The sequence below is a fragment of the Cupriavidus mimosae genome, from assembly GCF_023952485.1.
Taxonomy (GTDB): domain Bacteria; phylum Pseudomonadota; class Gammaproteobacteria; order Burkholderiales; family Burkholderiaceae; genus Cupriavidus; species Cupriavidus taiwanensis_C.
On record NZ_JALHRY010000025.1, the window covers coordinates 1 to 42657 of the forward strand.

28 protein-coding genes are annotated in these 42657 nt (G+C 58.7%); 18 read left to right on the plus strand and 10 right to left on the minus strand.

The window, feature by feature from the left end:
* Positions 1 to 1047: 1047 nt before the first annotated feature.
* The gene (locus tag MKD50_RS28280; RefSeq protein WP_240619777.1) at positions 1048 to 1836 is read left to right on the plus strand and encodes an SDR family NAD(P)-dependent oxidoreductase; all 789 of its coding nucleotides are present in this window, start codon (positions 1048 to 1050) and stop codon (positions 1834 to 1836) included.
* Positions 1837 to 2455: 619 nt separating this feature from the next.
* On the opposite strand, the gene MKD50_RS28285 is transcribed toward MKD50_RS28280, so the two are convergent.
* The 5 genes from MKD50_RS28285 to MKD50_RS28305 all read right to left on the minus strand — a co-directional run bounded on the left by MKD50_RS28285 (position 2456) and on the right by MKD50_RS28305 (position 11800).
* Positions 2456 to 3619, minus strand: coding sequence for a Wadjet anti-phage system protein JetD domain-containing protein (locus tag MKD50_RS28285; protein WP_012354438.1), 1164 nt, complete (start codon positions 3617 to 3619; stop codon positions 2456 to 2458).
* On the minus strand, positions 3616 to 7287 hold the full coding sequence (locus MKD50_RS28290) for an SbcC/MukB-like Walker B domain-containing protein (protein WP_012354437.1): 3672 nt from the start codon (positions 7285 to 7287) through the stop codon (positions 3616 to 3618). Before MKD50_RS28290 ends, MKD50_RS28285 begins: the two co-directional genes overlap by 4 nt.
* Positions 7277 to 7963: a DUF4194 domain-containing protein gene (locus MKD50_RS28295; protein WP_012354436.1), complete on the minus strand. Its 687-nt coding sequence runs from the start codon at positions 7961 to 7963 to the stop codon at positions 7277 to 7279. The genes MKD50_RS28290 and MKD50_RS28295 overlap by 11 nt, the downstream gene beginning before the upstream one ends.
* On the minus strand, positions 7956 to 9386 hold the full coding sequence (locus tag MKD50_RS28300) for a Wadjet anti-phage system protein JetA family protein (RefSeq protein WP_012354435.1): 1431 nt from the start codon (positions 9384 to 9386) through the stop codon (positions 7956 to 7958). The genes MKD50_RS28295 and MKD50_RS28300 overlap by 8 nt, the downstream gene beginning before the upstream one ends.
* A 374-nt stretch (positions 9387 to 9760) precedes the next feature.
* Complete coding sequence (locus MKD50_RS28305; RefSeq protein WP_240074705.1) at positions 9761 to 11800, minus strand: hypothetical protein; 2040 nt, start codon at positions 11798 to 11800, stop codon at positions 9761 to 9763.
* Between the two features lie 316 nt (positions 11801 to 12116).
* Between MKD50_RS28305 and MKD50_RS28310 the strand changes: the two genes are divergently transcribed.
* From MKD50_RS28310 to MKD50_RS28330, 5 genes are all read left to right on the plus strand, one after another.
* The gene (locus MKD50_RS28310; protein WP_012354432.1) at positions 12117 to 12380 is read left to right on the plus strand and encodes a type II toxin-antitoxin system Phd/YefM family antitoxin; all 264 of its coding nucleotides are present in this window, start codon (positions 12117 to 12119) and stop codon (positions 12378 to 12380) included.
* Positions 12377 to 12646, plus strand: coding sequence for a Txe/YoeB family addiction module toxin (locus MKD50_RS28315; protein ID WP_012354431.1), 270 nt, complete (start codon positions 12377 to 12379; stop codon positions 12644 to 12646). Before MKD50_RS28310 ends, MKD50_RS28315 begins: the two co-directional genes overlap by 4 nt.
* Positions 12647 to 13021: 375 nt before the next feature.
* A complete protein-coding gene (locus MKD50_RS28320; RefSeq protein WP_012354430.1) occupies positions 13022 to 13591 on the plus strand; it encodes a TetR/AcrR family transcriptional regulator in 570 nt (189 codons plus the stop codon).
* 51 nt (positions 13592 to 13642) lie between these two features.
* Positions 13643 to 14650, plus strand: a complete 1008-nt coding sequence (locus MKD50_RS28325; RefSeq protein WP_115671161.1) for an alpha/beta fold hydrolase — start codon at positions 13643 to 13645, stop codon at positions 14648 to 14650.
* Positions 14651 to 15124: 474 nt separating this feature from the next.
* Positions 15125 to 15925, plus strand: coding sequence for a YecA/YgfB family protein (locus MKD50_RS28330; RefSeq protein WP_012354428.1), 801 nt, complete (start codon positions 15125 to 15127; stop codon positions 15923 to 15925).
* Positions 15926 to 16795: 870 nt separating this feature from the next.
* Here the strand turns inward: MKD50_RS28330 and MKD50_RS28335 are convergent.
* Positions 16796 to 17041, minus strand: a complete 246-nt coding sequence (locus MKD50_RS28335; RefSeq protein ID WP_018003930.1) for a hypothetical protein — start codon at positions 17039 to 17041, stop codon at positions 16796 to 16798.
* 1302 nt (positions 17042 to 18343) lie between these two features.
* Between MKD50_RS28335 and MKD50_RS28340 the strand changes: the two genes are divergently transcribed.
* The 5 genes from MKD50_RS28340 to MKD50_RS28360 all read left to right on the plus strand — a co-directional run bounded on the left by MKD50_RS28340 (position 18344) and on the right by MKD50_RS28360 (position 23969).
* Positions 18344 to 19036, plus strand: coding sequence for a hypothetical protein (locus MKD50_RS28340; protein ID WP_240074690.1), 693 nt, complete (start codon positions 18344 to 18346; stop codon positions 19034 to 19036).
* 627 nt (positions 19037 to 19663) lie between these two features.
* Positions 19664 to 20629, plus strand: coding sequence for an ABC-three component system protein (locus tag MKD50_RS28345; RefSeq protein WP_012354424.1), 966 nt, complete (start codon positions 19664 to 19666; stop codon positions 20627 to 20629).
* Complete coding sequence (locus tag MKD50_RS28350) at positions 20616 to 20876, plus strand: ABC-three component system middle component 6 (RefSeq protein WP_018003931.1); 261 nt, start codon at positions 20616 to 20618, stop codon at positions 20874 to 20876. The genes MKD50_RS28345 and MKD50_RS28350 overlap by 14 nt, the downstream gene beginning before the upstream one ends.
* Before the next feature lie 56 nt (positions 20877 to 20932).
* A complete protein-coding gene (locus MKD50_RS28355; protein ID WP_145987453.1) occupies positions 20933 to 22861 on the plus strand; it encodes a hypothetical protein in 1929 nt (642 codons plus the stop codon).
* Between the two features lie 535 nt (positions 22862 to 23396).
* Positions 23397 to 23969: a DUF2272 domain-containing protein gene (locus MKD50_RS28360; protein ID WP_012354420.1), complete on the plus strand. Its 573-nt coding sequence runs from the start codon at positions 23397 to 23399 to the stop codon at positions 23967 to 23969.
* Between the two features lie 720 nt (positions 23970 to 24689).
* On the opposite strand, the gene MKD50_RS28365 is transcribed toward MKD50_RS28360, so the two are convergent.
* From MKD50_RS28365 to MKD50_RS28375, 3 genes are all read right to left on the minus strand, one after another.
* The gene (locus tag MKD50_RS28365; protein ID WP_145987452.1) at positions 24690 to 25760 is read right to left on the minus strand and encodes a hypothetical protein; all 1071 of its coding nucleotides are present in this window, start codon (positions 25758 to 25760) and stop codon (positions 24690 to 24692) included.
* 984 nt (positions 25761 to 26744) lie between these two features.
* Positions 26745 to 27590: a hypothetical protein gene (locus MKD50_RS28370; protein ID WP_147299826.1), complete on the minus strand. Its 846-nt coding sequence runs from the start codon at positions 27588 to 27590 to the stop codon at positions 26745 to 26747.
* A gap of 90 nt (positions 27591 to 27680) precedes the next feature.
* Positions 27681 to 29438: a patatin-like phospholipase family protein gene (locus MKD50_RS28375; RefSeq protein ID WP_012354415.1), complete on the minus strand. Its 1758-nt coding sequence runs from the start codon at positions 29436 to 29438 to the stop codon at positions 27681 to 27683.
* Positions 29439 to 29990: 552 nt separating this feature from the next.
* Here MKD50_RS28375 and MKD50_RS28380 point away from each other — a divergent pair.
* Entirely contained in the window at positions 29991 to 30392 is a 402-nt protein-coding gene (locus MKD50_RS28380; protein ID WP_181924291.1) for a cold-shock protein, read from the plus strand.
* A 216-nt stretch (positions 30393 to 30608) separates the two neighbouring features.
* Here MKD50_RS28380 and MKD50_RS28385 read toward each other — a convergent pair whose 3' ends face one another.
* Positions 30609 to 31049: a hypothetical protein gene (locus tag MKD50_RS28385; RefSeq protein WP_012354412.1), complete on the minus strand. Its 441-nt coding sequence runs from the start codon at positions 31047 to 31049 to the stop codon at positions 30609 to 30611.
* An 869-nt stretch (positions 31050 to 31918) separates the two neighbouring features.
* On the opposite strand from MKD50_RS28385, the gene MKD50_RS28390 reads away from it, so the two are divergent.
* The 6 genes from MKD50_RS28390 to MKD50_RS28410 form a co-directional block, all read left to right on the plus strand.
* Positions 31919 to 33598 carry a TIGR02677 family protein gene (locus MKD50_RS28390; protein ID WP_020384426.1) on the plus strand — a complete coding sequence of 560 codons (1680 nt, stop codon included), beginning with the start codon at positions 31919 to 31921 and terminating at the stop codon, positions 33596 to 33598.
* A complete protein-coding gene (locus tag MKD50_RS28395; RefSeq protein ID WP_012354409.1) occupies positions 33595 to 34860 on the plus strand; it encodes a TIGR02678 family protein in 1266 nt (421 codons plus the stop codon). Before MKD50_RS28390 ends, MKD50_RS28395 begins: the two co-directional genes overlap by 4 nt.
* Positions 34857 to 39002, plus strand: a complete 4146-nt coding sequence (locus MKD50_RS28400; RefSeq protein WP_012354408.1) for a TIGR02680 family protein — start codon at positions 34857 to 34859, stop codon at positions 39000 to 39002. The genes MKD50_RS28395 and MKD50_RS28400 overlap by 4 nt, the downstream gene beginning before the upstream one ends.
* Positions 38999 to 40309 carry a TIGR02679 family protein gene (locus MKD50_RS28405; RefSeq protein WP_012354407.1) on the plus strand — a complete coding sequence of 437 codons (1311 nt, stop codon included), beginning with the start codon at positions 38999 to 39001 and terminating at the stop codon, positions 40307 to 40309. Before MKD50_RS28400 ends, MKD50_RS28405 begins: the two co-directional genes overlap by 4 nt.
* 451 nt (positions 40310 to 40760) lie before the next feature.
* Positions 40761 to 41279, plus strand: a complete 519-nt coding sequence (locus tag MKD50_RS30750; protein ID WP_081712770.1) for an SWIM zinc finger family protein — start codon at positions 40761 to 40763, stop codon at positions 41277 to 41279.
* Positions 41276 to 42657 (plus strand): SNF2 helicase-associated domain-containing protein (locus MKD50_RS28410; protein ID WP_277343137.1); only part of this gene is annotated, 1382 nt, incomplete at its 3' end. The genes MKD50_RS30750 and MKD50_RS28410, both read left to right, overlap by 4 nt.

Genomic DNA, 42657 nt, shown 5'->3' on the forward strand with positions numbered 1-42657 from the left:
TTACGTCAGCGGGGACTGCCGGCAAGCGTGCCGGGGTAGTCGAGCACCCCTGCAGTACGACCAGGACCAGGGCAGCAGCGATCAGGGAGGGAACAGCAGATGTCAAGGCTGCTCCGCCGATAACCCTGCGCAGGCACTCCGCTGCTGCGAACAATCTGCTCATGACGTCGCCCTCGGTTGCGCTGAGTGGCCTGATCCGTGCCGCGGACGGCTATAGCTGCCTTTAAGCTTTCATCAAGGCTCTCACCTTTTATAGGCTACACGCTGAACGATCGGGTCCGGCCCTGCTAAAAGATGATGGGGACATTTCCTTTAGTTGCTAAATTCGCCCGCCTGGCGAGGGAAGCACTCACGGAATCCGTCACTGCCCTTTTCCGCTATTCGCGCGAGGTCACGGGCAGCGTCCGAAGAATGTGCGGCGCAGGCCTGTCGATGGCCGCGGACAGCGCTCCGTTTCGTGCAGGTGAAAGAGGCGCGGCCGTCTGTGCTGAAGCCATAGGCAGAAAGGCGCCAGCACCCCAACCATGGCTAACACGTCATCGTGGGTGGGTGCCTCTGGCCCGCGCGCATGCTCGCGGGTAATGCTGCGAAGATCACGGGAGTACATGGATTTCCGAACAAACCTTCGACTGTGGCGCGATCTGCAAGTCATACTGACCGGAGCAACGGACAGGATACTGAGATGGCTAACCCGTCTCGGACTGGTGAAACTGGGACGCAGCGACGTAACCCTTGTATGCGACCATGCGCAGTTATTTGTCCTCGCCTGCCGGTGCCGTCGGCGAGGAGGCGCGACGACAGTCCATCCGGTTTCCGGAGCAAACATCAGCAGAACTACTCCGCCGAAGCTTGGAGAGAAACTGGCCCGTTTCAGTGGTTCTCCCCGGCCCCGCACGGCGCCGCGGGCTTACCTCGTGCAGCCCCTTCCCCAAGATTTCCACACTCATGTCGCTTGCGACTAGTCCGAATTGACGTTGGCTAGCGGCTCGCGCCCCCGTATCCTCGTCTGCGCGCCACTGGCCAGCTATCACAGCCTTCTGGTGCGCCATGCAAATTGAAACCATGCGAGGATGCCACCAGATGCAGTCATTCGAAGGTAAGGTTGCGTTTGTCACCGGCGCGGCTACTGGCATCGGTCGCCAGACTGCGCTGAGCTTCGCCAGGTCCGGCGCTGACGTCGCACTGCTAGATACCGCCACGGTTGCCGCTGAGGAAACCGCGCATGACATCGAAAAAGCCGGGGCCAAGGCCATCTTTGTCCGCGCAGACGTTGCGCAAGGTGCGGACGTCGCCGGGGCGATAGATCAGACCATCCGATCCCTGGGCCGTCTTGACTTTGCTTTCAACAACGCCGGCATCGCTCCGCGCGGCGCGCCGATCTGCGATTTCTCCGAGGACGAGTGGGACAAGACCATTGCCGTCAACCTGAAGGGCGTCTGGCTGTGCATGAAATACCAGTGTGCACAGATGCTGGAGTACGGCGCAGGGGTCATCGTCAATACGTCCTCCATCATGGGGCTCGTCAGCGGACCCGGACTGTCGGCTTACTCCGCCTCAAAGGCCGGGGTGCTCGGACTGACCCGGTCAGTTGCGGTGGACTACGCCAGCCGCGGCATCCGCGTCAACGCCATTTGCCCCGGCGGCATTGCGCACACGGCTATCACCGACCGCCCAGAGAACCAGCAAGACATGGCCCAACTGACGCTCGCAACGCCCATGCAAAGGCTGGGCGAGCCGGCCGACATTGCCAGCGCCGTGATGTGGCTCTGCTCGCCCGGCGCAAGCTTTGTCACTGGCCAGGCCATCGCTGTCGATGGTGGCTTCACGGTCTGGTAAGGCGAAGCGGTCGTCAAGTACTCCCCAAGGAGGCCTAAGATGTTCTGCTACGGAATCTGTTCCGTCTGGATCGCGTCCGCCACGGCAACGATACCATCCCGCTTTAGGGGCCCACGATAAAGCCCCCGGCTCGGCTTGCCGAGCGGGCACCGACGGTCGAGCGGCGGTTGCACTCGGAATCGGTCGATACCGTCTCTCGGATCTGAAAGCCTGTTGAGGGTCTCGAAGAGATGATGAACAGTATGCGGAGATCCGTGACGTGCCGCACCGCCCTGCCCCGCCGATGACGAAGACTTCTCGCCGGCGAGCAGATCGGCGATACCACCGCCAGTGCCGCGAGACATACCCGGCATAATGTCTAAACTCTGGCGCTGCGCGCGTACGTTATCAGGTAACGCAAAAGAGAGAGTCGAGAACTAAATGCGAAAAAAGCATACGGCAGGCAACCTGCCTGCTCGGCCACGGGATTGCAACGTGTCACCACGCGAACCGGCACAAATTCATTGTGCTTCTACTAGCGTGCCGGAGCATGGAAAATGCGGCGGTCAATACCAAGCTTTGTCCCAAAGGCATGCATTCATCGGCAGGTTTTCGCGTAGTTGTCTGGCGCGTCGAGACGCTACAGACTTTCCTGGTCGACAAATCGGCCGTGCCTGCGTAGTGCTGGCAGCAGCACTTCATCCGCATAAGGGCAGCCGGTAAAGCCCGGATCGGTCTGGCCCGACTTCCTTGCTTCATCCGCCGCGTGGGACTCCTCCGCGAGCAGGCGTGCAAGCAGCGCCTCGTAGCCAGCTTTCCACGCTTGCGCGTCTGGAAATACCACGCGCAACTCCTTAAGAATATCCATCCCGGCAAAATCCAGGTCGCCCCAGAAATGAACTGGGCGCGTGTCGTCGGTGCCATGCAGCCATGCAAGAAAGCTACGCCCCAATGCCGCATTCCGCTCAAACACGCTCGGGGCAAAGTAGACTGAGCTGCCACCCGGCTGGCGCAGCCTCCTCGCGCTCGCCTTGTATCCGGATGCGAATATCAGGACAAAACCCTCGGCGGCGCTCAGCCTCCCCGCCGCCATCGACTCGAACGTTGCGGCATTCTCCACAAACAGGACCGGGGCGGCAGGATCGGCTGTACGCGCAGCTACCAGCAGTTGCACCGGCTTGTCTGGAAAGGGGCAAACTTCCGTGTCAAGCAACAGGGCAATGGCCTCCTGCTGGCCGTTGAGAACTTTAGACAGGCCCCAGAACTGCCGGCTTGCTACCTCATGGAGCATGAGGCTCTCGCTCGCAAGCGCCGGGATGCCCGCGAAACGCTCTAGCACCTGCTCCGGTGAACGCGGAAGGATGAGGATCGGGCGGGACAGCAGCCGCTCGCACAGCGCCGCGTTGTTGACGCGCGCTGGCACAGCCTTCCGCCACTGAGCCATCCAGGCGACCACGGCATTGGGCTGGCGCCCCGTCTCGTCGCGAAGAAACGCTTCCGCTTGAGCTGCGATGACGAGCTTCGGTGAGCGCTCCCAGATATCAAGATCCCGCTGGCCACGACGCTGGTCTAGCATCAGTGCAAATCCGGGTTGCGCCTGCAGCGCTTCCAGGGCGCGCCATACGAACATGCGTTCGCCGTGAAGGTCGATCGAGAAAAACTCCGGCCACGTCCCGGCACTCAACGGGAAGCCGATATCGCGGCGTCTCTCGGCAAACGGCTTTGCCTCGATACGGTCCACCAGTGCATTCAGCAACGCGGTGAGCGCGTCCGGCCGGCGCCCCGGAATGTCGTCGGCGCTCATGCCCCCATGTCCGAGATCAACTGCTTGCGCGCCTCTTGCAAGTCGAACTGCCATGCCGCTTCACGGCGCACCGCCTCCCGACGTTCAGTCCATAGGGCATGTAGTCGGTCGGCCTTCAAGAGGGAGCTGTCCACCTCGGTAATCTTATCGAGTTCGCCTGCCAGGCCCTCAACCTTCATCAGAGAAAAACGATGCTCGAAGCTGAACAACTCGAGCAGGGGACCGGACGCGCGGGACGGCATGGCAACCACCAGTTGCAAGCCAAGGTTCTCATTGAGATAGCGCATCACAGCAGCGGTGCGGCCTTCGTCCATCTTGTCGAAGGCCTCGTCGATCATCATGAGCTTCAGGCTCGGCGTCTTCTCGAACTGCCGAAATGCCTGGGCCAGCACCGCGGCCCGCACCAGATAGGCTGGCGTCATCAGCTCGCCTCCCGAGAACGTCGCCATTCTTGCCAAGGACGCCTCGCGCCCGTCCTCCGAATATTTGCGGATGTCATATTGGCGATAGTTGCGGTAGTCCGCTATGTCCTTCAGTCGCCGCAATGCGTGGTCGCGGTTGGTGTCGAGCAATAGCAGCTTGATGTCGTCCAGCGCCACGACGCTTTCGGCAGAAAGGACGCCTTCGGCGGCCGAGAACAAATCCACCGGCGTTTGTGTCTCGGCCAGCCGGTTCAGTTCTTGGAACAGGTCGAAGTACTTTTTGTACTCCTTGACCATCTGCCCGTATTCGATCTCAAAACGGTCTTCGCCGAATGCCAGTCGCTTGAGCTTCTCATTGAGCCGCTTGAGCGGATCGATGCCCTGCTCCACCGCGGTGCGTACGGCCAGCGCGAAATGCGTGCTGAAGGTGTTGTTGAAGCTCTTCTCGGCGTCCCGCAGCTCGCTGGTGTTGTTGAGAATGCGCACTTGGTCGAGCCGTTCTAACATGGCCGAGATCTGTCGCCGGGCGGCAGGTACGCCGCCATAGGCTTGCCACTCGTACTCCCCCTGGGTTGACTGGCAAGGCTGAAAGTCGACCCGCTCATCGAACGAGGATGACAAGAGATTATGGGCCTCCAGTTTCCGCTCGAATGCCTCGCGCTCCTGGCGGTAGATCCCGGCTTGCTGGCGCCGCCGCCCATCAAAGGACGCGGCGGTCTGCTCCTTGGCCGCTTCCCGAGCGCGCTGCTCCAGCCGGACTGGATCGAAATGCGGATTGAGCCGGATCAGTTCAGCCACGCGGGCGTTTATCTGGCGCACGGCATCTTTGCACTCAACAAGCTTAGCTTCAGCGTCACCGATGTTCGCTTCGAAGCCACGCGCCCTCCCCTCCGCTTCGCCTGCTAAGCGTGATGCGGTATTGGATAGGCGGTGGTGGCCCTCCAATAGCTGCTCCGCACGCGCCACGCGCCGCTCCAGCACGATGAGATCGGCGTCATCTAGGCTGGCGAGCTGCGCCGCGAGACTATTCAGTTCGCGCTGCGTCTCACCCAGCTTGTCCAGCATTGGCGCGACAGGCACAAGCTGCAGGGCGAGCAGACGCGCACCCCACGCGGCCAACTCCGCAGCGCCTGCGCGATGTGCGTCCCTTTCCTGCGACTTTTCGTCGATCTGCCGGACGAGCCTCACCACGCGCTTGCGCCGGGCCTCGGCACCGAAGGCCAGTTCGCCGTCGTCCACCCATGACGAAAACATCTTGAACCCCCCACTGGCCATGCCGTCCACGGTCAGTGCCTGTGGCGCGCCGCGCAGCGCCTGCGCATCCGCTACCTTGACATAACGGCCGTAACTTGCAACCAGATAGGCGCGCGCGGTCTCATCGGCGATCACCAATTCCTGCAGCACGGCGTCGGGCGACAGCGCCTGGTTTTCCGCCCGCCGCTTGGCCAGTTCGCCCTGCACCACGGAAGCCTCTCGTCCTTGTCTAGTCGCCACCAGCTCGTGTCGCAGCGCCCGGATGGCGCTCGCCTCGTATTGCGCGTCCACCAGGATCACGAAGCGGTTGCCGCCCAAAAGCCCTTCGATAGCGTTCTGCCAGCGTGAGCCCTCCCGCGGCTGGACAAGGTTGCAAAGTACCCTGGGACGGGCGCCCGGCATCTGGGCCTCGAGATATCGGACTGCGACCTCCACATGCGCCGGCAAGTCAAAGTGGCCATCTTCCAGCCCTTGCCGGCGCCGCTTCAGGTCGTCGATTTCTCCTTGCAGGGCGGCAGCGCGATCCGACTCCCGCGCCTGCTCCTGTACCACTGCCCCATACAGGCCGTCGGCGCCGTGCAGTCGCTGCGCAATGGGAGCCAGGGCGGCATCCAGCTTGGCGAACCGGTCGCGCCGCAGGCTCGCGGGTTCGATCTGCGCGCCTGTCAGCATCGCCGCCAACTCACGCGCGGCGGCTTGGCCGTCCGCGCCATCGATCGCCGTGGCATCGACAACCAGCCGCTCCACATGGGATGCGTAGGCGGAGGCCGGTCCTGCAGGCAGTTTGGCCAGGGCAGCCAGTTCGTCGAGCACGCCGCGCAAGCCCGCTAGGGCGGCCAGAACGTCCAGCGCGATACGGGATCGCCCATCGGTGGCCACGGCTATCTCGCGGCTGAGCCGCTCACGATCCTGCGCCACCGGATTGCCGTTGAGCCGACCCTTGGCAGTGCCATGCAATTCCGTGGCGCGCTTCAGCGCCTGTGCATGCCGGTCGGCAAGCGCCTGCTGCTTCTCGACATCGGCTAAGGCAAGACGCCGGCAGGCCTCCAGCCTTTGGATCTCCTCCTCGACATCCCGCTGTCGGCGCAGTACTTCGCCCAGTTCGGCCTCCATGGCCTCTTCGAACGCGGCAAGGAACGCATCCGCGTGTGCCTTCAGCACGCCCAGCCGCTCCCGGCACGCCAGTAATTCGGTGGCGATCTTGCGCAGACGTTGCACGTTTTGCATGAGCGAAGCGATATGCCCGATCTGATCGGAAAAATCAGGCTCGGCCAGCACCTGCTCCCGGATCAACTCGTCCACCGAGCCGACGGTCTTGCGAGCAATGGACTGGACGAAAGCCCGCGCCGCCGCTTCGGCCTCGCGCGGCCCGACCAGCGTCTTGCCACCACCGCGAAACTCAGCATAGAGCTTGCACAGATAATCTTCGATGCTGTTCTCGAACGGCAGGACGCGCGGATAGCGCTGGCGCAGCCGATGGTAGATATCCTCGACCTTCACCGCGGTAATGGAATTGCCCTTGCGCGACTCGATGAAATCCGCCTCCATTACGCGGCTGCCTGGTAGCACAAAGTAGAGCTTGCGCGCCACGTCGACGCTGCGACCTTGCTCGCGCGTACCAGACACGGCAGCTTCGACGGCCACCACGGCGGTGAATGGTTCGGCGGACTCCCACTCATCGGGCGCGAAGACGGCGACGACATAGGTGTGCGATCCATACGGCCGGACGCAGAGGTTGTCGCGCATGCCTACCGCGTAAGACGCCAGCGTCCGCCTCACCTTGCCGCCCGCGCGCGAGGCGCCGCTCTCGTCCTGCGCCGAGTTGAACACGTTGATGTGCTGCTTGCCGCCGGTCATGACCAGCTGGATCGCGTCCTGGAAAGAGGACTTCCCAACGCCGGTCGAACCCGACAGCAAGGTGGTGTGGCCAAAGGGGTATTCCCGGGACACCACGAAGCCCCAGTTGACCAGGATGAGCTTCTCAAGCCTCATCGTCGGGCTCCGGCGACGTGACGGCCGACACGGGCGTCCGTGTTTCGGTCAGCAGGGCATCAATGGCGGAATCCGCCACGAACTGCAGGATCGTCCCACGAATGGCGACCAGAGCGTCAGCATCTTCCACCTCGGAATCCGCCCGGTAATCGATCAGACGGGCACGCTTCAGGTCGGCGAAGAGCTTCTCCCGCGCAGTCTTGGCCGGCAGTGAGCGGCGCGCCTGCGCAGTCAGCGTGGCATTCAGGTATTCCACGGTGACAAGCGCTTCGTTGCGCTCGTTGATCGAGCCTTGGCGCAGGCTTTCGTTGTACAGCAAGCGCAGCACCAGGCAGCATGCCACGAAATCGGCGGAGAGCTTCGCCCGCACGGCGTCCACCGCGATAGCATCGTCCTCGGCGGGCAGTCCCGGCACGCGCGCCCCCGGCGGGTAAAGCCGAAAATAACTCTGATGTCGCTCGTGCAGCAGCCGGAACCCGCCCACATCGAAGTACGCATTGAGCAGGCCTTCGATACGCACGGCGTCGTCGTAGAGCTGACGCTCGATGGCGCTGTCCTCCCGGTGCAAGATGGACAGCCCGAACAGGCGGCCAAGGATCTGCCCGAACGCCTCCGGCCGGACGCCCCCCGCCTTCAGTTCCGCTTCCACCAGTTGCCCAATCGTAATTTCATCCATGGCCGATGTGGCGCCTCCTGATTGCATAGTCAGTGCCCGACATGATGGCATTGTCCAGCGGCTCGGCATCTAGCCGCTCCACGTCCAGTCCCTCATGGTCCCGTGCTGCCTCGACTGCCCGCAACAACGATAACGCCTGGATAGCATCGTCGACCGGCAACTCGGATAGGCGCAGCGCGCCCGTACCACGCATGGAACCGAGCAAGTAATCCACGACATCGTGATGCGACAAGGAGAAGGCCCGCTCCTGCGCTTGCCGCACGAACTGACGCAAACGCTCTTCTCGTGTGATTTCCGGAACGATGCTCACGGCCTGTGCCCGGTTACGCTCGGCGGTCTTTCTCGGCTGCACCGCGGCCGGATCATACAGCGCCACGCTTACCGGTGCGAGCGCCGCTCCCTGCCGCTCCAGCCACGCGCCCTGATCCCGCTCCGGCATCTCCCCCAGGCGGCGGATCAGGGTGGACAATGCCGCCCCGCTGCCTGATGCCCCCATGAACAGACTCTGCGACAACAAGACCACATGGCGGCGGACATAGCTTTCCATGGCCCGGAACAATTCCGGCTGTTTCGTCCGGCAGGCCGCGGTCACCATCTCGTCGATCCGATCAAGCATCCATCTCAAGATCGCCCCGTCCGGCGCGGCCTGCGCGGCCCATGCCGCGTGGTTGGCCAAGTCATCGTCAATGGCCTGCATCTCGGCCGCGCTCAAATCGTTAAGACGTTCGATTAGCGCCCCGATGTCCAGCCGGTGGCGCTCGGCATTGTCATAGACTAGGCGGGGCGAGAACTCATCACGAAAACGTCGCTCTACGAACTCGATAAACCCATCCCAATTGCCCTGCACATGCGCATCGAGCAATATCTTGCGAGCCAGGTCGTAAAAGAGCTCGATATCTTCGGAGAGGTCGGCAATGACCCGATCGGCATACTCGTAGGCGTCGAGCAGGTCCTCCACATCGCGGCGCTCGATGAAGGCACTCAGTGCATTCTTGCAGGAGCGCATGTTGCGCTGACGGGTCCGTTCGCGTGGGCGGTCGGCCAGCGTCAGCGCCTGAGCGAAGATCTTGCCGGCGCGGGTGAAGCGATAGGCGGTAACCAGTCGGACGCGATCCTCGGCGGTTTCCAGCCAGCCGTCCGCAACAAGGAGGCGCACGATGGCGCTTGCCAGCTTCTGGTCGTCGGCCAGGTCACCGGCGGCGAATCCGTCGTCGCCATCTTCACCGGCAGGATCGGCCGGCAGCGTGGCGGACTGCATCGTCTGGACAAAGAGGTCACGCAAGTCCTCGCGCCCAAGGATGGAGCGGTAGTCGGCATGGGAGCCATAAAGCCGCGCATAGAATGCGCGGATGCAGGCAGCGATCAGCTTTCGCCTCTTCAGCGTCAACGGACGAAAGAACTGCGGATACCCCGAATCCACCATCGCGGCTGATGTCCCCCTTAACACTCTCGCATTGCACCTGCGTACCATCGACACAGCGAACAAAATCGTACGATACCACCCCGCCCTGCACTGCGCCGCCGCGCGACCTGTTTCAGGGATTCCATTACGCCTGGCGCCGGCGCACCCAGTGCTGGGCTGCGCCCTGGCGACCCGGTAGGTGCCTTACGAGCCGGAATGGGTACCGCAGTTGGACTTGGCCCAAATACGATGGGGGACGGAACCTCACCGGGACCCGCTCGGCATCGAGCCACCCGCCAGCACCACGGCCTGCGTCTGCGGCCGGGCCGTCACCCATCTATCTTCGCGTCGCATAGCGCTCGCCCCTGGCATGGCACCACCGACCGGCGCAAACCTCAGGCCGTCATCCCATAGCCCAACGCGCGAATATGTGTCCGGAACTTATCTTCGTCCTCGAGCCGCACTACCACATGCTTATCACCGGCGCGCAGACACAGATGGGCGGTCTCCTTGCGAGTGGCCAGCATGGCTGCCATTTGCGCGTCATTGCAATCAATCAGCAGCGTGGTCCCCGCAACTTTCAGCGCCTTGCCCTGCTTGCCAGCCCGCTTGATGAAGGATTCCACCGTGTCTGGTACCGGCTGGTCGTCCCGGGCCTGCAGGAATTCGCGAAGTTCGGCGATGTCATGCCCCCTCTCGACCGCTACGATGGCCTTCTGAAGGTCGAGCCGCCAGAGTCTGTCCGCCTCTTCGGTTGCCCACATGTCCAGAACCAGAGACTCTTCTGCCGACAGACGGCCCGCGATGACCTTGACCTGCATGCCGGGCATGACGGATAGCCTTACGCTAGACTGGACCGGCGCCGGCGTGTAGTGGCCGCTGGCGCCAAGGCAATAGGCGCCCAACGAGGTCACGCGAAAATAGGCCAGGCCATCGTAGCGACTGAGGAATTGGAGTTCGTCCGTTCCCCACATATCGTGAAAATTAGGCCGAGCCCCCGCCGGTTCGGTGTATGCGATATCAATGATGCCAAGTGGCGCCACATACTCGAACAGGAAGCAGAGCATATACCGCAACTGAAGAATGTCCCAGTCATGGTAGCCGCTGTGCCCCAGGCTGCCGTAATCCGGCTCACAAATGTAAAGACTCCAAGGGTCGCGGGCCACGTCGAAAGTATGCCCAGTTGCCACCATGAAACGGGAAAACGCGTCGATGCTGATCCACTTCCCGGCCGGACAACGCTGCAGCATCTCTGCGATCGCCGCGCGGCGCGGCGCCACTGCAGCCATCGCACCGCCCTTGGCTTTTTGCCCCTTGATGACATCTATTCGGCTAAATTCATCCAGCGACGTCGCTTTCAGCCATTTCCGCCAGATTTTGACAAGCACGTCAGCCGTTGGCGTCGTCAGGGCTGTCAGTCCAGCCTTGCTTAGCACCAGCTTGCTCCCGTTACGCTGCACAAGCCCCGCTGCCTGAAGCAGCATCGGCCAAGAAAATGCCTTGATCGGCCCTATCTCCTGATCGGTGGGTCCCGGCACGGGCTCGGCGTAGTAGTCGCTACCGGACAGTTGCCCGCACAACAATTGCAACGTCGCCGTGCCCGGCAGCGCTGTCTTCTCGCTGACCTTAAGCTTTCCCTGATCCACCAGACGCAGTAGCAGCGGTAGATCCGCCAGGGCATCGCGCTCACACAGCCGCACCGACAATGGGCTTTCACCGTATATGCCGGGAAGCGAATCGACCGTGTCCAGCCGGACAGGCTCTGGCGCCGGCACGAATGCCATGAGCCGCTCGTTCAGATCGGCTGGCACGTAGCGCCATCCATTCTGATAGTACAAAAACAGGCACAACGCCGTGGGCGGCCCATGGTGCTCGTGTCGGCGCCGCTCGTCCCGGACCGAAAAATTCGGCAAACGCCCATACTTGGCTCGAAACCGCGTGGCATTAAAGCAGCCATCCTCCGCATAGGTGGCCTCTGCTACCGCCAGACGTTGAGTCTTGTCCAGCCCCTCCCACAGCGCTTGCAGCCTGTCGCCGGCAAGGTTGCGCAGGATCTCTTCAACCAGCCCACTCTTCTTTCCGATGCGTGAGGCTTCCGGAAGCCAGCGCATCAGCGATTTCAGATTGTCTACCGTGAGATTGTTCAGCGCTTCAGTGAGAGAAATTATGGGCATAGGCAACCTGGGCAATTCTTCAGAACACTTCCGGCCTAGTAGCAGGGGCCAGAAATCAGCAAACGTGATGATAGTCCGTACATTGACATCCTCCCAATCAGCGACGGCAAGTGGGTCACTTTCTACAAGAACGGCGAGGAAGTCTGGGCGTGCAATGCCCTGTATGCCGCTGCGCATTTCGATTTTTCTGCCGTATCCAACGCCTGCACGCCGACCACCGGCTGAGATGCGGGTGCCGCCGGCAGACACCCTGCTCTTCACCTCCAAACATAACGCCCCGGTAATCAGCAAAATTTCGCTCTTCGTGCCTTATGTTTAAAGATTGCACGCAGCAAGCGGTGAAGGCCTGCGCAGACCGTTCCATTCGCAGGACGCGCTTTTGGCGAAATGTGCACCATAATTATCAAAGCTCACCTACCATATTGCACCTTATGTGGCGAGTTCGATGCATTGCGCTCCTTCCGACGCTATGACGTTTCTGGCCAAGTGCCTCTTGCACGCCAGGCGTCAGCCCCTTCAGCACGTAGATTTGCTATACTTGTACAAGTTATAGTACTAGTAATCTAAGGAGGTCGGTATGCGTACCATCCATTTCTCCGACGCCCGCAGCAACCTAAAGGCAGTCATGGACCAGGCCATCGACGACCACGACGCTGTGCTCATCACACGCCGCGACGCGCCGAACGTGGTCATCATGTCGCAAGACCAGTACGACAGTTGGATGGAAACGATGCATTTGCTTAGCTCGCCGGCTAACGCCGCGCGCCTGCTGCGTTCTATTCAGCAGCATCGCGCTGGCATGGCCGAGAAGCACGACCTGATCGACCCGGACGCTGAATGACGCGCCGGTTGACCTTTATGCCAGATGCCTGGGAAGACTATGTCTATTGGCAGGGCCAAGACAGGAAAACGCTCAAGCGCATCAACGCCCTAATCCAGGACGCCCAACGCGAACCGTTCGACGGGCTCGGCAAGCCCGAGCCGCTGAAAGGCAACCTGTCGGGCTACTGGTCGCGGCGAATCGACGACAGCAACCGCTTGGTGTATTTCGCCAACGACGATGAACTGACCATTATCGCTTGTCGGCTTCATTATGGCGACAAGTAAGCCCTAAAATCCGGCTCCTAACACAGCTGTTCGATCACGCTCGGGTACCGTCAGCAAGGACCCGAGCGACAAAGGTGCCCGCGGGCCCCAAACAGTAAGTCCAGCAGTTTTCGGGATATTCGCCTGTATCACCCTTCGGCCCGATAAGCAGTTCGTTATCGGACCTTATTGCCCTGCCGCCGCAACGCCGGCCGAGCCTCCCTCCGCCCGCATCAAGCATGTGACGACGTCAAGTGCAATGGCAGTAGCCGGCCATTAGCTGCCCTTGGCGACTGTCGACTCCCCGGCACTGACCTACAACCCTGTCGGTCGGTCCGTCGGTTGACGAATGTCCTCCGTTCGATAGAATGAGCGTTCACTCACTCATTGCTCTTTATGGCCCGCCCTCTCAGTGCAGACAAGCGCCAAACGATCCTCGAGGCGGCCACTCGGCTGATCGCAGAGGAAGGACTATCCGCCTCCACAGCTCGCATCGCGAGGGCAGCCGGCGTGGCCGAGGGGACCATCTTCATCTACTTTGGGAGCAAGGACGAGCTGGCCAATCAGCTGTATCTGGACCTCAAAAGCCAGCTGCGACTGGCTTATTCGGAACCGCCGGGCTCTAAGGATTTGCGCGAAAGTCTTGGGCAGTTTTGGTCCGCCTACGTGAGCTGGGGGCTGGCGCATCCAGCGCAGCGCCAAGCGATGGCGAAGCTCAAAGTCTCCGACCGAATCACCCCCACAACGCGGGCGTCGGCCGCGGAAAGCTTCCAAGTCGTCAGCGGCCTATTGATAAAGGCCAGGTCGCTGGGGGCGCTGCGCAAGCAGCCCCCGGCATTCGTCGGCGCGCTGATGGTTGCGATGGCCGAGGCCACTATCGATTCGATCGCCGCGGAGCCCAAGCTCGCCAAAACCGCTTGCGCCGACGGCTTCTCAGCATTCTGGCGCGCCATCGCGACGGGCTGATTTCTAACGAGCGCCCCGCCGTTTTTCGACCCAATTGAAGAAGGAACGAAGATGAATGTACCAACCCGACGCGATTTTCTCGCGGTCGCGGCCCTAGGCGTCGCCGGACTCGTCGCGGGCTGCACGTCGCCGGCCCGACGGAATCCACACAACTTGGAAGGAAGCATGATGATGCGTAAAGTGAGTTTCAAGCGAGATGGCTTGACGCTGGCGGGAAACCTGTTCGAGCCCGAGAACTTGAACGAGAGCGGCCGCTACCCGGCGGTCGTCGTGGCGGGCTCTCTAAGTTCGGTTAAAGAGCAGATGGCGGGCGCTTACGGGCGCACGCTCGCGGAGAACGGGTTCGTGGCGCTTGTGATCGACTACAGTCACTATGGCGAAAGCGAAGGGCAGCCTCGGCAATTGGAGTCTCCCGCCGCAAAATTGAGCGATCTGAAAGCCGCCGTCTCGTATCTAACTGCCTTGCCTTATACGAAGGCTATCGGGATGGTCGGAGTGTGCACATCAGGCGGAAACGGCGCTTACCTCGTCGCTGCCGATGAGCGCGTCAAGGCGTTTGCGACGGTCGCTGCATTCCTTCCAGACCCCGAGTTAAACGAACGTCTTGTCGGCGCGGCGGAAATTGCGCGGCGTCGCGCGGCGGGAGCGGAGGCGAAGCTGAGATTCGAGCGGAGCGGCGAGCAGGTGACGGTGCCGACCTACAGCGTGGATGATCCGAGCGCCCTGAATTACAACCCGAAGGGAAATTACGACTACTACTTCAACAAGGCGCGCGGCGGCGTTCCAGAGTGGAAGAACGAGTTCGCCGTGATGTCGCACGGGCCGTGGTTGGATTTCGATCCGGTGAGCAAGGCGTCGGCCATCAAAGTTCCGACGATTATGGTTCACTCCGACGGATGCGCCTTCCCTGAGCAGGCCAAGAAGTTCTACTCGCTCCTGGGGGCAGTGAAGGAATTGGCGTGGGGGGACGGCACCCATTTCGACTATTACGATCAACCGGCGCAGATCGACTATGCGGTAAAGAATGTCGCCGCCTTCCTCCACAAACATCTGTCTTAGGGAATGTTCTATGACACGTGTGAGGCTACCGACGAGATCAAGCCTCCGAGCGACTGATCGCCAGCGTCAAAGTGCGACGGCTGGATGCTAACGCTCAATCAACCAAACGGTCGTCTGCCTATGTGTTCCTCCTGCGGAGCCCCCTTCGGGCGGGTCTGCACGGGTCCGACTGACTGCTTTGAGGCGACGAGTTCAGGATCGCGGATGTCGCTGAAGGGTCGTCCTCTGCCCTACGCGGGCCGGCCCAGGAAGCCGCTCAGTTTTGCTCGGCGTCGGACCGTACCCGGCCAAAAGGAGCCACTCGGGAGCGGCCGCCGCTCCGGCGAACGGTCGCGGGGGTGCACCCGGCTTGGCGCGCGGTACCGAACGTCACGGTCTTGCAAGTTGTACGCCGCACTTCTGCAATGGGGCGGCGCTATACTTCGCAGCGATGCGTCCAGCGCATCCCCGCCCCGCACCGCGAGAACCCACCCTATGACCGAAGCCACCGCCCTGACGCCCGACGAACTCCAGGAGCTTGACGATCTGCTGGACGACCTGCGCCAGCGCGCTGAGGAAATCCCGCAATGGGAGTTCTGCGACGGCTTTCTCACGGCCCTGGTCTGCACGCGCCGCTGCATCCCCGCTTCCGACTACCTGCCCATGCTGCTGGGCGACGGCGCGGCGCTCGACGTGGCCGAGGGCAGCCCGTTGCCGTTGCTACCCGCGTTCCATGATGCGGCCCAGCAGGCCCGCTTCATGGAGCTGTGGCAGCGCCGATGGAACGAGGTGGAGCACCAGCTCGACCAGCCCGTGGAGACGCTGGAGGACGAACGCACCTTCCAGCCCGAGGCCATGGACATGCGCGGCGCCATCTTGAGCCTGCCCCAGGAAGAGCGTGCCGAGATGGACGGGCGGGAAATCCCGTCGTTTGGCCAGGTGTGGGCGCTGGGGTTCATGTTCGTGGTGGAGAACTGGCCCGAGGAATGGGCCACCCCGCGCGACAAGGAGGCTGCTCAGTGGCTGGACGACGCGCTCGACGGCATCGTCGCTCTGACCGAGGACGACACCGGCCAACCCGAGGTCTGCATGTACAGTGAGGATGGCCCGCCCAGCACCAGCCTGGCGCGCGTGGAAACCTTCGGCGAGGCGATCTGGGCTGTCTACGACCTGCGCCAGATCTGGAAGAGCCTGGGCCCGCGCGTGGAGGCCGTGGTGAAGGGCGACCAGCCCGGTCGCAACGACCCGTGCCCTTGCGGCAGCGGCAAGAAGTTCAAGAAGTGCCACGGGAGATAAGGGCAAAGCGCTTTCTCGCAGTTTATAGCTGCATGTACCTTGTCTTTCGAGTGGCGGGCCGCCCGAATTGCTCGGGCGAGTCGGGTGAGGCTGGCTGGTCGTCGCCGCCCAAAGTCGAGCGACCGGTGGCCAGCCGGCGATTTGCTCGCGGGGGCCGTGTCCGTTTAGGCTTGTTCGACGCCTGCCAGCAACGCGCGGTGGCACACTCACATTCCTGCGGATGACGGCAGGCATCGAACAACCCTAAACGGCAAGAGACGATTGATCTGGCGGCCGAGGCGCTGCCCTGCGCTCAGCCCAGAAAACCGAAGCGGCAGAACTACAGAGTCATGGCCTGGCGACGAGCCGTTGGCGAATCTGCCAGGCCAGCACGTCTACCGACCGAGTCGCTGGGGCAAAACGAAAGCGACCTGGTGCGACCCACTCCCCAAGACGCATCCATCCGTCAGGGAATATGCAGACGTGCAGGTCTTGATTATTGACGACCACACCAGCGAGCTCTGGATGGGTAGTGACCCCGCGGCAAGCGATGCCGAGGCGCTCCAGATGACGTCGCACGGCACTTGCTCGCATGGCGGCCTACCCCGGTTATCTGGCCATTTTGGGGTCGACTCTAGGAGCTCGTCAGTTCGCGTGCGCACCGAATGGACGATGTGCCGGGCGCGAGGCGTCATTAGTCCCTATTGGCTCATTATTCTGCAGATGGCCGGTAGCATCAAAAGTCCCCATGGCTTGCGTTTCAAAATACGCCAATCTCTTCGCATCCAATTCAATTGCACCACTCGGTACCCCTTCCCCTCTTTCATAGTTTCACGATCACGAAACTATCCGAGCCCACCAGCGTCCCAGTATTGGAGAGCGTTCGCCAGCTCAGGACTCTCGACAACGAGCACGCGGCCGCGAGTCAGCCTCTACAGCCAAACTGTGCTCATTCTGCAGACGATCGTGCATCGTCTCGCAGCGAATCAACATCATTGTTGCGGGTTCCTCATCCGCATCGGCTACGTCAGCCTCTGCGGCGCTGCGCAGATAGACTTGCCGGGAGACAATGGCGACGATCACAATGATGACACCGACGCAGAAGGCCCGGGCCAAGAATTGAAGATGTCGCGTCATGGAAATTGCCGGATAGCAGGAGTAGTTGGGTGGCGAGACTACACCAGGATGTCGCGGCGTGATGCTACGCCCGTTGCAGGATTGACAAGCGGCCCCATTTCGCCATACGAAGGCGGGACCGCGCCGCCCGTGACACCACATCGGGCCTGCATGCCAAAGACGATCGCGCCCCTACCGCGTGGCAATTACTGGGCCACGCCGCACGCGCCCTTTCCGCTGGACAGTCCGAACGGCCATGCCGAAGTCTTCCCCGGCGCGCATTGCGTCAGCGACGGCAAATGGGTCGTCTTCTATAAGCACGGGGAAGAGGTTTGGGCGTGCAATGCCATGTATGCCGCGGCCATTTCGACTTGGCGCCTGCCTCCAGGGACAGAGCGCCGACGGCGGACTGAGCGACTGGCTGCGACCGCAGCCGGCTGGCCTCTCAACCAAACATAACACTCCAGCCCACAGCAAAAAAACGCCGATCTGGCGTTATGTCAAATTGGCTCTGCTTGTGAAGCAAGCGGAACCGCCAGCGTCGGTTTGCAGAATATTGTTCCCGGATTTTGCAGAATTTTGTGCCTGGCCCCATGGGCCCGGCTAATGGGCGCGACTGCGAGGCGGCCAGAGCATGGCGGTAGCCCCCTCCCACCCCGTCCGCGTGGCCCCGACTTGGCACCGTGATCGCGCGGCACCCCCTGACGGCAACCGTTCCCGGCTCCGCAAGCCGTAGTGCGCCGCCAGCAACGGATCGAGCCGTTGGCAAAGGAACAAAATTACTCAAAACGTCGGCCGGAGGAACAATCTTCAGCAAAATTCCTTGGCATAAAATTGTTCCCGGCGCCTCGGAAACGGCCACCTGGCGGGCGACCAGCAGGAACAATATTGTGCAAACCGACGCCGGTCGGATCCAGGCCATCCCGAGCCCTGCGCCCCAACTGGGATCACCCGATGTCGCTGTATAGGGGATAAGCCAAAACGACTTGGCGACATGAGGAAGCGTCTTGTTCAGCATGACACGTGACATAGGTTTCGCGAGACGCCGGACATCCAAGGTTTTTCCGCCATTCCATCTGGCAGCCGCGTTTTTATGATGGCGCTACACCGGTTTATTCAGTTTCCCTGCAGTCTGCCGTTAGTTTGTCTGTGAATAACTTCCCAATGCATTACCGTGAAACACAATCCTGCTAATAGGAAGCCCCAAGTACTTCGTGGGCGAAGCAACCGAGGCCGACCGGTGCGTCCCCGACGACCGCGTCGAAAACCGCTATTTGGCGTACCCCCGCTGGGCTGTCCATCCTTATCTTGATTCTGTCTACCGTGACGTATTACATCGGGGTCGTGTATCACGATACTCGGTTGGGCGTATACGGAATCGACTGGAAGATGTTTCGCGTTGATAGACTCGACTACATCTATTTCGGCATTGCCGCTACGCTTAGTGTGCTAACCAACGGTCTGGTAGCCTTCGGCAAGGAATGGACGTACATGGTTATCCTAATGTCATTTGGGACTGGCATAGCGCTGCTTGTTCTCGCACTTGACTATTTGAGCAGCAAGAGCAAAGCGCTTCGGAATGGCGCAACCCGGGTATTTGGGAGCAACGCCAAGATTATTGCTTTCATCGTGGTCTGTGCCACGATGTTCCCAATGCTGATGTTTGGCCCCATCTTTCTGTTGGCATTAGGACTGGTTGTTCCAGCCGCCCTTGGAGATTTCGCTGCCATGCGTCAAGTCGCCGAAGAGCGGGCCGCGATGGCTGAAGGATGTCCCGTACAGAGTGGCCGTGTGCGATGCATTGAACTGGTAGCAGATGGAAAAACGCTAACAACGGGATTTGCTCTAGAGGTTAGCAAGGAGAGGGTCGCTATACATGACGGGTTGGCGACGTCTATATGGAGCATGAATGGACGGGAATTAATTGGAGCGAGTCCTCGGGCAATCGAGGCAATGAAGGTGAAAATTGCTGGGCAGAGGGAAGAGTCGTGCCTCTCAAAGCCGGAACGAGACTGAAAGATACATACCCGCTCATTTAGCGAGCGGAGCGCAGCGCCTCGCGTGATGCCGTGATTTAATTCGCGATAGTTGGAGAGATCCAATTTCAAGCAAAAAATGACGGCAATCACCCGGAGAGACAAAGGGCGAACTCATTCCAATGGCCGGCAGAGCCCCCGATTTTCAGCTCCGCGCGACCCTTGGCCAGGACTTGAACGACCTGCCCCTCCATGTGCACTAGGCGCTGCTAGCGGACTTGGCGGCGGGCTTGCCTCGCGCGTTATACGAGCGCGCCGGCGTGACGGTCGGGCCGCCTGGCCGGTACAGGCGCTATAGCTGGATAGGATAGTGGCCAGTGTGCGGGTAGCCTCGAGCCCTCGATAGCGAAAGCTCCATCAAGCTCCGCTGCTGTATATTTATACAGGTATCATATCCGCAGCCCGCGGCGACGAAGAAAGGCAAAGCAAGTGGCGGAAACCGGCTTAAGTGACTCGTGTACCACGTTTAGCTCACGACTTTGAGCGCTCTCGGGCTTGACTGCTTAGCGTCGCCTCGGCCGCCAGGTTGGCGGCCGAGGCGACTGAAGATGTTCGAGCCTGCGATGTTAGAATTCTCCAAACAACAAGGAATTCAAGACGGACGTTGATGATGACAAACGAGCGTAAGCATCTCGCCCGCACGCTTTTCCAGCTCCAAGTGCACCGATCTGATGGCTTCGCATTCGAACATTTGTTCGGACGGGTCATGGAGTATTCGCGACCTGGATTTTTGAAAATCAAGCCGTACGGCAACCAGCGAGACCGCGGAAACGACGGCTACGAAAAGGCTGTTGGCAGGTACTTTCAAGTCTTCGCGCCCGAAAACCCTACCGCCAGCAAGAGCGCTGCGATCGCGAAGGCAGCGGAAGACTTCAAAGACAAGCTGCTGCCGTACTGGGGCACATTCTGCGTCCCACGCGAGTACGTATTTGTGTTCAACGATAAATATCGCGGCACCGTCTTCGACATCGAGAAAACTCTGGCCACGATCAAAACGGACCATAGCCTTAACGCCTGCGAAGCCTTTCTCAGCAAGCATTTGGAGCAAGAGTTTATTTGCTTGCCTGAAGATCAAATCTGCATGATTGTAGGCGGTTTACCGACGTGGGATTCGTTGGAGGGCCTTGACTACACCGTCCTGGGAGAAGTCATCCAGCATATTCAAAACTCTCCGCCCCAGAGCGCTCCGACAGGCAAAAAAATTGCACCGGATTTCGAAGAAAAAATCGAATTCAACGGACTCGCCGAGAACGGCGATTGGCTGCGAGCAAAGCAACGCGAGACATGGCAGATCGATGACTATTTGAGTCGAAACAGCGATTTCACCAAGCAAGCACTGCGTGACTTTCTGGCTGGGTTCTATGCGGAGAGCATTGTTGCAGTCAAGGATGACCAAGGTGAATCAGGCGTTACGCTCGGTGACCTGCGATTCGCGTTTATCTTGAATCGAGTTGCGCCTCAAACCAACAATCCCGCTGCAGATCGACTGCGGCGCGACGCTGCTTTGGTTCTCATGGCGAAGTACTTTGAAGCCTGTGACATTTTCGAGGAACCGAACAATGTTGCTTCCTGACAAGCACATTTCTTTTGCGGAGTCCCTGCTCGGTCTCGGGGCTTTCGTCATGGAAAACGTCTCTCAACCGATCACAGTCGACAATCTGTGGCGCGCTTTTCAGCGACAAGCCTCATGCTATCCAGCCTTCCAGACGTTCGACAACATGGTGCTGGCTCTCGATGCTTTGTTTGCGCTCGGACTTATTCAGATGAATGACGCTGGTGAACTGCATCGCCACCGCCCGGAAGCGGCCTTATGCGCCTAATCGAGCTTACATCGAATAGAACCACCTTTAAGACCGTCAAGTTCAATCGGACGGGCGTGTCGCTCGTCATTGGCTCGCGGAAAGATCAATTGCATGGCGAGGACGACAGTCGATCCTATAACGGCGTTGGAAAGTCCCTACTGATCGAAATCATTCATTTTTGTTTGGGCTCCAGTACAAATACGAGCTTTCGCCAACATCTTCCCAGTTGGGAATTTACGCTGCGCTTTGAGATTGGACAAACCGCTTATTCTTCATCGCGTAGCACCGACAAGCAAGGCACCATTTCCCTGAACGGGCAAATATTGAAAGTCAAGGCCTTCAACGAACTACTAGGGAAGCTTTGCTTTCATTTTCCTGATTGGGGTGGGTCGCAACTTAGTTTCCGTTCACTACTGCCGCGCTTCATTCGGCGATCCAAAGCTGACTATAACGATCCAAAAATTACCTCATCAGATCGAGAGCCATATACGGTCTTGCTACGGAATTTGTTCCTGCTTGGGATAGATATCTCTTTGGTTGAAAACAAGTACTCACTTCGCACTCGACAGTCTGAGCTGGAACTTTTTGAGAGAAACTTCAAGAACGATCCTTTCATTCGAGAATACTACACCGGTAGCAAGGATGCGTCGCTGCAAGCAAAACATCTTGAAGAGCAAATTGCAAGGTTTGAGAGCGATCTAGCGCAGTTCGCCGTCGCGGAGGATTACTATCAAATCGAGAAAGAAGCAAACGATTTGACGGGCCGTCTCCGTGCGCTAAAAAACAAGAGAGCTGTCGTGGAAAACGCTCTTTCTAACGTTCAGAAGAGCCTCGAAGCACGCGCAGATATTCCGCGCGAGAAGGTGCTCGCTATGTATGGCGAACTCCAAAGAGCATTTCGCGACGAAACTTTGAAGCATCTGCAGGAAGTGGAAGCGTTTCACTCGCAATTGCTGACAAATCGCATAGCCCGACTCGGCCAGGAACGAATGAGGTTGGAGACGGAGAAAAGGAATCTTGAGTTGGAGATTCACCAACTTAACCAGTCGGTGGACGCCAAACTTAGGTATCTATCGGATAAAAGGGCGTTGGATCAATACGCTGCAGTAAGCGCGCAGCTGTCTGACTTGCGAGCTAAGTTTCATAAGCTACAAGATTACCAGCACTTACTACATAAGAGTCGGGAAGACGCCGCGTCCATTCGAATAAAATTGGCCGAAGAAAATATCAAGACCAATGCGTATCTGGATGAGACATTTTATGAAACGGAGTCACGGCTCAATGTTTTCTCGTCTCTTGCGAAGCGCTTCTATCCTGACGCGCCGGCGGGTATAACACTTCAAAACAATATAGGCGACAATAAAACTCGCTATGATTTTGATGTCCGGATAGGAGGTCTGCTAGACAAGCCCCTATCCCGGTCTAACGCAAACGGCCGACCTTCTGCACGATATTTCGTTCTTCACGACACAAGCGACAACGTCTGTGCAAACATCAAACGTCTAGCGAGCGCTGATTTGCCGACGGCGCCATGGAATCGTGTAGAACGCTGGAAAGATTACAAACAAGCGCACATGTTCATCACGCGGGACGGAAAGACGGTGCGCCCCCAAGAACGAGATTTCTCGGTTCCTTGGCGTGCGACGAGACTTGAGAACAAGGTTGTGGGCGAAAGATCTAAGGGGATTTTTCTGCACGTTGAGAGTGTTCAGGTCCGTTCGGTAGAGTTAAAGCCAGGTCAATCACCTCTAAATGACAAAGGGAAATGTATAAACGACAGAATTTCCCAATCTCCCGGGTTTACCGACGCACAGTATGACCGATTGGCACTTGCTTATATCAATGCCAGCGTCCGCGCAGGGGAGTGGTTAGTGCCCGCGTTTCACGTCGCAATAGATCGTAACATTGGCGGCGGACACGACGACCCTCGCAATTTCGATCTTTCCCGTTGGGGAACCTTCATCTGCCACCGATTAGTGGCAATAGGCGACAGTTGCTCGTAAGCGCTCATGACGTCAACCCAAAATATGTCTCCGTTTAATCTTCGAAGCTGATCGGAGCTACGTGCAAGCGCATTCATCGACGCTGTTTGGATTGCACGTCCGCCGCCGACGTATCGATTTTCCGCCGATCGCGCGTTGCGTTCGTGCCCGGCATGCGCATAAAACTTGGCTATACCGACGATAAAAAGAGCTTCCTTAGCTTTAAACCGAGCAAGTCAGTGTGTCAGGTTGGTTGGAGGTTGCTGTATGCGGTTCATCGAACCACCCCCATCGGCCGCGCTGGGAACCCGGCAATCCGGGGTTGCCTCCAAGGCGACTGGGCTCGCGAGCCGGCGTCGCAAATAGCACCAACGCATCCTGACTGGCGATGACGAGGTCATTTGTTGAGGCGCGGAACGGTCATGAAGCGGTTTGCCGGCTTTTAGCGCGCGTCTCTGGTTCACGCCCTGTTTTCCCCGTTTTTTTCACCAATGAGGTTGCCCTCCGCGATTAAAATCGTCTATACCAAATACTACCTTTCCGTGCAGGAGCCTTCATGCCGACCCTCTTTCAAGAATGCCTCATTGCGATAGCGAAGGGACAACACCAGAAGTATCACGAGATGAACGAGGATAATCCAATCCTTGCCGAGCAAATCCGTCAGTACTGGGAGGATCTCGGCAAAACGTTTCTAGGAACGGATGTGTATTGGTCGGCGGTATTCGTGAGTTGGTGCGTAAAGCGAGCCTCGGAGGACGCGGCGGTGGCACCCGTGGGGTTTGTGTTCGCGCGTCGACATTCTCAGTTTTGTTTCCGGGCAATCAAGAATGCCCAGGATGGGACGGGATTTTTTTGGGGGCGAAGAATTGAACAGTACGCTCCGAAAGTTGGCGACATTATCCAAAATAATCAACCTGGCGAGCACTTCGACTTCGATTACGCCGCCGCACACGAAAAGTATGCTTCGCACTCGGCCATCGTCGTAGAAGCTTCGGATAGCGAAATAGCAACGATTGGGGGTAATGAACACAACTCAATTGGAAAGGTCACAATTCAATTGGATTCGCATGGACGCATCAAACAAAGGAATAGCCAGTCCTTCATCTCCATTGTGGAATGTGCCTTATGATGTGGCCGCCCATTCTTCCTCGGGCCAACCCCTCCGATACAAGCATCAATGCCCAATCGGAGCGAAGAAAGAAAGCGCTGCGCCCAGAAACTAGCTGCGCACTGCGTGCCGCCAGGCAGAGAGGTAGTTGACGGCAAGCGAGATAAGAAGGGCCCAACAAAAATGTGCTAATGAAAGCCATTCGATGTTTAATAGGACTGGTTTCAGACTGCGTCCGATATGTTTATCCGACTAGTAATGCTCACTGCTGGTCGGAGACTGCGGTACAGAGCCAGAAGCCGGCAACCCAGAGCACGAGCACAAGCACCAAAGTGTCCACGGGCGAGGCGGTTGTAGGCAGCGCCAGTTGCATCCAAGCTCAGCGGGGAATGGCGCAGGGCTGCCAGGCGAATCACGAGCCAGTGGCGACTTGAGTTTAGGCTGCACAACAACGGCGAACGTGGTCAAACCGTTGGGAGCCAGACAGTGTGATCACCACTGGAGATTGCAACAGCGGTGTCTTGTCCGTTGAAGGCGGACGGCTTGGCATAATAGTGGCAGGGGTTGGAAAAATCCTCCCGCGGATGTCAATTACGTACGACTGAACGCAGATATAAGTGTCTGGGTGTCAGCCCCCATCGCTGGAACAACGGGGGTTCGCTCTGGTATTCGACAGCTCATTGACGCCCAATATCTCAGACGTTATGGTCGAAATCAAATGCGCCACGCGAAACATGGTGGTTATTTTTGCCGTGTCTGCTCAGCTAACTGATGATTAGCATAAAATCTGTAGACTACGACCGCGCGCATCATATACGGCCAACGTCGCTTGTGATCCGGCTTCCCATGACAGTCCTTCGATGCATACGCATTTAGTTGGGCTGAGATGGCATCGCCGCTACTCCTTGCCTTTCCCAGCGTGCAGTTTGCCGTGACAGGAGATGAGTTGCGAATCCGTGAATTGATAATAACGTCCTCGATTTTTCCATTAGGTTGCCCGGCGACCTTCCGGTAAGAGGGCCACCAATATTCCTTCAACCATGCATTGATGAGATAAGCCTGCCCCTCCCTGGTTCTAAGGACGAGGCGCATATTGTGCCGAAAAATTCTCCAGTCTTCTTCGTTGGTTTTGTACTTTCTGTATATTCCACAATAGCGATCCCCAGCATATCCATGCTCGACGTATCCAAATGGCTTTCCGTTCAGATCAATAACAATTACGGTCGAAGGCCTGTTGCAATGGCCGCCGTCCGCGTAAAGCCGGTCGAAATTGATGCCTTGAAGCTGATAGAACCGCGTCGCCTGTGGCAGGGAATCTCCTCTATCTTTCTTGATGAAGGAGAAGAAATCAGCGAGAGAATCGCTGTCAGCATGGGAAACACCAATCGCGCCCTTCGAATAGCTCATTAAACGTTTTCCGTCTGCGCCAATGACGCCCCCCCAGTTCTTTCCGGCAGGGTCGTCCGGTAGTCCATCAGCAGGCTCTACTCCCCATTCCGCCACCGCCAGCGCCAGACCGACTAACCCCAAGTCATTGATCGCTTTAGGATCGGATGGCTTCGCCACGTATGCGTCAACAATGCCCTTAATGTAACTTGCCTCAAGTTGCCTGGCACTAGGATCATCATCCGCAGTTTGGCTCCACCCACCTTGACGCAAAAACCCATCCAAGAGGTCGTCATTGATGGGCTGACCGGGCGGCTCGACCATCGGCATTCGAGCATAAGCGACATTGGCAGATGAGAGGATTGCGATGCAAACAATTAAGCGGAGCGGCCGTGCGAAGCCCCAGCTGCCTGAACCTTCATGCATAGGTTCCTCCTCCGTCGCTGTCCTTTGGTTCATGGCCACTGGCGTAGCGCCCTACGTAAGCGTGGGTGTGGGTGTCGATAGTAGTAGTCCATCGCTGGCGCATTTTCAACCTCGCGGTCTTTCGCCACCCTGGCAATCCAAGCCTGAAACGGCGGATTCTGAGTTGGCGATGTTCGTTCGTGTCGATTTGCCGGTGGCGCACGTGCGTAACGGCATCAACGATGGAATATCTCTTGGAAAGAGCTTGCTCGGCCTGTTCTCTACGCTTAACCAAAGTCGTAAGCGTTGCACCAGCACCGTATGTTCATGAGAGTCCGAAGACGCGGTCTAATTCCCATCAGAATCTGGTAGGACAAGATGAAATAGAAATCAAGGCGCGGGGTCGCCGGTATGGCTCCACGAACTGCACAAAAGAGTTCCACACGCAGGTCGTGGCAGAAGCACGAGACCCGACACGCTCGCTGTCAGAAGTTGCCCGCGCGCATGGCCTGAACGCAAATCTCGTGTCGAAGTTGTGGCGGGATCAGGAGCCAGCCGCGACATCCGCGTTGGCTCCGGCCGATTTAATCCTGCCCGTGCACATGACGTCGCCGCCGGCGGCGGAGCCGATCGACCGGGCTTGTCATCGCATGTCGTGGCGCGCGCGTGTGTTTCGATGGCAAGCCTGAGTGTGTTGTTCTACGGCTTCTGCTAGCGAGCTTGGTGGGAGGGGATCTGTGATGCTGGGCCTTCCCGCCGGGACGCGGGTGTGGGTGGCTGCTGGCGTGATGTCAGCGCCAAGGGAGGCTTGAGAAGCGATCCTCGTTGCCCTGCTTGCGCAAAACAGATGGCGCAAGCAGGGCAACGGCCATTCACACCTCGTCACCTGCCAAGCGTTTTTGGCGCAAATTGCAATCGTTCTTGGCCCATCTTGAGTGGGTTGGGCCGAAGGACCGGCGCAGGCATTCACCTGATGCAGGAACAGAATTCACGCCACTCACACAATCAAAGCATGGTATTTTGACATTTAGCGAGATTCGCATTCAACTGTAGTACCCGTGTAATGGATACCGAATATCTATCGAAAATCAGTTGCTGGGCTTCACTAGCGCTCCTACCTTTAGCTTGTTCATCTTGGATCAAACTTTGAACGGCGGCTCCATTCATGTTCGGCTGCGGCTTTCCTTCACTAGCCTTTAATTTGTTCATATATGCAACCAGATCATTCTCTGATGGATTTGATCTAGGCGCTGCCTTGAGTGCAGTCCGAAGGCGGGCCGTTACCGCATTGGCCTGTATGAGTATGGAATTTTTGGCATTTACACCGGCAAGCCTATCGTCATCCTTTCCAGCATAGGCAATTGTGTTTTGTATATCATTATCCGAGACGCCGTTTGCAGCATTTATCACGCACATGAGATTGGTCACGGCATGATCATATGCGACAGACTGGGCCGTAAGATTGTACTGTTTGTCGACAGCGTAACCCGCGCCGCTGACCCCCACACCTGTGAGTATTAACGCCGTCTTTTCGTATATCGCTCCAAATGTTGCGGCCAAAGCGCCTAAAAACGTTGCTGTAGACACATAACTCTGCTGCTGGTCAACCAGGTTTCCTGCAGTCAGAATGTCACCGAGGTAATCGTTCAGCGCTGGAATAATTTCTGTCTCAAGGCTCTTGTTGGAGTTCATGTGGTACGCTACCGAAAATGGTTGCCGGGCTTTCACGTCGCGAGATGGATTTGGGTTAAAGACCGCCAACCCGCTCTCACCCGTGTTATGCGTCGCACAGCCTGGCAGAATAGCAATGCAAAGGCCCAGAAAAGCTGCATACGTGCCACGAAAGTTCATATTATTGTGTCGTTTCTTTTTGTTTAAAAAATACAAGTATATGTAAAATGCTTCAGTAACCCTACTCACTTGCGGAAATAATGATGCCATCTATGATTCGCTGAACATTTCCGGGCAAAGCATTCGTGTTCGTTCATACAAATTATCAAGAGCATATTCTGAAGCTTTTCCGTCGGCGAGTTGGTAAAAGCGCTGGATATTCGGGGCGTGCTTTAATACCGATGAGCAAGCAGAGATTCGGAGCCAAGATACATCACACTCATCGGAAAGATGATATCTTGTAGAAACTTCCGAGAGCCGCCTTTGCGCATCCTCGCGACTTAATGGAACGCGACACCCTTTCGGTTGAATTCGATCTTTAATCCGCCTCGGAGCTCCTTCTAGCGCTAGCGCGCCTACTTGGTCGGCATCGCTAAGGTCCGTGTGCCGGAACTCGATGATTTTCATTCTGCTGATGGGATTGTCAGGTGTTCCAGCTACCATGTTTGTATTACCCCCCGCAAAATGCCAAAGACTTTTTCGATAAAAGTTCGTTCTTTCCTCTTGAATATCACTGGGTTGACCGGGATCAGCTAGGATGGTCCAAAGCGGCGTTGTCCTGTTCTTGAAGGCAGGACTACTTTCCCTGAATGGGAGCGACGCATCGACTTTGATGATTAGCGCGTAGTCCATGTTTTCCGTGATCGGAGATTTTTCCGTGCCACTTACCTTGTTCGTATACGGGCTTATAAGATCACGAAGAAATATTTGCGCCAGAGATTCTACGCCGCTATTATCGGTCACTCCTCCGTCAATCAGGTGGACGTATGTGTAATCGAGAACGTTTCCATTCGGCGCTTTTACTGTTAATGGTAAAGGACCTAGCCCTGGGAAGGCACCGGATGACGCTACTGCCAATGACAGCGGCATATCCTCGTAATCTAGGGAAGCGGACCCCGGCCCCTGAATAGCGTCAAAGCCCTCGGGTACCAACGTATTGAGGAGTTCAGGAGTGGCCTCATGGAAGCTCTCTGCATAGGTCGAGCGCTCGATATTCGAAAACATACGGGCGGATAGCGAAGACTGGTCGAGAAGCGATAACTTTGCTTTTCTCTCTTTCAACTCAAGAATGTCTATTATAAGTTTATCAGTGCGTAGCTTGAAAGTCGCGGTCGGCAAGGTACTCATCACGAATTTTCGACCTGTATCGTAATGAGTAGCATTGAAAATCATTACGGGCGACCTTCCGGAGGCCTCCTTCTGCGCCAATGAGCCAAATGTTTCCCCCTTCAAGAAATCACTCTCGAGGCTCCGCTCGAGCAGTTCGATCGGTGTTCTTGTAAAGATGGTGGCGAATAATCTCCACCCGATGGCAGCCTCCCAATTCTCATTCATTTTCGAGTGAAATTGGCTATAGAACGATTGCTTAGTTGCGTTCCAATCAGGCCCGTTGAGTGAGGCATCCCTCTTTGTCGAATAGTAGGAAGCAGCAAAGCCGCCTCCAGATACGCTGGATATATACTGCACGGTATCCATGAAGCTGTACTGGCGGGTGGGAGCCATGGCTCGGACCGGCAGCGCCGAAAGGAGGTCTATAACATATGAGGAATACAGTGCAGATCTATTGCCACCACCTGACAAGGCCAGACCAATATAGGGGGGCGGGGTCTTTTCTCGAAGCAATGGCGGAGGTGTGTTTGTGTCGACTGGCACCTCTTTCGTAGTGACCTCCACGGAGGCGCAACTTGACAGCATGAAAATTACCCAGATTGCTGCAGTATGCATTTGGATAGGCGACATTAGATGCCCTTTATTTTTATTGAGAAGCATAGATAACAACCGCGATGCGCACAAGCGAGGATAGGGCATTTCTTGCCTCCATAGAGATGGTGCGATCCGAATTGCAGGGGGGATGTTGGGTGTGACTGGTCAGAGAGCCTTGTCGCTGAAGGCTTTCGGGGAGGCGCCAGATTACCGAGATGGACCCGGGGGCCTCCATTCCCGGAAGCGCACTCGGCCTAATCTGACACGGGGGATGCTCATGGCTGTCGTTAAAGCTGCAACACCTTCCATCATTGGACAGTGACCTTTCTCGTGAAAAAGCTTTGATTCCCTGCTCACCATGGCCACCATGGCGCATCCATCAACACCTCGCTATGCGACGGCTCCCTTCTCCTACGACCCATGTCTCTACCTGTTGCTGTTCTTAACGTCATTACCGCGGCATTCCGCTCACGGGCAAATCTACCCGATTTGACATACAAGGTGGGTTGCATCAGACCAACACCCCACCGACTACGGGTGGCAGAGCAGTCGGCGTTCGGCTGCTGCTGAGTCCACGTAACCCGCTCCTCTCATCCCTTAAACTTGGACCTCAACAATACAGACGAGAATCATGAAAAAAGCGGGTCGGGTCAAGACATGGCATACAGACAAGGGTTTCGGGTTTATCGACGTCCGCGCGGACACGAAGACGTCTTCTTCCACGTCACGGCGCTACAGACACGCACCGTGACGCCTAAGCTTGGCGACCGCGGGAGCCTCGAGTTCGGCAAAGGGAAGGACGGCCGGGTTCAGGCGTTGAACATCGCCATAGTTGGCGCACCGAAGCCGCAGTCGGACGCAAACCTCTTGCCGATTTTTGCCCGTCTGGTGGCCCTGGAGTTTATAGCCGGCGGCGCCTTTGCTGGTTACTTCCCTCGACAGGCGGGCATGGTCAGCCTCCTGGCCAGCATGGCCCCTGACCAAGAAACGCCCTTATGCGCTGCAGCGCATAAGGGCGTTTCTTGGTCGCAGGCCCTCTTCACGCCGACGAAGCAGTGAGTGGCTCAAGAAATCGGCGAGGCGGGCCATCAATACGCGTGCCCCCCAGTTGCTACATGATGAGGAGGCAGCATCCATACCTCCGAATTTCTTTATGTAGGTCCAAAGGCGCACGCCATTACGGCATCCGGATGCTTTCGGCCCACGCGGTCACGTTTGGAGCAGGCCGCTTACGCAGCAAGACGCCAGATTCCCTTCAACCACACTAAAGAACGCTTAGCCAATTGCACGGTCTTGGACCCACAAGACCTCGTTACAGAGTACGGCGCGAATTTTTCCTCGACCAATGGCTTCGGCGAGTTTGTCCTTGGTGATGCGGAATTTTTCAACGTGGCGGACTGCCTTTATTGGCTTCCCGAGATATTCAACTTCCTCTTCAGTGAGGCCAAACTCTCTTGCTTCTCTCACCGGATCGCTTAAGGCGGCCATTCGCTGCCGGGATTCGGCTAGGATTTCGCCCCTTAGCTGAGCGACGCGCATCTTTACATATAGCGCCTTTGCCGAGGGCTGGTTCCAATTGCTGTCAGACAGCGCCTTGGCCCACAAGCCTTGCTTGATCATTGAGTTTGCCAGTTCAGCAGCGACAAATTCATACAGCAACTCATCCCTCGGGCGGGGCGCGGGGTCGTGGCCATGCAAGAAGTTGAAGTTGTTCATGGGCTTCTGAATCAATGTGAATGCCTACTGACACCGCTCCGGCATGTAGGAGCCGCTTCACCGCATCGCACTTAATTTCATTCGGGTAGCAACGGACCGCGACGGTGTCACCTTTATGTCATCAAAAACGTGACAGCGATGCTCGCGCATGCCGCCGCTGTATTGATCGTAAAAAGGCTGGCGTCGCCTTGACATCCTCCATATGGATGGCGGGGGTCAGGAAGTTGGCAGGCAACTATGTCGGAGACTACTGTCGCTGCCGTCATCCGGTTTGGAGGCGGCCGTAGGCGTGCCTGCTCTTCGTCCAGTTTTTCGCCTGCCTGGCGCCTCCTGCTCAGTCGACGCCGGGCCTGGGGGCGCCACCCGCGATTCTGCCAGCAGCTGGCGCGCCAGGGCGCTTCGGCCTCGGCCCGTTCGGCCGGCGCTGCGCCGCGCCCAACTCTGCCTGCACCCGCGTCCAGGTCGTGCGCCGCTGCGCGCTGAGTCTGCTCGGCGCTTGCAAGCCCATCGGCGGGCACCACATGCAACGAAAACAAAGGCATACCTACGTAAGCGCTTTTTTTTTCGCTTGCCGGCGACCTTCCAACTCAAGGCGCCCACTTTTTGCCATTTACGCCGCTGCCTCGGCACCTCGCTTGGCGCCCCGATCCAGCGAGATTGAATGCCGCCCCGTGCTGCGCTGTCAAACCTAACGAACCATCATTTCACGCACCGCTCCCCCCGAAACGTCACCCATCGGTGCGGACACGAACATTTCCAGCCTGCACAAAGGTTGAGCCAGCCGCGGCGGGCGACTAAGCTCGAAAGGCGCGTCGACAGCAAACGTGCCGCGCTCTTCTCTGTTACTCCAATGCGGCGCACGTAACCCCATGGCTGATATGGCAAGCGTGGCCGGCGCGTCTGGGGCGCAATCGGACGTCGAGCCTCCGGCCACCGCGGGCCCATCTGAAAACGGTGCATCTCCATTTCGCTTCGATGCGCACGGGACCAGGTCCGCGTTCGCGGATGCCAGAAGAGGCCAACTCTTTAGCCATGTCAGCGCGGACCATGCGACGATCTACCGCGCGATTATGGATGTGTTCGCGAAGGCGAAGGCACAGTATCGCCTCCAACTTCGTCCCGACGAGGTTCTCACCGAGATCGCCCTGCCGGCCGGTATTGCCCGTCCGGACATCGATCAGCTCACCCAGCACCTAGACGCGCTGGTGCGCTGGGGAAACCTCGAGGCCCAGCAGGACATGGCGCGCTGGTCCTCCATCGCAGATTTCAAGCGCAACTACAAGATCTACCGCCTCTCAAAGCCCGGCGAGGCCGTCGAGGCGGCCTTGCAGCGCTACGACGAAGTCCTTCGACAACGCGCGGAGCTTCAGACGGTGGCTCTCGCGGATATCGAACAACTTTTGCGCGCCCTTGTCGCCCTCACTAGTAGCAAGGAGCTGGATGCAGACAAAGTACGATCGACATTGCGAGAGTTGACGGGTGTGTTTGCCACGATGACGGAGAACGCCGCCGCCTTCATGGCTGGCGTGGATCGGCACCTTAACCCGAGCGACGTCGAGGTCAACAACGTCGAGCGTTACAAGAAGCAACTGATCGACTACCTCGAGCGGTTCGTGAGCGACCTCGCGCGCCGCGGTGACACCATTTCCGATCTCATCCAGGCACTTGATAGCCATATAGAGAGCATGCTCTTCGCGGTTGCAGAGCGCCTGGCGCCAGACGCCGCACCCGACGCCGAGCAAGACGCTGAGCAAGACGCCGCCCGTCGCACGTGGGAATCTACTGACGCAGTCCTCGCCATCCGGCGGCAATGGAAGGACCGATGGACTGGCCTGCGTGGATGGTTTGTCAATTCCAACAATGACCCATCGACTGCCGACCTGCTCCGCCAGAAGGCTCGGTCAGCGATCCGTCAGCTTGCCATCGCGATCAAGGAGATTAATGATCGCCGCACCGGGCGCAGCGACCGCTCCACCGACCTGCGCACACTAGCAGCATGGTTTCTCTCATGCGATAGCGAGACAGACGCACATCGACTTGCGCGGGTGGCTTTCGGTTTGAACCCGGCCCGACACCTACCGCTGGACACGGCACAAGAGGAATATGTCCCGCCCAGCACCCCGTGGGCTGAGGGACCGGCGCTCCGGATCTGCCCCCGTCTGTATCAGTTGGGCGACGGCCCACAGCGCGGTCAGTTGCCAGGTGTCAAGGATCGTTCCGCCGATCGGCGGCGCATCCAGCAGTTGATGGAAGACGAGTCGAATCAGGTTGCGGAAGCGAGGCGCCGTTTTGCCACGGCGCTACCAATGCGGCTGTCTGAGCTTGGCGCCCTGAATACCAACGAATTCGCCCTCTTCCTCGCACTGCTAGGCGAGGCGCTCGACCACCAAATCGGCCCCGACGCTCCCACCGACATCCTGACCGGCGATGGATCACTGCTCGTGCGGCTTGAACCGCTAGGTGCGGACACTCACGCTGAGATTTCAACACCAAGCGGTACGCTCGCCGGCCGAGACCACCTAATCACCATAACACCTGCCTGGTCATGACCGAGGAAGACAACGTGTCTGGCGCCGACGCGCCCGCCCCCTCTGAAATCGCCGCGAAGCCACATGCCTATGAGCGCGAGGAAATGCGACTCGCCATGCGCGCTATCCTGATGACGCCGTTGATGTCCCCGGATCATGACGAATTCGGGCTGGTGCGACGGCACGCCAAGAGTTTGCAGGAGTTCTTGCGCCGCGAAACAGGCTGGGATCTGAGGGTGTCACCGAATGGCGCGAGACTGCGCAAGATACCCGCAGATTTCCAAGACGGGACTCGAGGGATTCCCGACTTTGACCGCCGGCGCTATGCGATTTTTTGCTTGGTCTGCGCGATTTTGAATGGGTCGCAAGCGCAGATCATGCTTCAACATCTAGGCGAGAAGCTGACCCTGGCAGCATCCGACGAAGCGCTTACCGCCCGCGGATTCGTCCTGAAACTAACCTCCCGTTCCGAGCGGCAGGACCTGGTCACGGTTCTCAGGACCCTGCTGACCCTAGGCGTACTCCAGCGTGTAGACGGCGACGAAGACAAATACGTCGCCGAGCAGTCCACCGAGGTGCTGTACGACATTAACCGTTGGCTGCTGAACGAAGTCATTACCGCGGTGCGCGGTCCGTCGACGGGCATTCGGGACGCCATTTCGACCGATGAGCGTGTGGAGTGGCTCGCGAAGGAAACAGTCTTCGACAACGAGGACGCGCGTCGCACGGCGATGCGCCATCACCTTTCACGGCGGTTGCTCGACGACCCGGTGATCTACTTTGCTGACCTTGACAAGGAAACCCACAGTTACCTCGCCACCCAACGCGGCCTGATGGCGGCCCGATTGTGCGATGCCATCGAGATGTCCGCCGAGCAACGCATGGAGGGCGTCGCACTCGTCGATGAACGCTGTCAGATGACAGATCTGAAAATGGGCGGTGACGGCACGATTGGCCATATCACCCTGCTTGTTGCCGAGTACCTTTCCCAGAAACACATTCGGGCAAGGCGCGACACGTACGAACTGGCTGCTTATTCGGCAATAACGGACATCGAAGACTTCGTACGGAGTTGCATCCCCACACACGGCTCACATTGGCGCAAGGAGGCGCGTGAGCCCGGCGCTGAACGATGGCTCGCCGAGGAAGCCCTCGAACGGCTTGAGAAACTGAAGTTGGTGGGGAAAGACGGGGAGCGAGTCTTCCCGCTTCCGGCCATTGCCAGATTCGCCCTTGGGACACCTAAAGTCAGCAAACCCGCCAGAACGCGAGCCTATCGATGAAAGATACCGACCACACTGATCCCCGGCACGACGATGAGATCCCTACGCCGACGATGTCCCGCTGGCAACCGATGCGAATCGGTCTCATTGACATTTACCTATACGACAATGAAGAGTTCGCTTTCTATGATGGCAAGCTGAACCTTCGCGGACGCAATGGTGCCGGCAAGTCGAAGGTCTTATCGCTGACCATGCCGTTCCTGTTCGATGGCTTTCTGATGCCCAGCCGGATGGAGCCTGACGCGGACCCCGGGAAAAAGATGCTGTGGAACCTGCTCCAAGGGAGCATCGACCGCCGCATTGGGTATGTCTGGATGGAATTCGGGAGGTTACGTGACGGCGATGAACCCGAGTACGTCACGTTGGGAGCCGGATTGTCTGCGGACAGTCGCCGGCCCAATGTGGACCATTGGTTCTTCATGATCGATGCCGGCGTCGCTGGGAGGGTCAACGATGACCTCTCCCTCATTGGCAACGGCAATCGTGCACTCACCAAAGACGGGCTGCGAGAGGTGCTGGCTTACCGGGGGCGCGTATTTGATACGACGCAAAGCTACCGCGACGCGGTCGATGAGCGTCTGTTCGGGGTGGGCACGACGCGGTACGACGCCTTGATGAATACGCTGATTCAGTTGCGCCAACCGCAACTGAGCAAACGCCCCGATGAGCAGTTGCTCTCCAATGCCCTCACCCAATCCCTTACGCCTCTACCAGCCAACCTCGTCAACGACGTATCTGAGGCACTGGTATTGCTTGATGAGCACCACGACGAACTTGAGAAATTCAATGAGCTGCGGAGGTCCGTGGCAAAGTTCGAGCGCCATTATCGTACCTACGCCGGCATGCAGACCCGGCGCAAAGGAAGACTCCTTCGTCAGGCCCATGTGGACTTCCAGACGGCAAGTTCTACCCGCCACGCCGCCACTGACCGGGTGAGCGCCGCGATCGCAGCCCAGGCCCGCGTGGAGATTGAACTCACCACCACCAATTCAGAGAAGGAACGACAGCAAACTCGCGTGAACGTCCTACGAGATGATCCAGCCAACAAGGATTCCTATCGGATGGCGATGGCTGCGGAGGATGCGGCAGAGCGCCGGAAGGCAAAGGACGAAGCCGCAACCGAACTCGACGAACGACGCCGCAAGCTAGACGCCTCCCACACGGTTGCAGGCGAGCGAAAAGACCATTTTGACAAGATGGGGCACCAGATTGCCGACATCCGGCACGACGTCACACGCATTGCGGGTCTTGCCGGCGTGAGCCGAGCGATTGCGAACAACCGACTCATCAGCAGTGAAGCGACGGATCTGGTGGGGGCCGATGACGCCGCGATCCTTGCTGCGAAGACCGCGCTCTTTGCCGAAACCGGCGTGCGGCGCAGCCAGATTTCGGAGATGCGCCGAATGCATGGCGTCGTGAACACCGCGCAGAACAAATTCGAGATGTTTCGAGATCTCCGCCACGACAAGGAGAGCGCGAAGAAAGCCGCGGAAGAGCGCCTCTCACAGGCCGACAATGAACTGGACGCTGCCTCGGACGACCTCCTCGATGCGTGGCAACGCCATTTTGTAGGGCTGCGTCGGATTAAGGTGGACGTTGATGGCAACATGGAAAGACTGGCGGAGTGGATTCAGCGGCTAGAGGAAAAGAATCCCTGCCTGACTGCGCTCTTGTCGGGACAGCAAGAAGCTGTCGAACAGATTGCCAAGGAAGAGGCGGAAATCAAGCTCAAGTGGCTGGCGAACGAACGCTTGGCTGCCGACTTGCAGGGCGAGCGAGAAAAGTTGGTCGCCGGCGTTGATATCCCTCCTCCCCCACAATACACCCGTGACTATGAGGCTCGCTCAGGCCGACCTGGCGCACCTTTCTGGAAGCTTGTTGATTTCAAGCCGAAGGTACGGCCGGAACAACGCGCCGGAATCGAGGCAGCGCTGGAGGGCTCAGGACTACTTGACGCGTGGGTCAGCCCTAACGGCGCGATCACGGACGCCGAAGGCAAGGTTTTGCCTCTGGACGCCAACTGGAGTCAACGGTCGTCGGTCGCACAATCGCCATTGAAGACCCTTCTCGCACCGAGCATCCCGCCGGAATGCGACGTGCCGACGGCCGTCGTCGAGCGGTTACTCGCCGGAATCGCCTGTTCAGACAACGATCCCGGTGGTGAGGCGTGGCTCTCGCCCAGCGGGCGGTACCGCCTTGCGTCGCTGGCGGGCGCATGGACGAAACCCGCGCCTGCCTATATCGGCACGGCGGCAAGAGCCCAGGCACGGGCAGCGCGTCTTTCCCTCATCGATGAGGCTGAAAAGGAGCTTGGTGCCGAACGAACTTCGCTGCGCGAACAGATCAATACGGCTGTCCAGGAACAGGAGCAAGTCAGGAAAGAGCTCGAGGACATCCCCAGCGATGTCGGGCTACGCCGCGCACATCTGGCGGTGAAGAGCGCCACGGAGAGCCTGAACAGCGCAAAGGCGGAGTTTTCACGTGCAGATACCGACTGCCAAGAAGCCGAACGTAGGTTGCAGCAAGCCGTTAATAGGCGGCTGGAAGCCGCGACGGACATGGGCCTCCCCGTCGAGCCGTCGGGTCTCACGGCCGTCGAGGATTCCTTGACCGAGTTGGATCCGAAATTCCATGGGCTTGACCACCTAGTGTACGGGATCCGACAGGCGTGGCGGGATTATGAAACTGCCTCACGCCATGAAGACGATTGTCGCCAGGAATTCGCCAAACAGGAGGCGATCCTCGCGCAATGCCAGATTGACGACACACGCGCGGAAGCCCAACTTGCGGTTCTGCGGGAAACGATAGGCATGCGTGTTGATCAATACGAAGAGTTGATTACCGCGGCGAGGCATGCTCTCAGCATTGCTACTGACGCCTATAACGCGGCAAATGCCAAACAAGTTGCGGCGGCAAAAGAGGAAGGTGCTGCGAACGAGGCGCTCACATCCGCTGAGACCCAGGTGAAGGAGGCGGCAGACAATCGGTTTCGGGCCATCGATGCATTCAAGCAAGTTGCGGAGGCCGGTCTGATTCCTGCAGCGCTCCCTGCCATCGACATTCCCGATCTCACGCGGCCATGGGCGGTCGATGCAGCCTTGGGCCTCGCGCGCAAGGCCGAGCAGGAATTGAGCAACCTCGAAGACACCGACGAGGCGTGGAGGCGTTCACAAAGCGTCATCAATACCGAGTTTCGCGAATTGGATCATGCGCTCAATGCACTCGGTCATGAGGCCCACGGCACCCAGTCTGATTCAGGCATTTCGGTAAGGATTGTCTTCCAAGGGAAGGAGGAACAGCCGCACGCTCTGCTTATCCTTCTGGATGAGGAGATTGTGAGGCGCGAAAACCTGCTGAGTGTGCGCGAGCAAGAGATCCTTGAGCAGCATCTCAAGCAGGACATCGCCATCGAGATTCATCGGCTGCTTAGGACCGCCGAAAAGCAGGTGCATGAGATCAACAGGGAACTGGACAAGTATCCGACCGCGACGGGAGTCAAGTTCAAGCTTCAGTGGGAGCCGACCAAGGACAACGCCGGCTCAACGGCGAACTTCGAGCGCCTGCGTACAATCCTCCTCCAAAAAAGCGCAGAACTCCTAACAGAAGACGAGCGCAAGGAGATCGGGGATTGGTTCCTCCAGCGCATCAAAGCGGAGAACGAGAACCCGGACTCCTATGGCCAAAAATCGGCAGACCGGCTCGCAAGAGCACTGGACTATCGTCTCTGGCACCGCTTCCGCGTTCAGCGCTCTCAAAACGGCGGATGGAAGTCGATTTCCGACCCGGCATCCAGTGGAGAACGGGCACTGGGCCTGACTGTGCCGATGATTGCGGCCGTGGCCAATTTCTACAACCAGAGCGCGGGCCAACTCGCCCCGCGATTGATCTTGCTGGATGAGGCGTTCGCCGGCATTGACGACCACGCGCGTGGGGACTGCGCCAAGCTGATCCAGATGTTCGATCTGGATTTCATGATCACCAGCGAACGTGAATGGGCATGCTATCCAGCGTTCCCAGGCGTATCGATCTGCGAACTGCAACGGGCGCCCGGCGTGGATGCGGTCTTTGTCTCGCGTTGGAAGTGGGATGGAAAACAACGGCGACAGGTTACCGGGCGTAGCAATCCCACGACGTTGCAATGACTGATGCGCCCTCTCCTCGCCTTCACAACCTTCTCGGTGGCGATGACCGGGCGTCGCTACGGGCGCGCCTGCGCAGGGTCTTCGAGCGCGAGCGCCCCGAAGCACCCATTGCAGGCGTAGTCAATCTGAGGGGACTCCCCCCTGCCCATATGGAGACGCTCCGCCTGATTCTCGGGCGCCCGTACCGGCATGCCGACTCCATTTCCTTTTGCCTCGAGGACGTCGACTGGGCATTACACCGAGCCGGGCTCGCGCCAAGCCTGCGGATTGCGCTCGAAATGTTGGATGGGCCAATCGTCAACAAGGAAAAGGCCCGCACCGACGAAAGGCTCGCGTGGGAGGGTGTGGCCGACAGTTGCCAGGACCCGCCCCTGCAAAGATTTTTGGAATCCAGCCTGGGGCGCGGACTGATCAAGCGCTTGTCAACGCGAAGCCCGGAACGTGCGCGAATCCTCTGTCGCCATGCGGCCGAGGTCCTCCAGAGGCTACCCCTGAAGGGCGTGCCACTTGCCCAGTTGGCGGCCGAGACCCACGGTGATGCCCACGCACTGGATCGCAACAGGCCAATCGCGTCCCTGGTCCTCGCCGTGTTACGCCAGTCGTCCACAACACCCGACGACGAAAATGACGACACGACCCGCACCGCCGACGAGGTGGCGGAGGAGCGCGCGCGCGATACCTGGGCCCGCGCCGGCGTACTGGTCAACGAGCTGGCCCGGCCCGCGCTATGCCTGAACCTCCCGATGCGTCCCTCCGACAGGAGCAGATTCATGCGTGGCGAGCCCGGCTATCTGACCCTACGCCAGCTAGTGCGTAATCCCGAAACATGGGAAGTCGCGGGGATCGCCGTTTTCGTTTGCGAGAACCCAGAGGTCGTTACCATCGCGGCCAACGCCCTTGGTGCATCGTGTGCCCCGCTCGTCTGCACCGATGGCATGCCGGCTGCGGCGCAGCGGCATCTTCTCACCAGCCTCAAGCGTAGCGGCGCCGACTTGCACTACCACGGCGACTACGATTGGGAAGGCATTCGTATAGGTAACCACGTCATGCGGGCGTATGGCACGAACGCCTGGAGATTTGGTGCCGCAGAATACGAGCGCGTGGTTGCTGCGACCCGCGACAAGGACTTCCCCGCCACCGGCGAACCTGTCCTAGCAACCTGGGAGCCGGAATTGACCACGATGATGAAGCTCCGTAGTCAGTCTGCGCCGAAGAGCGTGTCGTGGAGGATCTATTGGGCGACCTGGCGGCGGGATTCCGCACCTAGGCGGAAAAAGGAGTTGGTATATCTTAACGTGCCGCCTTAGACACTTCTAAATGGAGGAGGCTTGCTTGTAGCGGCGCCGTCGGCATACTTGTCGTGCTCGATTGTGCATCCGGTAGATCTAGTGGCAACAAGAACGAAATTCGGGAACACGTGGTGGGGCGAACGCTGGCTAAACGCCCTGCAGCATATTGACCACGAGAACCGGTTGCCGCGCGGCCGCGCCTACGTGCGAAACGGCGCCGTGACCTCCATGGAGGTGTCCGGTAGTTCGGTCACCGCACGCGTCCAAGGCTCGCGCGTCGAACCATACAAAGTCAAAATCGACATCCCGCCCTTTCAGCGCGCGGATCGGGACAGCCTTTTTAAGGCCATTGCCGGCAACCCGGCGCTCATCGGGCGGTTGCTTAATCGTGAAACTGGACCCGGCGGTACTCGGGCTCAGCCAAAAGGAAGGCATCAATGTCTTCCCAACCGGGTGGCGCGATCTTCGGATGACCTGCTCGTGCCCGGATTGGGCGGTCCCCTGCAAACACCTGGCGGCCGTTATCTACGTCCTGAGCGCCGAGATTGACCGAGACCCTTTCTTGGTGTTCAGCCTTCGCGGGCTGGATCTGGTCAGTGCGCTCGATGATTGCCGGCTCAGCATCCAGAACGAGGTGAACCGGCCAGTGCCCACGCTGTCCGATCTGCTACCTATGGCGGCGCCAGTACGTCGAGGGGAAAAGCGGGAGGAGCAGGCGCAAGTCACCGAATTCAAACCGATCGATTGTTCTTCGATCCCTGACCTGCTCGAACCGCTGAGTCGGTTGCTGCCCGAGCATCCAAGTTTCTCTTTTCCAAGGGGGATTTCCGGGAAGCGGTCCGCAGCCGTCTCGCTAGGGTCGCCAAGACTGCCGCTAAGAACCTGGCCGGCGAGAGGGATGAGGACGATTACTCGCCGATTCTCCCCTACGACAAGCCACATATCCGCCAAGGCCTGGTGTGGCCATCGACACTTGGTGCAGCGATGAGCGGAGTGACTCGGGCCACCGCGCCGTCGGATTTCCTGGGTGCATTAGCACGTATTGAGGCAAGCGACCTACCCGACTACCAGCCGGAGGTGGCGGCCTTTTATCAACTCCGGCTGGTGACCTTGCACCTGCTTAGCAAGGGAGCGGTCACACCCCAGATCTATGCCCACACCAATAACGTCGCAGGGGTGCGATGGTTGCCCGCGATCGCGGACGAGCAGGTGAAAGGTGTAGTTCACGCCGTGGCACTGCCACCGCGCCTACTTACCGTCGATGGCCAGTCACGCCCACGGAAGACGGTGGAGCGGTATGCAGGAGCCCTGCACCTATGCTCCGTATGGCTCACGCACTATGTCCGCACATGGGCTGGCTCGCCTAACGGCGACATGATCCTTGGGCTGTTCTTCACTGACAACTACGCCCACTTCGACCGGCCCGGCGAGGGCGCTATCCCGGGCGCCATTCAAACCTCCCTCTCCGCCTTCCATCTCGCCGAGCGGCGATTCTCGCCCGTCCTGCGGGTGGACGATATCGGGGCGGGCTTCACGGTCGACATTGACGTCCAGGACAGAGAGCACCCGACCCGGGAACCAACAGCCTTGGCAACCGTCATCGCAGACAATCAATGGGGCAAGCACCGCTATGCGGTTCTGCAGACAATCTCTGTGCTCGACCAGCACTGCCCTCCCATCAACGACTACGTACAAAGGGAGGCCAGGACGCCGATCGCCGTGTCCTCGGCGCAGTTGCCGTCATGGCTGAATGACACGCTGCCCGTGCTGCGGCTGATGGGGATTCGCTCGCTTTTGCCGAAGGGAATGGAAGCGCTGTTGCGGCCGAAGCTCTCCATGCGAATTGCCGGGCAACCGCCGAGTACCGTCAGTTGGTTCCGGGCTGACGACCTGTTCTCGTTTGACTGGCAGATCGCAATCGGCGATCACATTCTCGGCAAGCGTGAGTTCGAGCAGCTCGTGCAAGGCGCGAGTGGTGTCTTGCGGATCAAGGACGAATACGTTTATCTGGATCCCAAGGAACTCGCCAGCCTAAGCGCTGCCCTCGCTGCGCCCCCGAAGGTGACAGCTCCGGAACTTTTACGCATCGCCATCGCCGGAGAGCTTGATGGCGCGGCAATCGCGCGAGACAAGAACGCCGAAGCGATCCTCCGAAAATTGCAGGATATCGAGCCATGCTCGTTGCCTGACGGGCTGGAAGCACAACTGCGCCCCTACCAGGAGCGCGGGTTCAATTGGCTCTTTCGCAATGCTTGCATCGGCTTCGGGAGCGTCATTGCGGATGACATGGGACTGGGCAAGACCCTCCAGGTCATTGCCGCGATTCTCGCGCTCAAGCAGGTTGGCGCGCTCGATGCGGCCAAGGC

Bases quoted from the DNA above. Each gene is read 5' to 3' on its own strand.
- MKD50_RS28280 (WP_240619777.1), top strand. From the start codon at position 1,048: ATGCAAATTGAAACCATGCGAGGATGCCACCAGATGCAGTCATTCGAA.
- MKD50_RS28285 (WP_012354438.1), bottom strand. From the start codon at position 3,619: ATGAGCGCCGACGACATTCCGGGGCGCCGGCCGGACGCGCTCACCGCG.
- MKD50_RS28290 (WP_012354437.1), bottom strand. From the start codon at position 7,287: ATGAGGCTTGAGAAGCTCATCCTGGTCAACTGGGGCTTCGTGGTGTCC.
- MKD50_RS28295 (WP_012354436.1), bottom strand. From the start codon at position 7,963: ATGGATGAAATTACGATTGGGCAACTGGTGGAAGCGGAACTGAAGGCG.
- MKD50_RS28300 (WP_012354435.1), bottom strand. From the start codon at position 9,386: ATGGTGGATTCGGGGTATCCGCAGTTCTTTCGTCCGTTGACGCTGAAG.
- MKD50_RS28310 (WP_012354432.1), top strand. From the start codon at position 12,117: ATGCGTACCATCCATTTCTCCGACGCCCGCAGCAACCTAAAGGCAGTC.
- MKD50_RS28315 (WP_012354431.1), top strand. From the start codon at position 12,377: ATGACGCGCCGGTTGACCTTTATGCCAGATGCCTGGGAAGACTATGTC.
- MKD50_RS28320 (WP_012354430.1), top strand. From the start codon at position 13,022: ATGGCCCGCCCTCTCAGTGCAGACAAGCGCCAAACGATCCTCGAGGCG.
- MKD50_RS28325 (WP_115671161.1), top strand. From the start codon at position 13,643: ATGAATGTACCAACCCGACGCGATTTTCTCGCGGTCGCGGCCCTAGGC.
- MKD50_RS28330 (WP_012354428.1), top strand. From the start codon at position 15,125: ATGACCGAAGCCACCGCCCTGACGCCCGACGAACTCCAGGAGCTTGAC.
- MKD50_RS28335 (WP_018003930.1), bottom strand. From the start codon at position 17,041: ATGACGCGACATCTTCAATTCTTGGCCCGGGCCTTCTGCGTCGGTGTC.
- MKD50_RS28345 (WP_012354424.1), top strand. From the start codon at position 19,664: ATGATGACAAACGAGCGTAAGCATCTCGCCCGCACGCTTTTCCAGCTC.
- MKD50_RS28350 (WP_018003931.1), top strand. From the start codon at position 20,616: ATGTTGCTTCCTGACAAGCACATTTCTTTTGCGGAGTCCCTGCTCGGT.
- MKD50_RS28360 (WP_012354420.1), top strand. From the start codon at position 23,397: ATGCCGACCCTCTTTCAAGAATGCCTCATTGCGATAGCGAAGGGACAA.
- MKD50_RS28365 (WP_145987452.1), bottom strand. From the start codon at position 25,760: ATGCATGAAGGTTCAGGCAGCTGGGGCTTCGCACGGCCGCTCCGCTTA.
- MKD50_RS28370 (WP_147299826.1), bottom strand. From the start codon at position 27,590: ATGAACTTTCGTGGCACGTATGCAGCTTTTCTGGGCCTTTGCATTGCT.
- MKD50_RS28375 (WP_012354415.1), bottom strand. From the start codon at position 29,438: ATGCCCTATCCTCGCTTGTGCGCATCGCGGTTGTTATCTATGCTTCTC.
- MKD50_RS28380 (WP_181924291.1), top strand. From the start codon at position 29,991: ATGGCATACAGACAAGGGTTTCGGGTTTATCGACGTCCGCGCGGACAC.
- MKD50_RS28385 (WP_012354412.1), bottom strand. From the start codon at position 31,049: ATGAACAACTTCAACTTCTTGCATGGCCACGACCCCGCGCCCCGCCCG.
- MKD50_RS28390 (WP_020384426.1), top strand. From the start codon at position 31,919: ATGGCTGATATGGCAAGCGTGGCCGGCGCGTCTGGGGCGCAATCGGAC.
- MKD50_RS28395 (WP_012354409.1), top strand. From the start codon at position 33,595: ATGACCGAGGAAGACAACGTGTCTGGCGCCGACGCGCCCGCCCCCTCT.
- MKD50_RS28400 (WP_012354408.1), top strand. From the start codon at position 34,857: ATGAAAGATACCGACCACACTGATCCCCGGCACGACGATGAGATCCCT.
- MKD50_RS28405 (WP_012354407.1), top strand. From the start codon at position 38,999: ATGACTGATGCGCCCTCTCCTCGCCTTCACAACCTTCTCGGTGGCGAT.
- MKD50_RS30750 (WP_081712770.1), top strand. From the start codon at position 40,761: ATGACCTGCTCGTGCCCGGATTGGGCGGTCCCCTGCAAACACCTGGCG.